This is a genomic window from Pantoea sp. Ae19-2 (assembly GCF_059801205.1).
Map to the genome: position 1 here is coordinate 1 of NZ_JBCHWE010000004.1, position 57,671 is coordinate 57,671.

Sequence of the window (57,671 nt, forward strand, 5' to 3'; positions counted from 1 at the left end):
GGGATCAGGTAAGGGTGAAAGGGTGCGGTAAGAGCGCACCGCGCGGCTGGTAACAGTCCGTGGCACGGTAAACTCCACCCGGAGCAAGGCCAAATAGGGGTTCACATGGTACGGCCCGTACTGAACCCGGGTAGGCTGCTTGAGCCAGTGAGCGATTGCTGGCCTAGATGAATGACTGTCCACGACAGAACCCGGCTTATCGGTCAGTTTCGACTTCTTAATGCAAACCCCGCGCAAGCGGGGTTTTTGCTTTATGGCGCGGCAAAGCAGGCGTCGCTGCCGCCACCAGACGCGGGGGATATCGGCAAGCAGGCCACGGCTCCTTGCTGACGCGGGCTGACCAGCGCGATGAAGGGCGTTTCCCGATACCGTCGTAAAACAATGTGGCGTTAGCCGGTCAGGGCGCTTCCGCGCTGGCGACCCTGAGAGGAAACGCGATTCACTCTCCTGATCTGGCAAGAAAAATGGGCCGTGTTGCCAGAGGCTTTGTTTCTCAGGCAAATCCCATCCATTTTCTTTCCAATGCACTATAGGCTCATCCGATGTGTCAGATGATGGCTTGCCATCTGTTTGGGAGGCAACGGTTTCTCTCGTCTATAGTTGAAGGCAGCTTGCCACACGTCATTATTTTACGTTTTGCCCCATTGGGCGCGAATTCATTGAATGAAGATTAAAAAAACAGGTGGATCATGGTTACAAGAAGGACTTTACTGACTTATTCCGGGGCGTTTGCTGCCTTATCTGCATTAGGCATTTCTCCCGGCGCTATCGCAGCAGGCGTTCTCAAGTTAGGTAACAGCGAAGCATTTAACTTTGAAACCTTGATTGCCCAGGCCAAAGCCCTGGCAGCCAAACCCTATGAAAAACCCTCCTCATTCGACCCGTCATTGTTATCCAACATAACATATGACGCCTACATGAAAACCGTCTACAAGCCGGACTATGCGCTGTTTAAAAATGCCGGACGGTTTCCTGTTACCTTTTTCATGGTAAACGGTTTACACCGTATGCCGGTGAAAATGCACGTCGTGGAAAATAACGCCGCGCGTGAAATTATTCAAAATATTGACTACTTCACCACGACGGATAAAAACGTTACGTTGCCGGCGCTGAAAGGTAACGTATTCTCAGGTTTCAGAGTGCTGGCCAGCCAGGACACGCTAAAAACCAATCCACAAAATGACTGGATATCCTTTATGGGCGCGTCTTATTTCCGCGCCATCGGCGAGCTGGGGCAGTTTGGTTTATCCGCGCGTGGTATTGCGCTGAATACCGTTCAGCCGGGTGTCGATGAAGAGTTCCCTGACTTTACGGATTTCTGGTTTGAAGCGCCGAAAGACGACAGCAAACATCTCACGGTCTATGCGCTACTCAATGGGCCGAGTATCACGGGCGCCTACAAATTTATCCTGCAGCGCGGCAAAGGGGTTATACAGGATGTCGAATGTACGCTTTTCCTGCGTAAGGACATTCAGCGTTTCGGTATCGCGCCTCTGACCTCCATGTACTGGTTCTCAAAAACGGTTAAAGGGGCGGCGACAGACTGGCGCCCGGAAGTGCATGACTCCGATGGTCTGGCGATGTGGACCGGCAGCGGCGAACATATCTGGCGGCCGTTGAACAACCCATTACGCGTGGTCACGTCCAGTTTTCATGATGAGAACCCGCGCGGCTTTGGTTTACTGCAGAAAGATCGGGATTTCGACAGCTATCTGGACGCTGCGCACTACGAGAAACGTCCCGATCTGTGGGTGGAACCGCGAGGGGAATGGGGCAAAGGCTCAGTTCAACTGATGGAAATCCCGACTGACGATGAAATCTACGACAATATCGTCGCCATGTGGGTACCGGATGCGCCAGCAAAAGCGGGCGATCAGCATCATTTCCATTATCGTTTGCACTGGCTGGCCGATGAGCCTTATCCTTCTCCTCTGGCGCGTTGCGGTGCAACACGACTGGGCCGGGGCGGTGTGCCGGGTTCCGATCGTCCGCACGACAGCCGTAAGTTTGCCGTCGAGTTCCGTGGCGATGTGCTTAATCATCTGCCGTCAGGCGTTTCCCCCGAAGCCGTGCTTTCTGCCTCGCGTGGTACTTTTGAGAACGTGCTCGTGTCTAAATTGCCGGACGATTCAGGCAACTGGCTGGCGCAGTTTGATTTGGTCGCCGGCGAAGGCGATCCGGTAGAGCTTAAGCTCTATTTGAAAGCACAAGACAAGGTGGTGTCGGAAACCTGGTGCTACCAGTACCATCCGTTCAACTCCCCTGCGAAGCCCTGGCCCGTCGCGTGCGAAACGAAATAATTTTTAAATAACGCCCATTGAACAGATGGGCGTTAATCTTTTAACGCGACTCATCGGCAAACGTCGCGCATTGAAATTTTATTGGATGCGTTATCTTCAGCGTTTCAGGGATAATAATGACCTTCCCCCTTTCCCGGCTAAGCCCGTCTTAAATAGCATGATTGTCTTCCCTTATCCTTGTTCTGTTAACGGCTGTTTCATCGCTCTGCTTTTTTCGGCGAAATATTCTTAAGTGAAAAAAAGATATTTTATTGATCTGCACAAAGTCAGTATAAATAAAAGCATTGGTTCTCATAAGAAAAGAGTGAAGTGTGAGAAACAGCACAATCCCATTTTTTTATGATGATTAAGATTCGTAGCGGATAAAGGCGACGTAAAGGAATGACATCATGCACAGGTATACGCAACGACGAACGCCCCGGCTAACACTGTATCAGCGCACTGTTCGCCCCCTATTAACGAATCGCTTTAACCCCCTCTCTTCTGCAAGAATACGTTTTATCCCTTCCGTCAGTAATACAGTTTCTTCCACACAATACGCTGTTTTATCGCCATCCTTTTCCTATCCTCTCGCTGCCCGTTTCTTTTTAAATCAACTGCGTAAGCTCATGCTGTTACAGCATGCTGCGAAGCGAAAACGGTAAGTTCATTACTTTTTTTCAGCTTTTATACGATCGCATTTCTCTTCGGGGAATTTTGCTGAATAAACCCTGCCTGAAAAAGGAGTCGATATGAATATCCATAAAAACCTTCCCGTTAGCCTTGATGAAATTTATGCTGCCAGAGAGAGACTCACAGGGAAAGTTTATAAAACCGGCATGCCACGTTCAAACTATCTCAGCGAGCGCTGCGACGGAGAAATATTCCTTAAATTTGAAAATATGCAGCGAACGGGTTCTTTTAAGATTCGTGGTGCATTCAATAAAATGAGCTCATTGACGGAGAAAGAAAAACGTCAGGGCGTTGTCGCCTGCTCAGCGGGTAACCATGCGCAGGGCGTTTCACTGTCGTGCGCCATGCTGCATATTAACGGCAAAGTGGTCATGCCTGCGGGTGCGCCAAAATCCAAAGAAGCGGCGACGCGCGATTACTCCGCGGAGGTGGTCATTTATGGTGAAAACTTTAATGACACGCTAACCAAAGTGGAAGACATTGTGGCCAGCGAAGGCCGCATATTTATCCCGCCTTATGATGATGTGAAAATCATTGCCGGACAGGGCACCATCGGTCTGGAAATTCTTGAGGATCTCTTTGATGTCGATAACGTCATCGTTCCCGTAGGCGGCGGCGGGCTCATTGCCGGGATTGCCACGGCGATCAAGTCCATTAATCCCACGATTACCGTCATCGGCGTGCAGTCTGAAAACGTTCACGGTATGGCAGCCTCCTTTTTTGCTGATACCATTACGCGCCATCGTCTTACCGGCACCCTTGCGGACGGCTGCGATGTCGCCCGTCCGGGCGATCTCACCTTCGCGATTGTGAGAGAATTGGTCGATGAGATGGTGTTAGTGAGTGAAGACGACATTCGTAAAAGTATGATTGCATTGATTCAGCGAAACAAAGTGGTCACAGAAGGTGCCGGCGCGCTGGCATGCGCCGCGTTACTGAGCGGCAAAGTCGACCACTACATTCAGGGGCGGAAAACGGTGTGCATTATCTCAGGCGGCAATATTGATTTGTCCCGGGTTTCCCAGATTACGGGTTTTGCTGACGCATAAAGGATAAGTTATGAGTAATTCTGAAAATATTCTCAACCAGGAAAAAACCTCAACCTGGCGTAAGTCCGATACCACATGGACACTCGGACTGTTTGGCACGGCCATTGGCGCCGGCGTGCTTTTCTTTCCCATTCGGGCCGGTTACGGTGGGCTGATCCCTATCTTGATCATGCTGGTGCTGGCCTGGCCCATCGCGTTTTACTGCCATCGGGCGCTGGCCCGACTGTGTCTGTCAGGCAGTAACGTATCGGGCAATATTACCGAAACGGTAGAAGAGCATTTCGGAAAAACGGGCGGGGTGGTCATTACTTTTCTCTACTTTTTCGCGATTTGCCCGCTGCTCTGGATTTATGGCGTCACCATCACCAATACCTTCATGGCGTTCTGGCAATATCAGCTACTGCTGCCGGCTCTCAATCGCGGTGTGGTGGCGCTGTTGCTGCTGCTGTTGATGGCTTTTGTGATCTGGTTTGGTAAAGACCTGATGGTAAAGGTGATGAGCTGGCTGGTGTTTCCGTTTATCGCCAGCCTGGTGCTGATTTCACTGTCGTTAATCCCCTACTGGAATTCCGCTGTAATCGACCAGGTCAACCTGAGCGACATCGCCCTGACCGGGCACGATGGCATTCTGGTTACCGTGTGGTTAGGTATTTCTATTATGGTGTTCTCATTCAATTTTTCGCCGATTGTTTCTTCTTTTGTGGTGTCAAAGCGGGAAGAATACGAGCCGGAAATGGGCCGGACCTATACCGAAAACAAGTGCAGCCAGATCATCTCCTGCGCCAGCATACTGATGGTGGCGGTAGTGATGTTCTTTGCCTTTAGCTGTCTGTTTACGCTATCCCCGCAGGATATGGCGGATGCCAAGGCACAAAATATTCCCGTGCTCTCCTACCTGGCGAATCACTTTTCCGCCCTGTCGGGTGAGAAGTCCACCTTCTCTACGGTACTGGAATACAGCGCCTCGGTGATTGCTCTGGTCGCTATTTTCAAATCCTTCTTTGGGCACTATCTGGGCACGCTGGAAGGGTTAAACGGATTGATTATCAAATTTCGCTATAAGGGCGATAAAGACGCTGTGTCCAGCCGTAAGCTGAATACGCTGAGCATGGTCTTTATTATGGGCTCGACCTGGCTGGTAGCTTACCTTAACCCCAATATTCTCGACCTGATTGAGGCGATGGGCGCGCCGATTATCGCCTCGCTGCTCTGCCTGTTACCCATGTATGCCATCAGCAAAGTCCCTGCACTGGCAAAATACAAAGGCCGGGCTGACAACGTTTTTGTCAGCGCGATTGGCTTACTCACCATTTTAAATATCGCTTATAAGTTTTTCTGACCGTCATTCAGCCCTGTTTGACCTGACGTATGCTGTTAGCCAGCGCACGTCAGGTCTTTTCACATCCAATTCAACGCGGTGTTCTATTGTTAACCGCGACCATGCGGCGCATCCCAGTCAAAGGCCGGTCCGACAGAGATCACCCCGTGCGGGTTGATGGTTTTATGACTGCAGTAGTAGTGGTGACGAATGTGAGGCAGGTTTACTGTGTGGGCGATACCCGGCATCTGGTAAATGTCGCGCAGGAAACCGCTCAGGTTCAGATAGTCGCTGATACGGTGGCGATCGCATTTAAAATGGGTGACGTAAACCGGATCAAAGCGCACCAGCGTGGTCCATAAGCGTAAATCGGCCTCGGTTAACCTGTCGCCAGCCAGATAGCGATGCTGACCCAAGATCTGCTCTACCCGCGACAGTGAGTAGAACAGGGCGGTTACGGCTTCATCGTAAGCGGACTGAGAGGTGGCAAAACCGGCTTTGTACACGCCGTTGTTAATGGTGTCGTAAATCCAGCCATTGAGCGCATCAATCTTCTCTCGCAGGTCAGCCGGATAGTAATCCCCCGCCCGCGCCCCGACTGCATCGAACGCGCTGTTAAACATGCGAATAATATCGGCAGACTCATTGCTAACAATGGTGTTCTGCTGTTTGTCCCATAACACGGGCACGGTCACACGCCCGCTGTAGTCGGCATCTGCATGGAGATAGAGCTGATAAAGAAATTCATTTTGGTGCAGTTTATCGCCAGTTGCATCCGGAAAACTGTCATCAAACGTCCAGCCGTTTTCCAGCATCAGCGGATGCACCACCGAGACATCAATCATGCTGTCCAGACCTTTAAGCTGACGCATCAGCAGGGTGCGGTGCGCCCACGGGCAGGCAAGCGACACGTAGAGGTGATAGCGATCGCGTTCTGCCGTAAATCCGGCTTTGCCGCTCAGTCCTGCGCTACCGTCGGGCGTAACCCAGTTACGCCATGCGGATTCCGAGCGCTTAAAGCGCCCACCGGTTGATTTCGTGTCATACCAGGTGTCATGCCAGACACCATCAATTAGCTGACCCATCTTGTCTCCCGTACAAACGATAAAAAGAATATTTCCGACTTTAACCATAGGCGGTTATGGATAACTTCGACAGCGCACCACGTGCGTTGCCAAACATTTTGCCCACCCGCATAAATGCGCGCTATACGGCGAACGGGCCAGAGGCGTAATCGGGCTAAGAATGCCTTATCATGGGGCTGTCTACGGCCTGTAACGGACAAGCCGTCCATCACGCCCGTCCCGCAGGATCAGGCGAAAAAAAGATGAAGGAAAGCGGAATGAAAGCGGTACTCTTTGGTTATCACGAAATGGCCTGTACCGGCCTGAAGGCGTTAATGGATGCCGGATTCACGGTTAGTGCCCTGTTTACCCATGCAGATCCCGCGTCCGGCGCGCAGTTTTACGGCTCCGTCGCCCGCATGGCTGAGCGCCACAACATCCCGGTTTTTATCACCGAGGATGTCAATACAGCCGAATGGCAAGCGCGCATAGCCAGCCTTGAGGCAGATTATCTGTTCTGCTTCTCTTACCGTCAGGTTCTCAGCGAAGCCATCCTGTCCTCTGTTAAAAAAGGGGCCTATAACGTGCATGCCGCCTTGCTGCCGGCTTATCGGGGCCGTGCCCATCTCAATTGGGTAATTATTAAAGGCGAGACGCAAACCGGTGTGACCCTGCACCGCATGATTAAACGTCCTGATGCCGGCCCGATTCTGGCGCAGAAGGCCGTTGAAATTCATCCACAGGACAATGCCCTGGCACTGCATACCCGACTGGTTGCGACCACGGCGCAAATGCTACCGACCTGGCTTGATGCGCTGGTGGCGGGCGAGCTTACCGAAACCCCTCAGGACGAGCGTGCAGCAAGCTGTTTTGGCAGCCGTAAGCCGGAAGATGGCCAAATTCACTGGCAGGCGCCCGCCCGCGATATCCATAACCTTGTTCGGGCGCTGGCGTTTCCCTGGCCCGGCGCTTTTACATTGGCAGACTCACAGCGATTCACCGTCTGGCAAACCCGCGTTATTGATGCGCGTAAAGCCAGCCAGCCGGGTGAAGTTGTTTCAGTTACACCGCTGGTTATTGGCTGTGGGCAGGGACAACTTGAAATTCTGCAGGGGCAGTCTGCGGGCGGCGAATCTGTCACGGGCACGACGCTGGCAGGCCAGCTCGGGCTGATTGTCGGGCAGCATCTGGCGCGCTGAGGGCGGCAGATGCATCCTTACCCAGTAAGCGCGTCAGCCAAGCGCCATACCTGAAAGATAGCCGACTGATGCAGACAGCGTCATCGCCAGCAGGCTCCAGAAGCAAATGCGCGTGACGCTTTTCCTGACCGGCGCATCACCGGCTTTGGCCGCCGTTGCGCCCAGAAGCGTCAATGCCAGGAGCGCCGAGACCGCAATGGCGGGCAAGGCGAAGGGGCCGGTGATCAGCATGGCAACGGCGAAGGGTAAAATACTGCCTGAGGCAAAACTGACCGCAGAAAACAGAGCGGCCTGAAGGGGTTTGGCACTGCTGAAATCGGTGATGCCCAGCTCATCTCTGGCATGAGCGGCTAAGGCATCATGGGCCATCAACTGTTCTGCGACCTGACGAGCCAGCTCGGGCGACAGGCCACGCGCCCTGTATATGGCTGACAGCTCCACCGTTTCAGCCGCAAAATCGGCCTCGAGTTCAGCTTTCTCCTGCCGCAGAGAAGCTTTTTCAGTATCTGACTGCGAGGACACCGAGACGTATTCTCCCGTCGCCATCGACATTGCGCCTCCAACAATACCTGCCAGCCCGGCGAGCAAAACATTGTGATGACTGCTGCTGGCAGAAACGACGCCGGCCAGCAGGCTGGCGGTCGAAACGATGCCATCATTCGCGCCCAATACGGCAGCCCGTAGCCATCCGGCGTGTTCAATTTTATGCGATTCACTATGTAGCATCGGGTCTTCCAGTGATAAGCGATTCGTTTAATCAGGAGGGCGACAGCCTGCATGCGTGCCCTGTGCTATTTTTCATAGCGGGATAGCAGGATATGAAGCACGCCCATCGCGCCATGGCTGTAAAAATAAATCTCTACAAAGGTGGTCAGGAATTTATGCCAGTGCAATACCCTACGCGTCAAATCAGGCGTGGCGAGCGACGTACTGTTAAATAAAAACCATAGCCCACCAGAACAGGCGACGGCGATCAACGCGATAACCCCCAGGCCCTGCACCGTCGCGGCTATGCCACCGCCATGTGCCTGTGGGAGTTTCAGGCCGGTCAGCTGTACGACATCGTTTCGAATACCCCGAAAATCCAGCGTGAGCCAGGCGAAGTACCAGCGAAAACCTCGCTGAACCAGCATCCAGATGAGCATGATAACGCCCGCAGCGATCAGCAACAGTCCTGAGAGAATATGTAGCCAGGTTATCAGCGTCTCCAGGCTGTGCTCGCCGAGCGCTTCACGTGCGGTGAAATTGGAATTGATGATCTGCGAAAGGATCAGCACGGCGACCAAAAGATGAAGCCGTCGAAAAAAGGGTGCATCGTGATGGGGAAGCCACTGACCATAAGATACTTTCATAGCGTTGCCAAAAAGAAGAGGGACGGAACGCTATATTTCCATGACTAGATTAGGCTTACCTTAAGCACCGGGTGGGCCGGGACTCTGCGGGATGGGAGGGCATGATCGCTTCAAACCGCCCGGCAAAGGATTTTGATCATAAAAGCAAAACGCACCGGGAGAAAGCAACCGGTGCGTCAGAAAAGCGGTGTAGTCAGGCGTCAGTTAGCGCGCCAGAGCACCCTGAGGTTTTTTGCTGATCAGGCGATCGATACTGTACGCACCCGGACCTACCAGACCTAACACCAGGAAACCGCCAGCGATAGACAGGTTCTTCATGAACATCAGCTGGTTCACGCCCTCGGCGAAGTTACTGTGAAACAGAAACGCGGTCAGAATCGTAAAGCCAGCGGTAAACAGCGCGGTAAAACGGGTCAGGAAGCCAAACATGATGGCCAGGCCGCCGCCAAATTCCAGCAGAATAACCAGCGGCAGCATGAAGCCGGGCACGCCCATGGCTTCCATATAGTGCTGAGTGCCAGCGTAACCGGTGATTTTGCCCCAGCCTGCAGTAATAAACAGGATAGTCATCAGGATACGGGCGGCTAACAAACCACTGTCTTCGAATTTTTTCATCATCTACTCCAACGCTAAAAGTTTGCAAGGCAGCGATGCCCGCGGTGAATATTCCCGTTAACTGCATGGTTGCAATTGGCCGGGCTGATAGCTGGAGATGATAGTCGCGAGAAGTGACAGTTGTAAGCGATATAAACTGTCGATGTTATTCAGTAAAACTGAAAAAAGAAAAAGCCAGTCGCACTGGACTGGCTTTGGGGGATTCAACGCGGGGGAAGGGCTGATTTAACCATGCGCCAGGTACTCCACAGGCCAAAGCCCCGTTTCGCCCAGCGTAGCAGGCGATTAGGACTGCGAATGGAATAGATAGCTAATGCACTACTGCCAATGGCCAGATAGCGTTTCAGACTCAAAAACGTAAACCAGCCACGATCGTAGGGCGCGGTGATCTCCAGCCAGCTACGCCGCGCGGCACTCATGTCCAGACGCTGCTGCTGAACCTGTTTTAGCAGTTCATCGATACGCGCTTCACGCTCGCGGCGGCTCATTACCGGTTATCCTCAAGCAGATCACGATCGTTCGCCAGTTCCTTGCGCGTGTGGCGCAGCAGGGTTGACTGACGTGATTTACGCAGTGTCCATAGCCCAAAGATCAACGCCAGCAAGAACAGCACGCCAGTGGTGATGGCAATAGCCATTAAACGGTACTGCGCATCAACTGCCCAGATAATCAGCACCATCAGGCTCATCAGGCCAAAAGCCGTGAAGAGCATGGTCAGGCCAAGCATCAACAGCATCTGGATGATATTGGCCTTCTCTTCTTCCAGCTCTACCACTGCAAGACGAACGCGTGTTTCGACCATACCAACCAGCGTGGTGACGATACGCTGACCAATATTGATGACCCCTTTGGCCGGTCCGTGGTTCTGCTGTGAATCCGTCATGATTAACGACGCGAGATCAGCATACCGATGGCAACGCCGATGGCGGCACCGATACCCACGCCATGCCATGGATTATCACGCACATAACCATCTGCTTTCTGCGCCGCTTCGCGCGTAGTCGCCGCCAGGCGCTCACCCGATTCACCTAAACGCTCACGAGAGCTGTCCAGCGCAACGCGCGCTTTGTGACGGAGCTTATCCAGTTCACCTTTAGACTTTTCAGTCCCGCTGCTCAGGACTTCTTCCAGCGTATCCGCCAGGTTTTTCAATTCAGCACGCAAATATTCCGATGATGTGTCTTTAGACATAAAATACTCCTTTAACATCAGTAGATTGAATCCGATTAATAGGGCTCCGCCTGTAACTTCTTAAGCTCCTGGCGTGCTTCTTCCAGCTTGCGTTCGCGTTTTGCAATCTTGTCCTTGTCATGACCTTCGTCGCGCTCTTCCTTGAGTTCGCGCTCACGCTCAGCCACTTTCTCTTTCTGAGCGTTGATTTTTTCCAGATGCGAGGCTTTAAGCTTTTTATCAGTACATCCCGCGCGCACCTCGGTAAGGGCGCGCTCCAGACCGTTCACACGGCGCTGATTGTTGTGCTTCTGAGCCATCTCGATTTCACGCTGAATGTCCTGCTCTTTTTGCTGACACAGCGACTGTGCCGCCATCAGGGAGCCTGAAAGAGAAAACAGCGTGATTCCCAGTAGTAACGTATGTTTCATTCGGCTTTGTACCTTCCATTGTTGCCTGACTTAATTCAGCGCACTGCAAGAACCCTCCGCAGTGCGCTGATAACCCGCCTTAGTTTAAGCATAGACATCAGGTGGAAAAAGTCCAAAGATCACCGATATACAGAGAAACGCTTAGCACAGCCTGAAAGTGCGCTAAGCGTTTAAGAAGGGCGACGAATTAAGCAAGTGAAAGGTGAGCCGCCTGGTCGTGTTGCGCGACGATAAACCCGTCCGGCAGCAATCGACGCAGAACTTTCTGCGCGGCGAGGCTTTGCTCTTCGTTGTCAAAATGAATAATCAACGCATCCCCTGAGGGCGTGATGCTTTTGATTCGAATACCCTGGGCGCTCAGCTGCTGATAGAGATAGAAGCCATCGGGCATCGGCGCACCCGCGTGCGAAACGCGAATCTGCACCACGTTTTCATGGCGCATCAGGCTGGGCATCATGCTGATCGCTACCAGCGCAAATGCTCCGCCAATTAACCAGGGAAGCCAGCGTTTAGGAAAAGCGTGTAAAGGTTTCATGAGCCCTCACCACGCTGGTTCGCGCGGCGTTTACGCCACAGCACAATCAGCGAGCCCACCAGCCCAATCACCAGCAACACCAGCGGCAGCATCATCAGGAAAAACATCAGTTCATCTTCGTAGCGGCGGAAGATCGGCGTTTTGCCTAAGGCAAAGCCCAGAACCGTGAGGATGACGACCCACAGAAAGCCACTCATCCAGTTAAAAAACTGGAAACGAGCGTTGCTTAAACCGGAAAGGCCCGCAATTGTAGGCAGCAGCGTACGCACGAAAGCAATGAAACGGCCAATGAGCAGTGCCGATAAGCCGTGACGGTGAAACAGATTATGTGCACGCTGATGATAGCGGGCAGGAAGGTGTGATAGCCAGTTTTGCACCGTCGGCGTGTTCCCCAGCCAGCGGCCCTGAATATAGCTCACCCAGCAACCCAGGCTGGCGCCGGTGGTGAGGACCAGAATGGTCAGCGGAAAACTCATGGTTCCTTTGGCAATCAGCACGCCCACCAGAATCAGCAGGCTGTCACCGGGCAGGAAAGCGGCAGGCAATAAGCCGTTTTCCAGAAAAAGGATCATGAATAAGACGCCGTAAATTGCCCACACCAGTGTTGGATCGGAAAGCGTTTCATAATCCTGTTGCCACAAGGCATGCAGCAGCGCTTGCAAAATTTCCATCAATCATTCCCGAACATCATCGTTGAACATGTCCCACAGGGACCTCAGCGCAGACTGACATTTTTTATCGATTCTGAGAGCGTAGTCTGAGCAAGCGTTTCTGGATCCTTCCAGAACTGATTGTTAAATCAGCGATTTGATAAGCCCTTATCGCAAAAGGTAAGAAAAGGATGATAACTGTAACAAAAATCAAGCTTCGGAGACAGAACTACTCCTAAACGAACAGGAGTTTTACCCTCTGTATCTCGATGTAAAAAGGAGTTTTACATGTCCTGACACTATTGCAGATTAACTGACTGTTTTTCAGTCAAATTAACGCTGAATCGTATCTGCATCCGGAAGGACAACTGGATTTTCACTGAACATGTAGCGGTCAACATTGAACTCAAAATCGTCGGCGGTGGCGTTAAATAACATCTGCTTAGTATTTTCGAGATGTTGCCACATTGCCAGCTTACTGGCGGCGGGATCTTTGCGGATTAATGCTTTAAGAATCTGATCGTGATCGTCGCACCAGCTTACGATACTGCGCTGATCGATATGCTCATGCAGCTTAAGCCAGTAAGGGTTGTGTAAACGGTGCAGCCACATCTTCTCGACAATCGCGGCCAGGGCGCTGTTTTGCGTCGACTGAGCAATACGAACGTGAAACCTCATATCCCATTCAGAGTCCCTGAAATGGTCCTCCTGTCGCGCTTTCTCCTGAATCGCCATTAAATCGACAATATCCTGACGTGTCACCTGGGTTGCCGCGAACTCGGCAACGTTACTTTCAATAAGCTGGCGCGCCTGCAACAGTTCAAACGGGCCAAAGGCGGCAAACTCTAGCTGGCTGCTGCTTTCGGTGACCCGGTTTTGCTGCTGGCTGGAAATCACGTGAATGCCCGAGCCTTTACGCACCTCAACGTAGCCTTCAACCTCCAGCATGATGATGGCTTCGCGCACCACCGTGCGGCTGACTTCCATTTCTTCAGCGATCAGGCGCTCTGCGGGCAGTTTCTCTCCCACCTGGTAAACCCCGTTTTCAATGCGGCGTTTTAACTCGCTGGCCAGCTGTTGATAAAGTCGACGAGATTCAGTGAGGTCCATGAGGCAATCCAAAGTAACGAGCAGATAAGTTGTTATACCACTTTGCGGCAAGAGAAGAAAAGGGCTGGCACGGGCCAGCCCTCAGGATCAGCTACGTATCGGCGCAGCCTGAGAAGGGGAAGGGGCGGTCTGCAGTTCAGAAATGGGTTTGTTTTTTAACACTGTCCAGATCACCACGGCACCGAGCAAGTCGAACACGGCCAGGGCGGCAAACAGTGGGCTAAAGCCTAATGTATCGGCCAACGCACCGACGACCAGCGCAAACAGGGTGCTGGCTGTCCAGGCCGCCATCCCGGTCAGGCCGTTCGCCGTGGCAACTTCGTTACGACCAAACACATCGGAAGACAGGGTAATCAACGCACCAGACAGCGCCTGGTGGGCAAAGCCGCCGACGCACAGCAGCGCGATAGCAATATAAGGGCTGGTAAATAAACCAATGGTGCCCGGGCCGATCATTAAGATCGCGCCCATGGTGACCACCATCTTACGTGACACAATCAGGTTGACCCCAAACCAGCGCTGAAACAGCGGGGGCAAGTAACCGCCCAGGATACAACCAAAGTCGGCAAACAGCATGGGCATCCAGGCGAACAGCGCGATCTCTTTAAGATTAAAGCCGTAAACTTTAAACATAAACAGCGGAATCCAGGCGTTGAACGTTCCCCATGCCGGTTCAGCCAGAAAGCGTGGCAGGGCGATGCCCCAGAACTGGCGATTGCGCAGGATCTGCAGGGCCGACATTTTGGTGGTGTTGCCGGTTTGATGCTGCAGCTCCTGACCCGAAATAATGTAGTGGCGCTCTTCGTCACTCAGCTTTTTCTGCTGCTTGGGATGCTTATAAAACACCAGCCAGCATAGCGCCCAAATCATGCTCAGTACGCCCGCGATAATAAAGGCCATCTGCCAGCTGTGCGCAACAATCGCCCAGACCACCAGGGGAGGTGCCAGCATCGCGCCGATTGAGGAGCCGACGTTGAAATAGCCCACCGCTACCGAGCGTTCTTTCGCCGGAAACCATTCGCTACTGGCTTTTAGCCCGGCAGGGATCATCGCGGCTTCTGCGGCACCCACTGCGCCGCGCGCCAGGGCCAGACCGCCCCAGCTTCCCGCCAGCGCCGTCGCGGCGCAGAAGATCGCCCACAGCACAGCAAACACCGCGTAGCCCACTTTGGTGCCCAGTAAGTCAAGAACGTAACCTGCGACAGGCTGCATGACGGTGTAGCAGGCAGAGTATGCCGCCACAATATAGGAGTATTGCTGGGTGGTGATATGCAGTTCGGTTTGTAGCGTCGGGGCTGCCACGGCAATCGTGTTACGCGTCAGATAGCCGAGTACCGTACCCAGGGTAACCAGGCCAATCATATACCAGCGTAATCCTTTGATCTTACGCATTCTGTACCTCTTCCAGTTGTTTGCGCGGTCTTACCGCTGTTGTTATCTGGAGCGGGACATCTCGTGATACAGCTCTGCTCACGCCCGCCGGCCCTGCACCAGCGACCGTTATCTGCCTTGCCTTGTGTAAGAAAGTTGTTACCTTGCGGTAAAGCGAGAGCCTAACTTGTTATACAACTTTAAAAGTTGAAAGCCATCACAAAAACCCGCAATAGCTTGTGGGATACTGCAAACAGACGAGAACACAGCCAGTTAGCGCGCTGCGGGCGACAATAAGGTCCATATGGGATGTGATCATCTTGCTTAAATGTGACCTGAGTCGTAAAAAAACCTGCAGTCAGCCAAAATTGGTATGATAACTTTGAGCCATTCAGGGATCATCCCATAAGGAAGCTTTTTATGTCGCGTTTCATGACCGAGGATTTTTTGCTGGACACTGAGTTCGCCCGTCGTCTCTATCACGACTACGCCAAAGACCAGCCTGTCTACGATTATCACTGCCATTTACCGCCGCAGCAGATTGCTGAAAACTATCGTTTTGCCAACCTTTACGATATCTGGCTGAAAGGCGATCACTATAAGTGGCGGGCGATGCGGGCTAACGGTGTGGCAGAGGCGCTGTGCACCGGCGACGCCAGCGATCGGGATAAATTCAATGCCTGGGCGCGCACCGTGCCGCAAACCATTGGCAATCCGCTTTACCACTGGACGCATCTGGAGCTGCGCCGTCCCTTCGGCATTACCGGCGTGCTGCTGTCCGAAAAAACGGCTGATGAGATCTGGCAGCGTTGCAATGATTTACTGGCGCAGGACGATTTCACCGCGCGCGGCATCATGCAGCAGATGAACGTTAAGATGGTCGGGACCACCGACGATCCGCTGGACGATCTGACGCATCACCGCGTACTGGCTGAAGACAACAGCTTCAAGGTGAAGGTGTTGCCAAGCTGGCGTCCGGATAAAGCCTTTAATATCGAAGCCGACACCTTCCTGCCGTGGATTGAAAAACTGGAAAGCCTGACCGATATCAGCGTGCAGCGCTTTGATGATTTACGTCAGGCGCTGAGCAAACGTCTGGATCACTTTGCGGCACACGGCTGCAAGATTTCCGACCATGCGCTGGACGTCGTATGTTATGCCGATGCGGATGAAACCACGCTGGACAGCATTCTGGCGCATCGTCGCGGAGGCGCTAAGCCGGATGCCCAGGCTATCGCCCAGTTTAAAACGGCGGTGCTGGTATGGCTCGGGGGGGAATATGCTCGTCGTGGATGGGTGCAGCAGTACCATATTGGCGCGCTGCGCAATACCAACCAACGCCAGTTCCAACTTCTGGGCGCAGATGTGGGCTTTGACTCCATCAACGATCAGCCCGTCGCCGAGCCGCTGGCCCGCTTACTCGGTGCGCAAAACCTCAATAACGCCTTGCCTAAAACCGTCCTCTATTGTCTGAATCCGCGGGATAATGAAGTGCTGGCGACCATGGCCGGAAATTTCCAGGGCGAAGGCCAGGCCGGGAAAATGCAGTTTGGTTCCGCCTGGTGGTTTAACGATCAACTGGATGGCATGCAGCGCCAGATGACGCAGCTGGCGCAAATTGGCCTGCTGAGCCGCTTCGTCGGGATGTTAACCGACAGCCGCAGCTTCCTTTCTTATACCCGTCATGAATATTTCCGTCGTCTGCTGTGCCAGATGATTGGCCGCTGGGTCGAACAGGGCGAAGCGCCTGCAGATGAAGCGCTGTTGGGCCAGATGGTACAAAACATTTGCTTCAACAATGCCCGTGACTATTTTGGCATTGAGCTGGGAGCCTGACCATGAAGCGGCTAAACCGCCACGACTTTCCCGGCGCGGTCTACCACGATCGCGTGATTCAGTTCGGTGAAGGTAACTTTCTGCGTGCCTTTATCGACTGGCAACTTGACTGGCTCAATGAACATCAGGGCACAGACGCCGGTGTGGTGGTGGTCAGGCCGCGTAATCGCGACGTCAGCGACAATCTGAATCAGCAGGACGGTCTGTATACCACGCTGATCCGCGGGCTGAACGCGCAAGGCGAACAGGTGAGCGAAAGCCGCCTGATCCGCAGCCTTAACCGTGAGATTCAGCCTTACCAGCAGTTTGACGATTTTATGGCGCTGGCACGTCAGCCTGCTATGCGGTTCGTTTTCTCCAATACCACCGAAGCCGGCATCGCGTTTACCGAAACGGATCGCTTGGACGATCGGCCTGCATCCAGCTTTCCGGGCAAGCTGACGCAACTGCTGTGGGCGCGTTACCAGCATTTCGACGGTGATAAAGAGAAAGGCTGGCTCATCGTGCCCTGTGAGCTGGTCGATCACAATGGCGATATGCTGCGTGAACATGTGCTGCGCTATGCCGATCTCTGGCAACTGCCCAGGGAATTTCAACGCTGGGTTGATACGCGTTGCGCATTCTATAACACGCTGGTGGATCGCATTGTAACCGGCTTCCCGTCCGAGAGCGCCACGCTTGAAACCCAACTGGGCTATCAGGACCGTTTTCTGGTGGCCGGTGAAGTTTATTATCAATTTGTTCTTCAGGGGCCAGCTGCGCTGTTTGACGAACTGAAGCTGGCCGCACTGGCGCCGCATGTCCGCCACGTTGACGATATTGCCCCGTACAAAGCGCAAAAAGTCGCGATTCTGAACGGCGCTCACACGGCCATGGTGCCGGTTGCGTATCTGGCGGGGCTGGAGAGCGTAGGAGAGGCGATGGACGATGAGCAAATCTCGGCGTACGTGGATGCGCTGCTGCGCAAAGAGATTATTCCCACGCTGGATTTGCCCGCTGATGAGCTTAACGCTTTTGCCGATGCGGTACTGCGTCGCTTCCGCAATCCGTTTATTCGCCATGCACTGCTTTCCATCGCCCTGAACGGCATGACCAAGTTCCGTACGCGCTTGCTACAACCTTTGCTGATGTCGCATGCGAAAACAGGGCAGTGGCCACAGCACCTGACGTTTGCGCTGGCAGCCCTGATTGCGTTTTATCGCGGAGAATCGGCGGATAAAAGCTGGCCTCTGCAGGATGAGCCGCACTGGCTGGAACGCTACTCAGAGGGCTGGGCCGCCGTGGCAGCAGAGCAGATCTCTCCTTTAGCGTTGGTCAGTCGCGTATTAAGTGATGCCGAGCACTGGGGACAAGATTTAACACAGCAACCCGGCCTGGCCGAAACTGTCAGCCAGCACCTGCAACGCATCCTCGCGCACGGTATGCGTGACGCGCTGAGCCAACGGAGATAACCATGCAAGACGCCATAAAAATTCATCCGCAGGACAATGTTGCCGTGGCGTTGCATGATATGGAAGCCAACACCACGATTGAACTCGCCGCCCAGCCCGTCACGCTGCTTCAGGACGTGGGACGGGGGCACAAGTTTGCCTTGCGCGCCATCGGCAAGGACGAGTTGATCATAAAATATGGGTTGCCGATTGCGCATGCGACTCAGGTCGTTGGCGCAGGAGAGCTGATTCATTCCCACAATGCCCGCACCAATCTTAGCGACCTGGATCACTATGAATATCAGCCCGACCAGATTGCGTCAGCCACCCAGCCGGGCGACCGTGAGGTACAACTTTACCGTCGTGCCAATGGTGAGGTCGGCATTCGCAACGAGCTGTGGATCTTACCCACCGTCGGCTGCGTGAATGGCATTGCGCGACAGATTTTACAGCGCTTTCTGAAGGAGACGCAGGATGCCGCCGGTACAGACGGCGCTTTTCTGTTTAGTCACACCTTTGGCTGTTCGCAGCTGGGCCAGGATCATGACAACACCCGCACCATGCTACAAAACATGGTGCGCCATCCCAATGCCGGCGCGGTGTTGGTCATCGGCCTGGGCTGCGAGAATAACCAGGTGGATGTGTTTCGTGAAACCCTGGGCGCGTTTGAAAGCGATCGCGTTGAGTTTATGGTGTGCCAGCAGCACGACGATGAAGTGGAAGCCGGACTGGAACGGCTGCACGCACTCTATGAAAAAATGCGTCACGATCGCCGCTCGTCCGGCAAACTCAGCGAGCTCAAGTTCGGTCTGGAATGTGGCGGTTCCGATGGCTTCTCAGGCATTACGGCGAATCCGCTGCTGGGGCGCTTCTCCGATCAGATGATCGCCAACGGCGGTACCACGGTACTGACGGAAGTGCCGGAGATGTTTGGGGCCGAACGGATTCTGATGGGCCGTTGCCGGGATCGGGCTACCTTCGACAAAACCGTGTCGATGATTAACGACTTCAAACAGTACTTTATCGATCATCATCAGCCCATCTATGAAAACCCGTCACCGGGTAATAAAGCAGGCGGTATTACCACGCTGGAAGAGAAGTCACTCGGCTGTACACAAAAGGCGGGGCAAAGTCAGGTGGTGGACGTGCTCAAGTATGGTGAACGTCTGACAACGCCGGGCCTTAACTTGCTCAGCGCGCCGGGGAACGATGCGGTGGCGACCAGTGCGCTGGCCGGTGCGGGCTGCCATATGGTGCTGTTCAGCACCGGGCGCGGCACGCCGTACGGCGGATTTGTCCCTACGGTCAAGCTGGCCACCAACACGCCGCTGGCCGAAAAGAAACCGCACTGGATTGATTTCAACGCCGGAAGGCTGGTCGAAGGCATGAGCATGGACGCGCTGTTAGCCGACTTTGTTGACACCATCGTGGCGATTGCCAACGGGCAATTAACCAACAATGAAAAGAATGATTTCCGTGAGCTGGCTATTTTTAAAAGCGGCGTGACGCTGTAAACGCAAGGGCGGCATGGCTGCCGCCCTTTTTCACTGTGTTTCCTTACCCTGTCGTTAAGGCTTAGTCAGCTTCTTCTTGTCGTTCTTGTGATTCACCCAGGCGTTGATCATCAGGGTTGAGGCAAGAATCGCGCCCACGACGCCCAGCGATATCGCCACCGGGATATGGTAAATATCGACAATCAGCATCTTGATACCGATAAACACCAACACGACAGCCAGGCCGTATTTCAGCATTGAGAAGCGTTCCGCGACGTTAGACAGCAGGAAGTACATGGCGCGCAGGCCCAGAATCGCAAACAGGTTTGAGGTCAGAACGATAAAGGGATCGGTGGTGACGGCAAAGATGGCCGGGATACTGTCGACGGCAAAGATCACATCACTTAATTCGACCATGATCAGCACCAGCAGCAGCGGTGTCGCAAACAGTACGCCGTTTTTACGGGTAAAGAATTTCTCCCCTTCCAGCGTGTCGGTCATGCGCAGGTGTTTACGCAACCAGCGCACCACCGGTTTGTCGCCCACCGCCGCATCATCCTCTTTCGCCATCGCCATTTTGATACCGGTAAACAGCAGGAAGGCACCGAAGATATACAGGATCCAGCTAAACTGCGTGACCAGCCAGCTACCCGCGAAGATCATGATGGTACGCAGCACGATAGCGCCCAGTACACCGTAGATCAGCACACGACGTTGCAGGTTGGCAGGAACAGAGAAGTAGCTGAACAGCATCAGCCAGACGAAAACGTTATCGACCGCGAGGGATTTTTCCAGCACGTAGCCGGTCAGGAAAGCCAGCGTCTGACTGGTTGCGACTTCGCGTCCGGCGGTGCCGTCCAGATACCACCAAAATGCAGCACTGAACAGGAGCGAGACGGAAACCCAAATCAGCGACCAGACCGCAGCCTGTTTAAAGGACATGGTTTGCGAACCGCGACGACCCTGTAAGAACAGGTCAATCGCCAGCATGATAACTACTACAACCGCAAAACTGCCCCAGAGGAGTGGCGTACCTACAGTTTGCATAATCGTATCCTGTCTGAAAAATAAAAAAACGGCTGAAGTCAGAAGACGTCAGCCGCTTATTCAGTGTAAGCAAACCTCGCCTTCCGGCAAGGTCTCACTTACAACTCAGGAATTGATTCTGGGTTGCCTGATGACCGGATGCGTGCGCAACGTAGTGACGATCAATCAGCTTACAAGTTACTCCCCTTTGCAAGCGGGTAAGTTACGTGGCTGGCGCTCAGGAATCAATCATTGCCAGTCATATTTTGAAATATTTACATTCAGGATGCATCGGCCGGAAAAACGACGCCCGTCTGACGTCGGATCTCGGTGAGTAATCCGGCCACGCAACGGGAAACCACCAGCGCCGGATGGCTGACGTGGCGCTGTTCAACCAGCCGCACAAAGGTCTCTGCTTCATACAACATGCTGTTGATATGCTGCGGCTGGGTTAACGCCTGTTTATCCCCTTCACGCGGGATAAAGGTCACTGACTGGCACTCAGCGATGCGGTTTATCACCAGCGATCCCGCCTCACCCTGAATTTCACTGGCCAGCACGGAGTCACTGACCTTGGAGTGCACAATCGTGACATCAAACTCACCATAATTGAGGATCACCGTGCCGTGCGCATCGACGCCGCTTTCCAGCAGGGTGGCGGAGGCGTTAACCTGCTGCGGCTCGCCCCATAGCGTGACGGCCAGCGCCAGGCAATAGTAACCGATATCCATGATGGAGCCGTTGGACCAGCGGGGATCGAAAGTATTAGGCCGCTCGCCATTCAGGTAACGCGGATAACGAGAGGAATACTGGCAATAGTTCAGCAGCACCTTGCGCAGTGTGCCAGTCTTTGCCAGCCCCTGTTGCAGTTGAATAAAGTTCGGTAAGCTGGCGGTTTTAAAGGCTTCAAACAGCACGACCTGATGCCGGAAGGCGCAGGCGATCATCGCCTCAGCTTCCTGTAGATTCGAGGCCAGCGGCTTTTCGCAAATCACGTGTTTACCCTGCGACATAAACAGCATGGCCTGCTGACAGTGCAGGGCGTTGGGGCTGGCGATATACACGGCATCGATTTCAGGATGGGCGGCCATGGCCTCCAGCGACGTAAAAAGCTGGTCGCAGGGATAATCATGACGGAATGCCTCTGCCTGCTGCAGAGTGCGCGAATAGACGGCACAGAGCGTCATCTTGCCGGTTTCATGTGCCGCTTCAATAAACTGACGCGTAATCCAGTTGGTTCCCACAATGGCAAAGCGAATCACGGTTAGCCTCCTGCACAGATAAAAACGCAGAGTAGCATCTGAAACCGGGCAGGCAACGCCAGACGTTGATCCTGAGATCTCCATTCCAATAATATGTCTCGATAACGCACGTTAAGCACAAGACGGGGAGCGCAGGTGAAAGGAAGTAAACATGCACTAAACTGGACCACATTGCTTATCGCCATCCCGGTTGGCTGTGCGGCGTCGTTAGTTACCTTGTTATTTCGTGAAACGATCGAGTTTATCAATCAGTTGCTGTTTGGCCGCAGCAACGACATTACCGAATCTCTGCATCTCTGGCCCTGGATATTCTGGCCGGTTCTGGTCGGTGTCGGCGGGCTGCTGGCGGGATTCTTCCTGCGCTATGCGGTGGCAATCGAGCAGCAGCAAACCGTAAAAACAGATTATCTGGAAGTCATCAACGCGCGCCTTGATGTCGTGCCCACCAAAACCTCGCTATTCCGGGCACTGTCGTCGATAGCCAGTATTGGCAGCGGCGCGTCAATCGGTAAAGAAGGCCCAATGGTTCAGCTTGCCGCCCTGTGCGGCAGCATCATTGGGCGCGTGTTGCCCGGCGCGTTGCAGTTAAAAAACAGTGACGTCGTCGCCATGGCCGCCGCCGCGGGTCTTTCGTCGGTTTATCATGCGCCGCTGGCGTCGGCTATCTTTGTGGCGGAAATTGCTTTTGGCATGTCGGCTTTACAACGGCTGATTCCGCTGGTGGTGTCGTCCGCTGTGGCGGTTATGACCATGTGGACGTTAGGCTTTCGTAATGCGCTGTATCCGCTGGCCGATGTCAGCTTCACGATGGATAGTTACAGCCTGCTGATTACCATCCTGATCGGTTTACTGTCTGGTCTGGCTGGCTTACTCCTTATTCGGCTGATTGCGCGCGCTAAAACGCTGTTCAGTCGGGTCAAGTCCTTGCCGTTGCGCCTTGGGGCAGGGGGATTTGCCGTGGGCCTGCTGGCGCTGATTTCAACCGATATCCTCGGGAATGGTTACGAGGTGATTGTGAAGGTGATGGCGGGTCATTATCTGCTGTCCGGGTTACTGCTGCTACTGGTGTTAAAAACCCTGGCGACCACTCTTTCCGTGGGGTCCAATGCGGTGGGCGGGCTGTTTACGCCGTCCCTGCTCATTGGCGCGCTGCTGGGCATGGTCATTGCACTCGGCGGCGTGGCGCTGCATCTTCCGCTAGATAACGTTTTGCTGTTCGCCGCCGTAGGCATGGCGGCGGTGCTGGCTGCCGTGAGTCAGGCTCCCCTGATGGCGATGCTGATGGTGCTGGAAATGACGCTCAACAGTAGCTTGCTGTTCCCGGTCATGATCGCTTCCGTGCTGGCGACAATGGTGGTTTATCGCCTGCAAATGGCAAGTACCTATCCGGTCGTGACTCACCACTTCAACCGCTCTGAAGCCAAATATGACTTCGATAATATGCGCATCAGCGAGCTGATTATTCCGGGCGCGGCGCTCCAGCCTGAAGCGTCGGTGGGCGAAGCGCTGGCGGTGAGTTCGCTTAAGCGCGAACGCTATGTTTATGTGATCAACGCGGAAGGTGCATTCCTGGGCGTTGTCTCGATTCATGAGATATCGCGCAGGGTGCTGGCACAGGAGATTAATCTGGACTCGCCGGTGCAGTGCGTGATGGATCAGGATTTCCCGGTCGCCTATCAGAATCAAAGCCTACGGGAAGGGTGGGAAGCCTTTGCGGCCGTGACGCTGGAACGCTTGCCGGTGCTGAATAACCCGCAGGAGCGCCGTTTCCTGGGGGCGCTCACCAAAACCAGCCTGATTCAGCAAGCGCAGCAGTTTCTCTAAGCTGCGTTGCCCCGCATCGCCTGTTCCGTCATCCACAGGCGCGCATCGAATTCGAGCTGGTGGTAGTCCGGCTCCATATGGCAGCACAGCTGATAGAATGCCTTGTCGTGGTTTTTCTCTTTCAGGTGTGCCAGCTCATGCACCACGATCATGCGTAAAAAGGGTTCGGGCGCCTGGCGGAAAAACGTCGAAATACGGATCTCGGCTTTGGCTTTCAGGTTGCCGCCCTGCACGCGGGAGATGGCGGTGTGCAAACCCAGCGCATGCTTCATCACCTTAATCTTGTTGTCCCATACCACCTTATTGATCGGCGGAGCATTTCGCATGTAGCGGTTTTTCAGCGCCAGTGTGAAGTCGTACAGCGCCTTATCACTCACTCTGTCATGCATATCAGGATAGCGCTGTTGAAGCACCGGGCCTAAACGCTGGCGATCGATAAGGGTCTGCACCTGCTCAAGGATGGACTCAGGATAACCCTGAAGATAGATAAGTGAGGACATTAGAGATTCCCGGCGAAAGACAGTATACTGCGCCCCCTTTTTGGGGCGAAAATCAACCAAAGTGTACCACGCCGGAGAATTCATGAGCCAACTTGAACTGAACGATCGCGCACTAACCCTGCATCGTTTCCCGCAGATGCGTGACGAGAGTCCGTTACAAGCCTGGGATGCCGCTGATGAATATCTGTTGCAGCAAAGCCTGCCATCGGGTCCGGCGTTGATTTTTAACGACAGTTTCGGGGCGTTAACCTGCGCGCTGCATTCGCGTCCGGTGTGGCATATTAGTGATTCCTGGCTGAGCCAGCAGGCAACGCGCCAGAACCTGCGCCTGAATGCGCTGGATGACAGCGACGTCCATTTCCTCGACAGCCTCTCTGACTTACCGGCGGCGCCCGCACTGGTGTTGATTAAAGTTCCTAAAACGCTGGCCCTGCTGGAGCAGCAACTGCGTGCGGTGCGTCAGGTGATTACCCCGGAAACCGTAGTGCTGGCGGCGGGGCGTGCGAAAGAGATTCATACCTCCACGCTGCAACTGTTTGAACAGATCATTGGTGAAACCAAAACCTCGCTGGCCGTAAAAAAAGCGCGGGTGATATATAGTCAGTTCACCCAACCCGCGCTGCGTGAAAAAGCGCCAACGCAGGTCTGGCCGCTGGACGGAACGCCTTACCAGATTCACAACCATGCCAACGTGTTTTCCCGATCTTCTCTGGATATCGGTGCGCGCTTGTTCATGCAGCATCTGCCGGAAAATATTGAGGGCGAAATCGTCGATCTGGGCTGTGGCAATGGCGTTATCGGGCTGATGGCGCTGGCGCAGAATCCTGAGGCAGAGGTGCATTTCCTTGATGAGTCTTATATGGCAGTGGCCTCCAGCCGGTTAAACGTTGAGGTCAACCGCCCAGACGATCTGTCGCGCTGCCAGTTCCGGGTCAACAACGTGCTCAGTGGCTATCCATCCGATACCTTGCATGCCGTGCTCTGTAATCCACCCTTCCACCAGCAGCACGCGGTCACCGACCACCTGGCCTGGCAGATGTTCCGCGATGCGAAACGCTGCCTGCAATATGGTGGAGAACTGCGCATCGTTGGCAACCGCCACCTTGATTATCACCACAAGCTGAAAAAGCTGTTCGGTAACTGTACGCTGGTGGCCTCCAACAAAAAATTTGTGGTGCTGCGCGCCGTAAAAATGCGTTAACTAAAGCGTTAACGCCAGTGCGGTGGCTTGGGCGATTGCCCGACGGGCATCCAGCTCTTGCGCCACATCGGCCCCGCCAATTACCTGCACCGGTTTGCCGTTTGCCCGCAATGCCGCTTCCAGTTCGCGTTGCGGCTCCTGACCGGCGCAGATAATCACATTATCAACCGGCAGGACAAGCGGTTCGCCGTCGCGTTTGATATGTAGTCCTTCATCATCAATCGCCAGATACGTAATCCCGCCCCACATTTCAACGCCGCGTGACTGCAGGCTGCTGCGGTGGATCCAGCCGGTGGTTTTCGCCAGCGTTGCGCCGGGCTTGCCCGCCTTACGCTGAAGCAGCCAGATTTGGCGAGGGGATCGCAGCGGCGCGGGGGCGATCAGACCTCCGCGCTGCGTCAGGCTGTGATCGATGCCCCATTCACGATAAAAGTCGTCCACCGTTTCGGTCTGATGCGGTTGAGAAAGGTATTCTGCCGTATCAAACCCGATCCCGCCTGCGCCAATGATCGCCACGCGCGCGCCGACCGGCTGTTTATCCGCCAGCACATCCAGATAGCTCAGCACGCTGGGATGATCGATACCGGGAATCTCTGGCGTGCGGGGTTTAATGCCGGTTGCCAGGATAACCTCATCGACGTCAGCCAGCATAGCGGCGCTGACCCGGCAACCTGTTTTAATGACCACGCCTGCCGCAGGTAAACGATGACGAAAATAGCGCAGGGTTTCGCTGAACTCTTCTTTGCCAGGGATCTGACGGGCGATATTGAACTGCCCGCCGATGTCTGGCGCGGCATCATAAAGTGTTACCTGATGCCCCCGTTCTGCCGCCTGCAACGCAAACGCCATGCCCGCCGGTCCGGCACCGACCACGGCCAGCCGTTTAGCTGCGCGCGTCGGCGTAACGGGCATCAGGGATTCATGGCAGGCGCGGGGGTTAACCAGGCAGGAGGTCACATGACCGGCAAAAATCTGGTCCAGACAGGCCTGATTACAGGCGATACAGGTGTTGATGCTGTTGTCATCCCCCCGCTGCGCCTTGCTGACAAAGGCAGCATCGGCCAGAAAAGGTCGCGCCATCGACACCATGTCTGCACAGCCATCCTGTAATAGCTGTTCGGCCACCTGCGGGTGGTTGATACGGTTAGTCGCCACCACCGGCACCGCGACGTGCTGACGCAAACGGCGCGTGACCCAGGCAAAGGCGGCGCGGGGGACGCAGGTGGCAATGGTTGGAATTCGCGCCTCATGCCAGCCAATGCCGGTATTAAACAGCGTCACACCGCAGCGTTCCAGCTCGCTGGCCAGCTGCAGCGTCTCTTCTAACGTGCTGCCGTGGTGAATTAAATCCAGCATCGACAGCCGGAAGATAATAATAAAGCGCTCGCCAGTGGCCGCGCGTACCGCACGAGTAATTGCCAGAGCAAATTGCATGCGCCCGGTAAAATCACCGCCCCAACGATCCTGGCGCTGGTTGGTGTGCTGCACCAGAAACTGGTTAATCAGATAACCTTCGGAACCCATGATTTCCACACCATCGTAGCCCGCCTTCTGGGCGAGCCGGGCACAGTGGGCGAAATCGGCAATGGTCTGTTCAACCTCGGCATCGCTCAGTTCACGCGGAGTAAAGCGATTGATGGGGGCCTGTATCGCAGAGGGGGCAACCAGATCGCGCTGAAAGCTGTAGCGACCGGTGTGCAATATCTGCAGGGCGATTTTCCCCTCATGCTGATGCACCGCGGCGGTAATTTGTCGGTGCCAGTCGCACTGTGATTCCTCGTTCAGCACCGCGCCGTGTTCGGCGGTCACGCCCTGGGGATTCGGTGACACACCGCCTGTGACGATCAGCGCCACGCCTTCCCGTGCCCGCTCGCCGTAGAATGCCGCCAGCCTGGCCGCGCCATCTTCACGCTCTTCAAGGCCGGTATGCATTGACCCCATCAGAAAACGGTTTCTGAGCTGAGTAAAGCCCAGATCGAGCGGGGTGAATAAAGCAGGATAGTGGGAGGACAGCGCTGTCATAATCACTCACAGATAAAGTGGTCGGATGAGTTAGCTTCAACCATTTCTATGTTAAAAAAAAGTGAAATGGCATCAGGGTGTGAGAAACATCATAAAAGCGTCACTACCCGGCGCGGCAGCCCGCCCCTTAAACACGCCGCAAAAGAGCAGACTCAGTGGAATTCAGCGGCGGCGAATCCAGGAATAGCGCGAACGATAGCCGCTGCCGTGATGGGTATTGAAGCGGTAGCTGGAGCCAGACTCGGTGGCGCAGTAGGTACACAGAGGAATCAGGTCGATTTGTGCTGAAGGTATGCCTGTATTGACCAGCATCTGCTTAGCCAACTGCGGTAAATCGAACCAGATGCCTGCCTGGGTGGCAACGGCCTGGGGGCGCAGTGCGTACGGATTACGAGGCTGCTGCTCGTGATAGCGCAGCGGCAGGGGGATACCTGGCAACCGCTCAATATCTGCCAGGCGTTGCCGATCAAGCTCAAAACAGCAGGGCGCCAGCGCCGGGCCAATCGCCACGGTCAGGCTCTGGGGCGTTGCGCCGCGTTCACAGAGTTGCTCCACGGCGCGGTACAGCACCCCGGCCAGCGTGCCCTGCAGGCCGGCATGCACGGCGGCCACCTGTTTCTCTTGCCGGTCGGCAAACAATACGGGTAAACAGTCGGCCGTGTAAACGGCGACGGGGCGATGACCGGTGGCAATCACGCCATCTGCATCACAGCTTTTAGGGGGGAGATTATGGATATCGGTGACGACCACGGCGCTGTGGCGCTGATGACCATAGGCCGCATCCTCGGGCGGCGGCTCACCTGCGGGCTGAAAAGCGTAATCGACCCAGTCGAGTGCATCAAGTAATGGCGAACGCGGCATGGCGGACATCCTCTTCTCCTGTCAGGTCAGCGTGCAATCTGCTGCCCTCAGCTTACGTTAACTGCTACATTTTTGAAGCGTTACCCACTCAAATCTTTCACACCTTAGGATGAAACGATGAAAAATTCAGTGAATGTCGCGCTGTCAGCCATGGTTGTGCTGGCGCTGGCGGGCTGTGCGCAACCTGCCCGGCAGCAGGCACAGCAGCAACTGGGGCAGCAATCGGTGCTGGCGTTAGACTGGTTCCAGCAGTCCGGCGAATATCAGGCGCTCAGCTGGCAGGCATTTAACAGCGCCCGTCTGGCCTTTGATCAATCGGCTTCGCTGACCGGCAAGCCTAAAGCGGTCATCGTCGATTTAGATGAAACCATGCTCGATAACAGCGCCTACAGTGCCTGGCAGGCAAAAAACGGACAGCCTTTCAGCGATAAGACCTGGTCAGCCTGGACCCAGGCGCGTCAGGCCAGAGCCGTTCCCGGCGCGGTGGAGTTTGCCCGTTATGTCAACAGCCATGGCGGCACCGTATTCTATGTCTCCAACCGCGATCAGAAAGATTACGCTGCGACGGTGGCTAACCTTGAACAGCTTGGTTTTAGCGGCGTGAGCGAAAAAACGGTGAGCCTGAAAACGGACTCATCAAACAAACAGGCACGTTTCGATGCAATCAAAAACGCGGGCTACAACGTGGTGTTGTATATCGGTGACAACCTGAACGATTTTGGTGGGGCAACCTGGCATCAGGGGAATGCACAGCGCCAGGCGTTTGTTGAGCGTAACCATGCACAGTTTGGTACACAGTTCATTGTGTTGCCGAACCCGCTCTACGGCGACTGGGAGAGCGGGATGGCCGAGAATTACAATAAACTGACGCCTGAACAGCAGCTCTCCGTCCGTGAAGCGCGCCTGAGGGCCTGGAACGGTAAATAATGTGTCAATACAGAGAGCCTGCAATGAGCAGGCTCTTTTTACATCGCTGTGGGCATTTACTTACTGTCGTCACTATTCTCATGCAAATTAAATTAACCATCTCTTGCTTTAATATTCCCTTTAACAAAGTTCATTTAACTGCCTAATTCGAATAAAGGCGGTGGATTGTGCTATTCATAAATTCTGCATTTAAGAGTAATCCTGGTCTGATGCGCGACCTCTGTTTTTTTTCATTCTCGCCCGGAAAGCGTTTTGTATTTATTTGTCAGTTTTGCTTTTCCTGATAAATATTTAACTAAATGATTTTAATGATAAATAATTAAAGTAACCAGATGCCTCAGTGGTATGACCTCTTAATTTTATTTACGTAACCATGACGTTTGTTGAATAAGTGCTTACATAAAACGCCCTGTTTTTCTGGGCTGAAATATTCCGTGTGCATTGATAATGATAAGCAGCTATAACCTTTTAATGTGATGAGCTTCAGGTTTCGTAACCCATTCGCAGATATTAAGTGAGCGGGTTCACTCCGTGGTCAGCCAGAACGTCCTGTTCCCGGTCGTAGAGAGAAGATGATTGTGACGACACTTAAACCCTTATTAGCGAAAAATCGCAGTTGGGCACTTCAGCGCCGCCAGCGTAACCCCGCCTATTTTGAAAAATCCTTATATCAGCAAAAACCGCACTCATTATGGATAGGCTGTTCAGACAGTCGGGTACCGGCGGAGGTATTAACGGGATCGCATCCCGGTGAACTGTTTGTTCACCGTAATATCGCCAATATGGTCGTGGCAGAGGACGATAACCTGCTTAGCGTGCTGCAATATGCCGTTTTTTACCTTGGGGTAAAGCGAATCGTGCTGAGCGGTCACTACGGCTGCGGAGGCGTTCAGGCGGCCTTATCCCTGCCCGACAGCCCGCTGGCCACTGAGGATTCGGCACTGGCACGGCGTATTACTTTTCTGCGGCGTGGGTTAGCGAGTCATCTTCACAGCGAAGCCACGCAGGAGACGGAAAGCGAGAAACTGAATCGTCTGGTTGAGGCCAATGTTTTGGTGCAGTTTGCCAATCTGGTGGCGGCCGAACCGGTACGGCAGGCCTGGCAGTCTGGTCAGGAACTGGACGTGTTTGGCTGTGTTTACGACCTGCAATCGGGTCATCTTAAAGAGTTGATTCAGCAATCTGCAGAGGAGTCTTCACCATGAATCTGGATACATTACGCCGCGATGTGCCGGCAGGGCTGGTTGTGTTTCTGGTCGCACTGCCGCTCTGCCTGGGCATCGCACAGGCCAGCGGACTGCCGCCGTTTGCCGGTTTATTGACGGGGGTGATTGGCGGGATACTCGTGACCTCCCTGAGCCCTTCACGTTTTGCGGTCAGCGGACCGGCCGCGGGCCTGGTGACCATCGTCGTGGCCTCTATGGCGACGCTGGGCAGCTTCTCCGCGTTTCTGACCGCCCTGATTATCGCCGGGGTGCTGCAATGTCTGTTTGGCCTGTTACGCGCCGGGCGTTTCATCGCCCTGGTGCCCGGCAGCGTCATCAAGGGCATGCTGGCGGCGATTGGGTTGCTGCTGATTATGCAGCAGATACCGGTCGCGCTGGGCGCGGGCGGCAGCGTGAAGTTAGTGTCGCTGGTCAACGGGGAAATGACATTCTCGCTGTCCGCGCTGCTGGTTTCTTTAGTGGGCTTGTTCATTCTGTTTGTATGGACAACCGGACCCATTAAACGAATCAAGGCACTGGCATGGATACCTGGCCCCTTGTTCGCCGTGCTGTTTGGCTGTGTGGTGACCGTGGCAGGCGCGCGACTGTTCCCTGAACTCACCGGTGCCCTACCGCGCATTTCACTGCCCGCTTTTGACAGCGTTTCCGCGATGATGGCGGAGCTGGAAACCCCGGACTGGATGGCATGGAAAAATCCACAGGTCTGGGTCGTGGCCCTGACGCTGGCGCTGGTGGCGAGTCTGGAAACGTTGTTAAGCCAGGAAGCCCTGAAAAAGCTGCGGCCGCAAACCCCAGCGCCGTCACCCAACAGAGAAATGTTTGCCCAGGGCATAGGTAACCTGACGGCTGGCTTCCTTGGTGCCATGCCCATTACGGCGGTGATCGTCCGGAGTTCGGCTAACGTCAACGCTGGCGCACAAACTAAACTGTCCATTTTGCTGCATGGCGTCATGCTGCTGATTTGCGGAATGTGGTTCAGTGAAATGCTGAATGCTATCCCGCTCGCCAGCCTCGCGGCGGTGCTGCTGTACACCGGCTACAAGCTGGCCGCACCCCGTCTGTTTATTGAGCAGTTCCGCATGGGCGCGCAACAGTACGTACCGTTCCTGGCCACGATTATCGGGATTATTACGCTGGGGATGCTGGTCGGTATCGGTATCGGTATTGCCACCCAGATCCTTTACAGCATCTATAAGAGCCACCGTAACGCATTGCAGCTCACACGTTATGACGACCACTACGTTTTACGTTTCCAGCAAAATCTGACGTTTATGCACAATCCTAAACTGCAGGGGCTGCTTGATAAAATACCCGAAAATAGCGTGGTAATCGTCGATAACGATAATGCAGAATACATCGATCCGGACGTTAAAGCCGTCCTGAAGGATTTTGGTGAGAATGCGGATAAGCGGGGAATCCGTCTGAGTCAATGGCCGGTGGCGGTGAAATAACCGTTCAGACCAAAACAGTCAGACAAAACGTGAAAAATCGGATATCTCGGATATCCGATTTTTTTATTTGTAAGACATAATGAATGGGGATCTCTGCCTGCATGCATATACCCAGTAACGGGCTTCAAATCGCTAACGTTCGTTCATTTAAGGGTGCTTTTCTTTGAATGGCGCAGACAAGATTCAGGGTTAAATAATCATAACGCCATATACCCCGTAAGCGGCGTGATGGTAAGCCTCTTTGTGACAAGGTCCAGACGTATGCGCGTTAAGCTGTTTGAAGAGCACAATGCTAAAAAAAGTGCCCTCTGGCTGTTTATGATTACTCTGATGTTCTGTTTTGTCGGCGGACATCTGCGTATTCCCCATGACTTATCCCTGTTCTGGCCGGTTAACGCCTTTATTGCCGGTATGATGCTGCGCTATCCCTTTCTTCATCGCACCCGTTTTTATCTTGTTTGTTTCAGCGCCATGGTATTTAACGACGCGGTGTTTTCAGGCTGGACCTTACCGGCGTTCACACTGAACGTTGCCAATATTCTGTTTATCCTGATTTGCGTCGTGGTGATGGGGCGGCAGTATCAGCACGACTCCAGCAGCGAGCGTATCGCTAACGCCATGCGCATTTTTCCGGCTTGCCTGCTGGCGGCGTTTGGTTGCGCCACCTGGGGCGGCCTGGCGCAGGTCGGCAGCATAAATGCCGAATTTGCCGACGCGTGGATGAACTGGTTCAGCGAGCAGTTTTCGACCGGACTCATGCTGCTGCCGTTTCTGTTGACCTCAAGCTGGCGCGTGAGGATTTCAGTCCGGCGGCTGCAAATGGGCAAAATTATCCCGTTAATTGCCGTCGTGCTGTCACTGGTCGCCGGGGCGTTAATGGGCGGGGCGGGCAGCCTTACCTTACCGGTGCCAGCCCTGATCTGGTGTGCCATCGTGTTGCCTGTGCCGCTGACCAGCCTGATCACCCTGATAACCGGGATTAGCCAAATTATTTTGGTTTCTCACGGTGTGATGAATATTCAGGGCGATAACAGTCTGCTGCCCATCAGCCATCTGACCTCAGCGCGCCTCGGCGTAGCCACGATCGCTCTGAGTCCGTTAATTGTGGCAGTAAGCATGGATGCGATTCGCCAGCTCAATGAACGTCTGGCGCTACGTGCGGACTACGATTTTCTGACCCAGCTCCTGTCGCGTTCGGGGCTGTATGAACATCTCCGCAATGAAGCCTGTTCTGAGCAACGCCAGGTTGGGGTGATCCTGCTGGATGTGGACTACTTTAAATCGGTCAATGACAATTTTGGCCATGATGCGGGCGACAGGGTACTGGAGGAGATCGCGCGGCGCATTTCGCCGCTGGTGGGCAACCACGGCCATATCTGCCGCTTTGGCGGAGAGGAGTTTGTGATTGTGCAGTTCGACCTCTCGCCGGAAATGATTTATTCACTCGCTGAAGGCATTCGTCAGAGCATCGTTAAAGAGAAATTCTTACTGCATGGCAACGCGGTCACCGTCACCGTCAGCCTGGGGCTGGCATACGGCCAGGCGCAACCCGGTGTGGAGTGGGCCGAAACGGTTAATCGTTTGATCTCTGCCGCGGATAAAAACCTTTATATCTCTAAGCGAAACGGCCGTAATCAGACCTCACCCGGCAATGCGCGCAGTGAGATGACCAGCGACGTTGCCTGAGCAGGCCGCTGGCGGCGATTAATTAACGCTGGTTTTGAGCGACGCGTTCTGTTGATGACGTTCCAGTGCCAGCTCAATCAGGCGGGTAATCAGATCCTGATAGCTCAGACCTGCCGCCTGCCACAGCTTAGGATACATGCTGATGTTGGTGAAGCCGGGTAAGGTATTCACCTCATTCACGATAATCTCACCGTCTTCGGTATAGAACACGTCAACACGGGCCAGACCAAAACAGGACAGCGCGGTGAAGGCGGTGAGCGCCACCTCACGAATCGCCTCATCGACAGCCGCAGGAATGTCCGCCGGAATCACCGTGTGTGCGCCGGTTTCGCTAATGTACTTGGTGTCATAGGAATAAAAGGCATCGCTCACCACGACTTCGCCGCAGGGGCTGGCCTCTGGGTAATCGTTGCCCAGCACGGCGCACTCGATCTCGCGACCTTTAATCCCTTTTTCAATCAGAACCTTATTGTCAAACCTAAACGCCAGCTCCAGCGCCGCACGAAACGCTGCAGCGGTGGTGACCTTACTGACGCCAACGGACGATCCCTGATTCGCTGGCTTGATAAAAAGCGGGAGTCCAAAGCGTGCGATAACGGCTTCGATGTCCAGATTGTTCATCTGCGCCTGCGTCACGCTCAGCCAGGGGGCAACCTTTAAACCGGCATCCCGCAGCAGGCGTTTTGTGACGTCTTTATCCATGCTGACGGCAGAGCCCAGCACGTCCGAGCCAACGAAGGGGAGCGAAGCCATGCGCAGCAAACCCTGCAGGGAACCGTCTTCGCCTTGCGTGCCGTGAACCACGGGAAAAATCACGTCGAGCTGCGACAGCGGATGGGCGTCCATTCGGTCAATGATCTGGTTTTGGGGTTCGCCGGGGATGAGTGCGACCTGTTTTGCCGTGCGGTTCAAGGCAATCAGCGACGGATTTTCCGCATTCAGCAGAAAGTTTGAGGCATCATTAAGATGCCACTGGCCTTGCTTATCAATCCCCAGCAGCACAACCTCAAACCGGGTTTTATCAATCGCATCAACAATATTCTTAGCCGACTGCAATGACACTTCATGCTCAGAGGATTTGCCACCGAACACGATGCCAACTCGCTGTTTTTTCATCGAACCTTATCCACGTACAGGCAAATAAATACCCTACCACAGGCGTGACGATAAAAGACAGACAGACGCGCTTAACGCATCGCCCTCAGAGGCGATGGCTAGCAGTCGGTAATTTTTTCATTACCGGAGACGGAGGGAAGCGATTTTTGAGGAACGCTTTTCAGAAACTCTTTTGACTCCTCATCCACCAGCCGGGTCAGCGTTAACTGCTCCTGAAATTTGGTCAGCAGAAGCTCCGCATCGGATTTAATCAGGCCGTCAGAGGACTCCAGAACCGTATTGATGGCCTGACTGATCGCTGAAATCAGCTCTTCGACACCGCCGCTTTTGCCCACGGTCAGCGTCAACGCGCTGAGCAACAGCGACTGCGCTTCTGTCTGAGCAACCAGTTCTTTCGTTTCAGCATCCATTTTTGAAATTTTGGCCAGCATGCTAAGAACAGCGCTTTTCATCATGGTCTTCCTCAGAGTCTGTGTAGGTGTTGAACATTATTAGCGCAGAGAAAAGCACAGGCAACCGTGCCGTGATCGGATGATTCCGCTTATCACGAAAGGCTTTGCGCCGCCGCCAGAGGCGTTATCCGGCTGGAATGCCTGGCAAGGGTAAACCCAAAAACGCCCGGGTAACCGCTGGCCCAGATTACACCTTCACGGCGCCTAAATGCTGCACAACGCAAAAAAAAGAGTATCAGGCTGCTTTTACAGCAATGCGTAACGTCATTCAGTATGAAAGACAAGTAAACAGGCGTTTATTCTCGCGTTTGTCTGGCGCTGCGGCGGTTAAAATTTGACTAACTCATCCTCAGCGCAACTCAATATGTATCGCAGAAAAATACATCTACGAACGCTCCTTACCGCGTTATCCATTGGAAGCGTCATACTGACTTCAGGTCTGCTGTTGGGCGCGCTGTTTATTTTTCAAAAGAGCAATATTGAAGAGTCGTTGTTAGACAGTAACATCGCCTACGCGCGCAAGCTGGCGGATACGACCGATCATTACCTGACCATTGCTCAGCGCGAACTGGCCTGGAGTGCTAATCAGATCACCGATCTCAACGATCTGAACAGGCTGCATCGCGAAACCACGCGTTTACTGCAGCAGTCCGGCTTTTTTAATTCGGTCGCTGTTGTTGACCGTCATGCCGTTATCGCTTCCGTTTCGCCTGAAAGCCTCAGCCTCGTGGGCGTGAAAGTAGACACTCCGCAGACAGAGCAGGCTATTACGTTCCGTAAGCCCTTTATTTCCTCGCCTTTCAACTCCCCTTCAGGCAATTACGTCGTGCTGCTGTCACAGCCCCTGTTTGCAGCGGATGGACGTTATCTTGGTTTTATCTGTGGAACCATCTACCTGAAGAAACAGAGCATGTTGAGTGACGTGCTGAGCCAGCATTATTACGGGGATGGCACCTCGGTGAGTATTGTCAGCGATGACGGCTCCGTTATTTTCAGTCACGATCCAGCCCAGGTTGGCAAACGCATGGCGCTAAGCCCACAGTTGCAAAAGCGGCTGGCCTCAACCACGAGTGGTCAGTTAATGATTCAGGAGGAGGGCAAAAAATACCTCATCGGCTATGCCAGCCTGCAAAAAACCGACTGGAATATTTTTATGTCAGGCACCTCAGAAACCGTGGGTAGCCTGATGGCGCACACGGCCAGGAGCGCGTTCTGGTTTATCCTCGGTGTTATCGTGCTCACCGCAACCTGTATGGCCTTTCTGGCGACGCGCATCTCTTATCCGCTGGAAAAACTGGCCGGAATGGTGCGCGATGGTGGTAGCGATGCCAGCCCGGAGCTGCTCTCATCGGTTAACACCTGGTATAACGAAGCGGACAGGTTGAGAGAGGCGGTTCAGCAGCATCGTCGGGCGGTCGCCGGGCACGTTGCCGACCTGAATGATAAAGCCATGACCGATCCGCTGACCGGACTGAATAACCGGCGCGGCTTTTATATTCAGGCGGCGCAGCACAGCGAAGAGCCTGTGCAAAGCGCCATCGCTATTGATATCGATCACTTCAAAAAGATCAACGATCGCTACGGGCATGATGCGGGAGACGAGGTTCTGGTAAGCCTGGCAGGGTTGTTGCGTAAGCGATGCCGCACGCTGGATGTGATAAGCCGTTTTGGGGGGGAGGAGTTTATTTTGCTGCTTCCCGGTACGGCACTGAACGACGCGGCCGCGATGGCGGAACGCATCCGTGAAGCCGTCAGCAAAACGTCATTTCCGTTTATCAGTGCGATGACTGTCTCTCTCGGCGTCGCGACGCTAAGTGAAACGGAGGACAAAGACGCCCTGTTAAGACGGGCAGACGAAGCGTTGTATGCGGCCAAAGGGGATGGCCGTAATCGGGTGATGATAAGCCACGAGGGCGCGATCTCTCGCTATCCGGCCGGATAAGCCTGCGCGCCGTGTATCAGCACATCTCACGCAGTTTCCAGTGCAGCCAGTGATCCAGTTCACTGTCTGCCAGCGGCCGGGAGTAGAAAAAGCCCTGCGCCTGGTCACAACCATATTCTGTTAATGCCTCGACGGTATCGACGCATTCTACGCCTTCAGCCAGCACGACATAATCCAGCTCTTTCAGCATGGCGATGATGTTGCGGGCGATGATGCGTGACGCCGTATCTGACGACAGCTCACTGATCAACGACCTGTCCAGTTTAATCACGTCCAGCGGCATACGGCGAAGATAGCTGATATTGCTGTAGCCGGTGCCAAAATCATCAAGAGAAATACCGAAGCCGCGCAGTTTAAGCATTTCAAGTCCGCGCATGGCGGAAGGGCTTTCCACAATGCGCTCTGTTTCCAGGCACTCAATTCCCAACAGCGACGTGGGAAGTTTCGCCTTTAACATTCTCTCTTCCAGCACGTCCGCAAAGCCATCAATCGAGAAATCACGCTCACTAACGTTAATCGTGATCGGCAACTGGATACAGCTATTGCGCAGACGTTTCAGGCGTGTAATCACGTTGTCTATGACCCAGGTGGTCAGGCTCGTGAGTATCTCTGTCTGCTCGGCCAGCGGAATAAATGAGGCAGGGGAGAGTTCACCGTGTACGGGATGGCGCCAGCGAATCAGCGCCTCCAGCCCAATAGGCTTGCCGCTTTGTAAGCAAATTTTGGGTTGGTAAACCAAATACAGGCCGCTATTTTCCCGCAACGCCCTTGCCAGATCGTTTACCAGGGTGAAGTCCTGGGTACGTTTGTTGTCGGTGGCCTCGCTAAAGCGTAAAGAGGGCAATCCCCGATCGATGGCTTCATGCAAGGCACTGACTGCCTGACGCAGCGTTTCGTGAGGGGGGAAAATGCCGGAGACAAAATCGACTTCACCGGTGTGTGTACTCAGCCCCACCGAGAGGCCTTCACCCAGGTCCGCACTGATGCCCGCCATCTGGCAGGCCACCCAGTTAGCACTGATGCGGCTGTCCGCCCGGGTCAGCACGGCAAAACGTCCAGTTGCCACGGTGTAAAGAATATCGCTGGGTGCAGGACGCAGGCGTAAAGGCAGCAGTGTCGCAACATCTTTAAGCAGGCTTTCGACCGGGGCCATGCCCATTGAACGGGCCAGTTCATAGGCACGGGGCATATCTATACAGTCAATCAGGACCAGGCGACGTAGCGTGGTGTCACCGGCAGCAGCCAGATAATGCATGTCGCGGATCAGGCGCTGACGATTTGGCAGATTCGTCACCGGATCGATAAATCCTGCAGAATGCCACGCTTCCAGAAATGACATCACCAGTGATGACAGCAGTGTCAGCGTCGTGATTTGTGCCGGGGTGAAAGGATGCGGCTGAATATCGGTCACACACAGCGTGCCCAGATTAATGCCATCGCGGTTTTTAAGCGGTACGCCCGCATAAAAACGAATAAAGGGGGCACCAATGATCAGCGGATGTGCCGCGAACCGGCTGTCCAGAAACGTGTCTGGCACCACCACCGCAGCATCGCTGTCTACCGCGAAGCGGCAAAGGGAGTCCTCGCGGGAGGAGCGCTCCAGCTTGAAGTTGTGTGAGGCACGAATGTACTGGAATTCGTCATCAATGACCGAAATAAAGCTTCCGGGAATATTCAGCGCCTGACTGGCAAGCCTGACGAATTTTCTCAGCACATCATCCCGACTTTCATCGGGGTAGCGAAGGGCCTCAAGGGCACGCGTGCGGCGTTCATGATCGCCGTCGAGATTCATAAGCATGTGTGTCCTCCGCTCCGGATTGCTCACGGCGCGAAATTAAAAAGAAAAAATGTCGAATAAAAACACCGGAATGAGGCCGGACTCGGCGAAAGGAAAATAAAAAATAGTTTTTTTCTCGGTAAATAATAGGCGCGTTCTGGTTTTATGTCTCTTTTTATTTTCTTTAATGAATTTATTAGTTATCAACGATGCATACATTTAATCATATTTCGGTCTTTATTTTTTCAATAACGCTGCCACAATACTCAGACAAGAGTAGCGCGCTATTGTTTTGCTCGCAACTATTAGCCGTGAATATTTTATTTGAGCTTTTTTTGCCGCCACACCGGGGAAATACCATGAATATCCTAAAAAATTTTACAATCAGACGCGTTGTCCTCTGGATCCTTATCGCTGCCGTCATAATTATCGCACTAGCCGGCGCATATGGATCGTTCATCATCAATGAAATCGGCCATCAGGCCAGCCGCAGTAACAGCCTGACTCAGCAGCTGGTTTTTCTTAATCGCGCCAGCTTGCAGGTGCAGGCTAACGCAACGGCTACGCATGCAGACATCGCCGCCCAGGCACCGGCAGAGGCTGACTGGCAGCGGTATCGTACCGCACTCACCAGCGCGCCTCAGGATTATCCCGCAGCGGCTCAGGAACGGCTCTCGGCACTTGAACAGCAGCTTTCCGCTAATCAGGCACCGCTGCGCAATGAGCATCAGAAGCTGGTCGATCTCTTTCTGGTGACGCTGGCCGCCGTCACCGCGCTGCTGCTCTTTTGCGACCGTTATCTGGTGGTGCACCTGGTGCGACCGGTCGCGAAACTGCGCGCTCACTTCCGCGTGATTGCCGAAGGTGATCTGACCCGTGAACCCGAAGATCTTGGCAGGAATTGTGTCGGGCAAATGGTTCCTTTATTAAAAGAAATGCAACAAAGTTTGTTAAATACCGTTCTGGCTATTCGCGATAACGCCTCTGTTTTGAACTTTGAAGCGGGGGATATTGCGAAAGGGAATGCTGACCTGTCGAACCGAACGGCCACCCAGGCAGCGGCGCTGGAGGAGACGGCTGCCAGCATGGAGCAACTGACGGCCACCGTTCGGCACAATGCTGAAAACAGTCGTGAAGCGCGTGAGCTGGCAGGTATAACAGCCCAGACAACGCAGAAAGGCGAGCAGCTGGTTAAAACAGTAGTGACCGCGATGACGGGACTTGCCGTGGGGGCTGAAAAAATCCGCCAGTTTACTGCCACCATTAATGGCATCGCGTTCCAGACCAACATTTTGGCCCTCAACGCCGCGGTTGAGGCCGCACGTGCCGGGGAACAGGGGCGTGGCTTTGCGGTTGTTGCCAGCGAAGTTCGGTCGCTGGCCCAGCGCAGTGCTGAAGCGGCGAAAGAGATAGAAGGACTGATTGCGGACACGGTCGCGCGCATTGGTGAAGGGCGCGGAGCAGCCGACAGCGCCGGCAGCACGATGGAAGAGGTCCTGCAGAGCGTGAGCAGCGTTAACGAGCTGATTAGCCAGATAGCGCTGGCATCCGAAGAGCAAAGCAAGGGCCTTTCTCAGGTGACGATCGCCGTTGCCGAGATTGACCGTGTGACGCAGCAAAACAGCACGCTGGTTCATAAGATATCGGCTTCAGCAGAGAGCATGAATAATCAGACGGAAACGCTGACCAGCGTGATCACGCGGTTTACGCTACCCGCGACGTCCCCCGCTCAGTTTTCCCCAGTCACGCCAGCACCGGCGAAGCGTCACATCGTCTCTGCACCGACCAAAGATGATGATGCGTGGGTCGCGTTTGGCCGTTAATTCGTGCCTGTCTCATAAGATATTAAGGGACTGGGAACAACCTGATACCTTATAAACGCGCTAACCTGCCGCGATGCCTTTTAAAACCCCGTATTGGATGCGGGGGTTTTTGTTTGCATTAAATAGAGCATTCCGTGATAAATATTTACTTACATAATAACAACACAGAATAAAAACCAAAATTTTGAGCCAGTTAAATATAAAGGCGTTTCGCTTAATCAAAATAAGCCGGGCTGAACTGACCCTCCTTTTAGAGATAAATAATCCCTACAGACGAGCTGCCCCCTGTTTGACATTTCAACAGATAAGATTAAAAATCCTTATGAAATGTGTGCTGCAACGGTTGCAGACAGATGTGTCAGCGGACACCGAAGGGATCGGCTGACGACCTGTTACCCTACTTTATCCACAGGGAGCCTGGTTTGGGAAATTCAATCGTCCGACGGCCCGTTACCGTCCAGAATAACGTGCGTGAACTGCGGATTGCCGCTGGCCTGTCGCAGGAAGGGGCTGCCGAACGCTTCGACCTGAGTTTGCGGGCATGGCAAACCAAAGAGGCCACCGCCAAGGTCGCCCTGTTGAGTCAGGGTGAGTATGAGCTTCTGCTGCTGCTTGCAGGGCGCCATCCCCATTACGAACTGGTGCCGCAACAGAAAAAATGACGATTTTTACCCTTTGAAAGCGTAAACACGGTTTTAGCTATGAAGTTCGCTCCTGAACGGACGATAATTGCAACATCGGGCACTATGTAAGAGTAGATGTCGTTATCAGTACAGGTTTCTGATCTCAGACATTATGCTGTACAGGCGGACCTATGTTGCGGCTTCAGGTTGATGTGTAGTGCGTTACCTGGTTCTGTCTGATTGCAGGCGTCCTCTTTTTACTGTGAGATGCCCGGCCACAGTATATGACCTCAGGAGGACAAACTCTGAAGCACTCAACTGAAAGCGGCTGTGAAGTCGCACGCTTGCGTGCGCTTGCCCAGTACCATCTGATGGATACGCCGCCCAATGAAGCCTTTGATCGACTGACTATTCTGGCGGCCAGACTGTTCAGCGTGCCGGTCGCATTTGTGTCGCTGATTGATGAAAAACGGCAGTTTTTTAAGTCGCGTTATGGTTTGCAAATCACAGAAACCTCGCGAAGCGTCGCGTTCTGCCACCACACGCTCGAAAGTGACGATATCCTTTGCGTTCCCAATGCGCTCGACGATCCCCGTTTCGCAAACAGCCCGCTGGTGCAGGGTTATCCTTTTATCCGGTTCTATGCGGGTGTGCCGCTGATTACGCCGGACGGGCATCGCATTGGTACGCTCTGTCTGACCGATAATCATCCACGCCCCGCGATGAGTACGACCGACCGTCAGAATCTGACCGATCTTGCCGCACTGGTCATGGATCGCATGGAAGTTCATCGTATCGAGGTGCTGCGTCATGCCAGTCAGCAGCGCCTCGAAGCCATCTCGATAACCTCGCCCGATGCCATTATCTGTACGGATTTGAACCGGGGGATTACCTTCTGGAACCCTGCAGCGACCAACATGTTTGGCTATGATGCTGAAGAGATGGCGGGTAAATACGTTGCCGGACTCATTCCGGAGCGCTGCCAGACGGATTACCGCAATGAGCTTGAGCGCCTTGAACATGAAGAGGCGGCTATCTCAGCGCCGCGTACCTTGCAGATCTGGGGCAAGCGGTGCAATGGGGAAGAGTTTCCGGCGGAAGTCTCTTTTTCCGGCTGGCGGGAGGGCATTGAGCGTTACATCGGTATGATCATTCGGGATGTGACGCTTCGTTACGAGAGCGAAGCCCGTCTGTGCGAGTTGGCCTCACTGGACATGCTGACACGGCTTGCCAGCCGAAGCGCCTTCATGACGCAGCTCAGCAAACTCACTGAATCAGGCGTACCTTATACGCTGCTGATGACAGATTTAGACAGTTTCAAAGACGTTAACGATACCCGCGGTCATGCGGCTGGTGATGCATTGCTTTGCCATGTGGCTGAGCAAATCCGCGCTGTCTGCACTCAGGCTATCGCCGCCGCTCGTCTGGGGGGCGATGAGTTTATCGTTTTACTGCCCTGCGGTAGCGATGAGGCGATGAAGATTGCCCAGCAACTCACCGCCGCGATTCAGACGCCTTTTCATTACATGGATTCGACTATAGCGGTCGGTGCCAGCACCGGGGTGGCCAGTTTTCCCCATCACGCGACGGATACCTCATCGGTGATGTCAGCAGCCGATCTGGCGTTGTACCGGGCTAAGGCAAGCGGCAAAGGCCAGTCAGTGCTGTTTAAGTCTGAGTTTCGTGAGGCGGAACTGGGGCGGCGTCGGTTTGAACGTGAGCTGGAAGCCGCCGTTCGCCAGCAGCAGTTTGTTCTGCATTATCAACCGCGGTTTGATGCCCAGAATGGCGAGTTAATCGGCTGTGAAGCCCTGGTACGCTGGATGCATCCGGCGAGGGGCCTGCTGTTTCCCGCTGATTTCATCGATATGCTGATTAAAAGCCCTTTGTCCATTACTCTGGGGACGTGGATTGTTCAGTCTGCCGTCAGTCAGGTTAAGCAGTGGCGTGCGCAAAATCTGTCCCTGCGGGTCAGTATTAACCTGTTTCCGCGCCAGCTAATGGAGGCTGGCCTTGAAGAGGTGATCCGTCAGTGTGCCGGCGATGACGCAGGTTTTATCGACCTGGAAGTGGACGAAGCCTTGCTGACCAATACTGTGGACATCAAATCGCAGGTTTTAGAAGCCATTCAGGCGACGGGAGCATTATTGATCGTTGATCACTTTGGCCGAAGCCTTGCCTCAATGAGCCTGTTACAACATCGCTGCGTCGCGGGGCTTAAGATTGATAAATCACTGACTCTGCAACTGGAGAAGAGCAACAAAACCCGGCTGTTAATCAACGCTATCGCGTCACTGGCTAAAAATATGGGGATTACGGTGGCCGCCGAGGGCATTGAGAACGACGCACAGCACGCGTTGATTTGCGCGGCTGAATGCGACGTTTTGCAGGGCAATCAGACGGGCTCTCCGGTCAGCGCACCCCGGTTTGAACAACTCTATCTCCGTTGAATTAAGCCTTCGCCGTGTTCCCGTCAGGGATAGCGTTTCACTGTGCCTGGCAAACCCCGCCAGGCACTTATTGACCCTACGCATGACAAAAAAACGGCACCGCAAGGGTGCCGAAGTAAGCAACATGTGGTCAGGACAATCATTGTGATAATCAACTCACATTACCCTTATCGGCTCGCCAGGCAGAACATGGAACCGGCCCGATAAGACTTTGCAAAAATGTGATATGAAGCTTAATTCTTACTGTCAGACGGCACTTATCAGCAAAAAATTAGAGACGTATTTCAGCTTTAGAAAAAATTTGTCCGATTTCGACTGGCGACAATTCAGATGGTGAACTAATTTAAAAACGCTGTTTGGAAGTCATTTAGGATTTCCCTGAGAACTCCGGCCCGACCCTTTAACGAGGTGCGGGCATTTTTTTTGTCGGCGTCAGGGGGTTTGCATTTTGTCGTAAAGCGTAAGGGGGGAGCTCGCCCTCCGTAGCGCATCTGAAAACCGCTACTCGCACTGTGCTATACAGCAGAGCGCAGCGAGGGAGAGACGGATTCCGACGTGATGTTACGTAGAGGGCGGTGTTGGGTTTGACGTGCTCATTGATGGAAGCACGGTTTAGCAGGTGTTATTGACTGAATAGCATGGCCAGTAGTTCACGATAATGCAAAGCGTCTTCCTCACGGGTGGCTTTTTCAAGACAGCCGATGAGCTTAAGACAGATGATCCGTCGACTGACGGGCTTATTCTCGTGAAGTATTTCAACCGCTATCCTGCCCAGCGTTTCGAGCTGGTGGGGATGATCAATCTGGCTGAAATAGTGGGCCAGACTGCTGGTTTTCCCCGAAGGTGGTAAACCGTTCTGGCGCATAGTGTTCCCTTGAGCGAAGTAGGAAGAGTTGTGCGCAAGTTAACCGATCCTGGGGGCTGCTGTACAGCAGTATTACCGATCGTGCCCTAACAAAAATCTGTGCCGTTTGGCTTACTTTTTCTGGGCCCGGTGTGACAATGCCTGCACGCCGCTGAGAAACACGAATACCGGCATACCCGCGCATATTTGTTTTTCAAACTCACCGCGAAACCTGCCTGATTTTTTGAACGTTGCAGGAGGGGGAAATTGGGCTGGTCACCTCGTCGGGAAATGTTATCCGCAATAAATCCTGTCTTCTGCATCAGTAAAAAAACAACACTGCATTGAGTGTGGTTTTATAGGTTGTGATAAGCGGGCGCTTAAAAAGTGACAAGTGAAATTATCAGATGAAAATCATAAAATAAGGCAGGTTATAGGGTTAAATGCTGCGCAGATTGCCTCTTTAAAGATGTCGAGACGTTAATGACCACCGACCCGCAAGCCTTGCAGCGTCAGGCCTGGTTCGACCATTTTCAGCCAGGCTGCGCTTTAAGAATAGTCTTTTACAGGATTTTAGTAAGTAAATTAACCCACAAAATGATTGTTTTTCATCAGGTTAAAAAAAGCATTTAAAATATAAGATATTCGCACCTGTAAAATATTGTTCTGATGGCCAGGAAATATTTTTGTCATCTGGCCTCGGGTCACTAAAATAGCTTATGTAGAAACGATGTAATTTATAAAGCAGGAGGATACAGTGTTATTTCATGACGATGAGAAAGAGCACGTCATTCTTGGTGAAGCCGTGGTCAGCCTGGCTCTCGGTGAGAAAGAAATAAGTTTTGATACGCTCATCACAGAGCTCAACCAGATGGCCGAAGAGGAAACCTGTGACAACAGACTGGCAGAGATTTTTGCTGCCCGTAGCTGGCTGAAACAGTTCAGGCAGTTGCATGCCCGTCCCAATGCGAGTCTGAGGTGGCTTATGTTGGCGAACCAGAATGAAAACGCGAAGCGCAATGATGATGTCATCCGATTCCGTTCGGATGAGGACGATGACAGATAGCTTCGCTGCCAGAGACTTGTACAAGGTTCACCTTGCGACATGAAAAAGGAATGTCTAAGACAGTCTTTGCCTGTTAAAGAGTGGGTAACGTTCTAAAGGTTAAGAATCTGATACTCACGCAAGTAATTGTTATACAGGGCATAGCACTTTATGCACAATTCTCAGCGCAGGGAATAAACGGAATTCCTGTACAATTTTCCAGATGTTGTATAAGTTTAGTGGACAAGGCTTGGTTATAGTTCACTCAATTTCACATCTGGGGGTTTAGCATGCATCAGAACGAAACCACTACAAATACCGTCCATGACATTGCGCGCTACTTCGGCAATGACACGCAGCCTTCTGAAAAAGAGACGCTGGGTCAGGTCATTCTTGAGATCCTGCATGCAGGTAAAAGCCTTAACCGTAAGGCCATTTGCAGCGCGCTGATCCGTCGCCTTAGCCAGTCGACCGGGCCTCAAGAAGAGCAGCATTACCAGAAACTTATCGGCATGCTTTTTGACCGCTGAGATTCGTGCCGCGTTGCGTTAAAGGGTAATAACGTCTCGCAGCATCAATCTGATCGGCCAAATTAGCAGGTCATTAGAAGCCTGAGCGTTTGAGGCTGGTTTGCCCGGTTGTATGGGCACAATGTCATCAGAGGTGCGGGTATGCTGAAAGACAAACTTGAGAAACTGACTGAGCACATCATGGGCGAGGCGGTGATTGCGCTACTGGACAGCAATGACAGAATCAGCGGTGCGACCCTGGCTAACAGGCTAAAGTCTATGCTCAGAGATGAAACGGATGCCGGGCGGCAAGAGGCCATTGAAAAGGTGCTTGCTGAAGTGCAGAGCGAGTTTGCCTCCGCGCGTGATCCCGTTGATTCTGCGGCGCTTGCATTCGGTCAAAGCGTCCCGGACAACAGTCGCAAGCATTAAGGCTCGTCTCACGCCTTTTCAAAAAACTTTTTTACTATGCGTAGTGCAATCATCACTACCCAGGACAGACACGTCTGTATTTCTGCCCGCTTCGCGGCATTACCACTTGTCCACTAAATTGACATTGATTAAGAAGAGCATCATGCAGAACACCATCGACACTCAGCAAAGCACGACCGAAGCGGAAATTATGCGCCTCTTTCGCGGTGCGGGCGATAAACTTGAGGCTGAAAGTGCAGTGCTGGATGCAGTGATCCGTAATATTGTCATTCAGGGACAAAAAGTGACCAGTAAGGCCATTATTATCAATCTGATTGCCGAGCTGGAGAGTACAGAAGATGTTGTACAGCTGGATGTATTGCGGAGTTGCCTTGAGATTGTGGTCGGCCGCACGTGCTCTCAGGAAGAACAGGCATAAGGGCAAAAAACCGGGTTCTGTTCTGAGGCGTTAGCAGGCCTGGCGATATAAGGTAACACCCGGCAGCGAGCTGAGTGACTGTCTCTCAGTGGAGCTGTCTGGAGAGCAAACGGATGGCTTCCTCGCAGGCTCGCTTTTCACCTTTATCGGAACTTTGCTGGCTGAAGTGGTGCAACGAACTGAGTATGTCCTGCAGGTGTATTTCCCCATCTGGCCTGAGCAGATGGGTAACTATCCTGCCAATCAGGGTATAGATATCTTCAGTGGCGGTCTCGTCGCTCATGGGGCGGTTATCCGCCAGAGCAGTGGCTTCTGGATTATTACTGTCATTGTTTCGATATTATAAATTGTCGTTCAGACGGTAGACCACTCACAACGCGTAAACGGAATGTCCAGCCGTGTTGCTCAATACTTAGTGAAGCTGATGAAGATTTGCCGGATGAGGTTCAACCCCGTTGTTCTCGGCCGGATGTAACAGCATTTCGGCGCGTATCTCATCCATCGCCCGCAAAGCCGCTCTGAGCCGGGTTTCATCCCGCTCGATGTCCAGAAACTGTTGCAGCATCTCAAGGAGAATGCTCCACGAGATAGCCGCATCCTCATTCAGTAGCTGCGTCACCATCTCACCGATGATGATGTCCGTCATTTTTTCGTCAAAAACGTTGTTCATATTCTCCCCGAATGGCGATTCTGAAACCGGAAGGTTAGCACAGCTTAGCCCAACGGGTAGGTGCTCTATATCAAAATGAGAATGCACCGATGGACCGTAACAACCCCAGCCTTCGGACATTAGCAGAGTGCCGTTGACCGCTTACTGTTTTTTTACGGCTAACAGAATAAGTTTCTTTCGGTAATCATTCAATTAATCATCCGTGTGATTTCGCTGTTTTTCTGGTCGAAAGTTGCCTGGCTAACGCCGGGCATGAGGGATTATAACGGCCACTGCGCCAGCCAAAGGCTGACGGCAGTGGCAAAAGGAGAAGATTAAGCGGTGCGGAACACAGAGACCATGTCGCGCAGATCGCTTGCACGTTTTGCCAGCTCGTCAGCAGAAGACGCCGACTGTTCAACCAGCACGGCGTTTTGCTGCGTGACCTGGTCCATCTGATTAACCGCAATATTTATCTGGCTTACGCCGCTGCTTTGCTCTTCAGAGGATGAGGAGATATCGCGAATCAACTGAGATGTCTGTTCAATTGCTTCGACGCTCTGTTTTACTTTGCTGCCGGCATCCTGCGCCAGCATTAAGCCCTCATTCGAATGCCCAACAGACTGCTCAATCAGGCCCTTAATTTCTTTAGCTGCGCTGGCCGAACGCTGGGCCAGCGCCCGGACTTCAGCGGCAACCACGGCAAAACCTTTGCCCGTCTCGCCCGCACGCGCTGCTTCCACGGCCGCATTCAGCGCCAGAATATTCGTCTGGAAGGCGATGCTGTCAATAACGGAGGTTATTTCTTCGATTTGCCCCGAACTGCTGCGAATTTTTTGCATAGTAGTCATTACAGAAGTCATCGCTTCGCCGCTCTTCAGCGCTGCGTTAGTGGCTGAAACCGCCATATCTGATGCGTAGCGCGTGTTGTCAGCATTCTGCTTGATGATTGAAGAGAGCTGCTCCATGCTGGCCGCGGTTTCCGCCAGTGAGGCCGCTTGTTCTTCAGTTCGGGAAGAGAGGTCGTTATTCCCCATCGCAATCTCTTCAGAGGAGTTTGCGATGGTTGACGCATTGTTTTTAATATTCGATACCAGAAGCGCAAGACGTTGCTGCATTTGCGAGAGCGCATTGAGCAACTCAGCAATTTCATTTTTACCTGACACGGTAATCGTCGTCGTTAAATCACCGGCGGCCACTTTACTGGCAAGTAAAACCGCTTCTTTTACCGGACGGGTAACGGACCGGCTGATCATCACCGCCACACATACGGCCAGCAAGGCCACGGCGATCAGTGAAGCCAGCAATATATATTGTGAACGACGACGTTGGTCGATTTGGTCGTTCAGTGTTTTTCCCAGCTGCAGGCTGAGTTTCATGCCAAGATCGTTATAAGTGTTAATAGCCTGGGTGAAGTCTTTTACATATTCAACAGGGGTAATTTGAACACGTTTTGTAATAAAGACATCTTCAGCCAGTTTAAGGACGCTGGCGGAACGTTGGAAGGCATCATTCGCCAGCGCGGTAAATTCAGATTTGAGATCCGGCTCTACGGCAAACGCTTTATTTAACACATTACTGAATTTTTCCAGCGCCGCATTACCCCCTTCAATCTGGTACTCCATCGTGCCGCGTGAAGAATCGGATGCGTTGTCACCCGCGGCAATCACAGAGGTACCGCTGGCTCTGATGCGTCCAAGCGTCTCGGTCAGTTCAGGTAACCGACCATAGATACTCATGATAAGTTGATACGTATTGAGGTCCGCGTCCAAAGAAAGACCATATAAATCAAGAATGTCCTGGTTGGTGTCCAGTAAGTTCTGAATCAGCAGCGCGTGATGCGAAAGGCTGGTAGCCAGCGTCAATTTACCCGATGCAACATCTTGCTGAAGCTGAGACCAGGCGGCTTTGACGCCGTTGAAGCGCTGGGTCGGCTGCGCACTGGCATCATACTGGCGTAATTCTGCGGCAATAGTATCTGTCAGGGTATCTATCTGAGAGGCAAGTGCCAGGCGCGGCGCATTATCAGGTTTATTCAATGAAATGGCGATTGCACTTTCAGCCCGGTGACGCTGAATCAGGTTAAGCAACGTCAGGATATCTTTTTCGACCGGTACGCCCTGCAGCTCTTGTTTCTTCGCATCAATAGCCTGATTACCCGTCTGGATAAATAAATAGGTGGGAAAGACAAATAATACCAACGCGAAAATCCCCAGGATCAGGAATTTAGTCGGCAGACTACTGTTATTGAGAATGTTTTTCATTTATTGAATTCCAGGTGAAATGGTGTTTTTTGATGAATGCCATCAAATATTATTCGTGTAATTTATTTATAATAATCTTTGTTAAATTTCTATTTATCAAGGCCTTGCGCGTGACTCTTGGTCACTATGTGTCTGTTGAAATGCGCAGGGGAAAATCTACTTTCCATAGTAGAGGAGATTATAGAATGTGGTGTGTTATTTTCCACGTTAGAAATGCACAATATTTTCTTTTGGATCCGGTTAAGCCAAATTAATATTTTTTCGATAACCTCAGGCTAATCATAAATAGGTATGTCCGGGGTTGTGATAAATGAAAACCTTTTCATTTATTAAAAAATATAAAAATAGTAAAGTTTTTAAAAAATGTGCCGATAATATCCCCGTTTAATTATTCTGTGTGTTTTAAAAAAGCGCCCTTGTCGGGATGCTGGCATGCGCATGCATAAAAATTAAAGTGATAACGCTCAACGCTACTCCATTTCTCTCGCGCAGCGCTAATTATGAATGGCGGCAGTCTGGCTCCTGTTATCTCACCCGCAAACCCAAACCCAAACCCAAACCCAAACCCAAACCTCAATCCGAATCCAAACCTCAATCCAAACCCAAATCCAAATCCAAATCCAAACCGTCATCGCTACCGGTTTCGTTGCCATGATAGCAGCGGTGATCGTCAGGCACAGCCAGTGACTTATCCTTTCGTTATCCTGTCCGTTGCACAAACCCACTCCCTGGACAGTCTGCGGGTCTTCCTGACCGGACAATCGCGGCTGACAGCAAAAATCCATAGCGTTAAGCCCATCAATCAGCAGAGTATGCCGCAGCAACGACGTTTTTCTATTATTTTTCTTAATCGAAAAGGAAGCATGGAATATTTTTTAATAAATGGTTGGTTGGTGATATTTATTTTTTCATGGCGCAATAGAATATAAAGTCGCATTCGTCAAATTATTAAAGGAAATTATTATAATAACATAATTATCAATGCCTTACATTATTATAACTATTATTTATGATTTTTTTACTGTGGTTTTTATTATTTCAACCGATACCTGTTTCCTAACATAAACAGGAGTCCCCATGAAAATCTCTACGCGTCTCACTATCAGCTTTGGCCTGTTGATTACGTTATTCATTATCTGCACCTCGGTGGCCTATAACGGCCTGAATAATGCCCGTAATGGCATGGACAACGCCGTCAATGTCAAAATGAAGAAATACCGTCTGGGGATGGAAATGTACGGCGGGTTACGTGATATGGCCGTCATCGTTCGTAACCTTGCCCTGCTGACCGAAGCCGACCAGATGCAGAAGGAATGGCAGCGTATTGTCACGCAAAAAGCCCGTTATATTGAAAACCGCGAACGGCTTGCTGCCATGGTCGCCGAAGATTCAACCCCGCAGGCCCGGGAAGCCTTCGACAAGATCGTCAGCAGCGAAGGCCCCGTTCTGGCCGTGCTGGATCACGCAGGGCAGTTAGGCCTGCAAAATAAACAGCAAGAAGCGATAAACTACCTGATAAAAACGGTCAGGCCGCTGCAGGGCCAGTTGCTGGAGGCCCTCAAGGAAATGACGAACATTCAAATGGAAGACAGTGAGCGGTCGGTTGAAAACACCAGTCAAAACGTTCACAGAGCAACCACAATCTTAATGATTCTGGCCTCGCTTTCCGTGGCGATTTCAATTGCGGCGGGCTTTATCATTACCCGAGTATTGATGCGCCAACTGGGCGGGGAACCGGCCCAGGCCCAGGCACTGTCTGCGGCCATCGCCAGCGGCGACCTCACAGCGCCGGTCATACTCCGCCACAACGATTCCAGCAGCCTGCTTGCCTCGCTGGCTAACATGCAGTCCAGCCTGCGAAGTCTGGTTACGCAAATCAAAGAATCGGCAGGTTCGGTCGCCTCCGCCTCAGACGAGATCGCCCAGGGCAATACTGAGCTGTCATCACGCACTGAACAGCAGGCCGCAGCCCTGCAGGAAACGGCGGCCAGTATGGAACAGTTGACCGCGACGGTGAAAAGTAATACTGCCAGTGCTCAGCATACCGCCACCGTTGCCAGAGAGGCTGCAACCCTGGCACGCACTGGTGAGTCAGAGGTGCAGTTGATGTCTCACACCATGAATGAAATCGCATCCAGTGCTACCAAGGTTCGTGACATCACCGGCGTGATTGAAAGTATCGCGTTCCAGACAAACATCCTGGCGTTGAACGCCGCTGTCGAAGCGGCGCGGGCGGGTGAAGACGGACGCGGATTTGCCGTTGTTGCCGGCGAGGTCAGAACGCTGGCGCAGCGAAGCGCCACCGCAGCGAAAGAGATTAAAGAACTTATTGAACGTGCCGTAGAGCAGGTGGACAGCGGCGTGCACGTCGCGGCCGGTACGGGTGAAAGCATCTTAAAAGTCGTGGGCATGGTGAACGAACTGGCGGGCGCAATGGATGAGATTTCGATGGCGTCCTCGGAGCAGATGCAGGGCATTTCTCAGGTCAGCATTGCGGTCAGCCAGATGGACGGGGTCACCCAGAATAACGCGGCACTCGTCGAAGAGTCTTCGTCTGCTTCGCAGTCCCTGTCTGAACAGGCACATTCATTACGCGGTATGGTTGAGGCATTCAGAGTGTAACGACGCGCCGAAGCGATGCGTCACGCCTGGCTGACCGTTCATTTATGCGGTCAGTCAGGCTATATGCGCCTGCGGCACGCAATGTTATAAAATCAATAAACAGCAGTTTTACAAGCGCTTATTGAGGATTTCTCCCGCCGCTGGCCGGGAGTGCCTGGGCTGTAAGGCAAATTCAGGCTTCCAGTGCGGGTGATTTTTTGTGTAGAGTAGTTAGCTGAACAGGGCGTTGCCTAAGATGACCCGGCAATGTTACTGCAGTGCCTTGCTGCAGCCAGCCCATGCTGATAAGGAGTTTTTAACCGTCATGCGTATCACGCCACCCTGAGTTTTATCCCTTCCCTGTCGTCCCGATCCCATTCGGACGCACCTCATTGACATCCCGTCTGTGGATGTGACGCTTTCTGTCTGAAATCTGCCCTTTTGGGCGAACTGCATTCAAAATTTGAGAAAATACTATGTTGCTGTCCTCGACGAGTAAGGACTGGCTGGGTAACGTCCGTGGTGACGTGCTGGCTGGTATTGTTGTCGCGCTCGCGCTGATTCCTGAAGCGATCGCTTTTTCTGCCATCGCGGGTGTCGATCCTCAAGTGGGTCTTTACTCCGCCTTCTGTATTCCGGTTGTCATGGCTTTTTTTGGTGGGCGTCCGGCGATGATTTCCTCATCCACCGGCGCGATGGCGTTGCTAATGGTGACGCTGGTCAAAACGCACGGGATGCAGTATCTGCTTGCCGCATCGTTGCTCACCGGCGTACTTCAGGTCATTGCGGGTTACTGTAAACTCGGCAACCTGATGCGCTATGTGTCGCGTTCGGTGGTCACGGGATTCGTTAATGCGCTGGCCATTCTGATTTTCCTGGCGCAGTTGCCTGAACTCACTCATGTCACCTGGCATGTTTATGCGCTCACCGCCGCCGGACTGGCGATTATTTATCTTTATCCACTGTTCGACAAAACACTGCCGTCACCGCTGATCTGCATTGTGATTCTGACGGCGGTTTCATTGTTTCTGCACCTGGATGTGCGAACCGTGGGCGATATGGGCAAACTGCCTGACAGCCTGCCCATTTTTCTGCTTCCCGACGTGCCTTTGAACATGGACACCTTGTTGATCATTTTGCCTTACTCCGCAGGTCTGGCCGTGGTTGGCTTGCTGGAGTCGATGATGACGGCGACCATTATTGATGACATGACGGACACCGCGAGCGACAAAAACCGCGAATGTAAGGGGCAGGGCATTGCCAACATCTGTACCTCCTTCATCGGCGGAATGGCAGGCTGCGCGATGATTGGTCAGTCGGTGATCAATGTAAAATCAGGCGGTCGTGGACGGCTTTCCACACTCATGGCGGGTATCACGTTGCTGGTGATGGTGGTGTTTCTGCGCCAGTGGGTATCTCAGATTCCCATGGCGGCACTGGTCGCGGTCATGATAATGGTTTCGATAGGTACCTTCTCCTGGCGTTCGGTGGCGACGTTACGCACCCATCCTCTCTCAAGCAGCGTCGTCATGATAGCTACCGTCCTGGTCGTGGTTTTTACCCATAATCTTGCCTTTGGCGTCATCGTGGGCGTGCTGATTGCTGCATTAAATTTTGCCACCAAAGTGGCACGCTTAATGGCGGTCAGTTCCACGCGATCAGGCGATTGTCGCCATTACGCCGTTACCGGGCAGGTATTTTTCGCCTCCGCCGATCGCTTTGTCCGCAGCTTTGACGTTCAGGAGGATCTGGAAAAGGTGGTGATTGACGTAACCCATGCCCATTTCTGGGACATCACGTCTGTTAACGCGCTTGATCGGGTGGTGGTTAAATTCCGTCGGACAGGGGCGGATGTCGAGATTCGTGGCATGAACGAGGCGACAAAAACCGTTGTCGATCGTTTTGGCGTACATGACAAACCCGAAGAAGTTGAAAAAGTCTTTGGCGGACATTAACCGCATCGGGCCTGATGTTCAGGCCCGCTCTTTCTGTCACGCCGCGACACACTGGAGTTTGCACGAATGGAACCGGGTTAGCAGCATTGCAGGTGCACTGTTCACTATTATGGTCATATCGACGCCATGGTTTGGTATTTCTCTACCGGAACAAGGCAGATATAACGGTAATGACCGAGCATCTGGATCACCTAGCGAAGCCGGGAGTCAACGTGCTGACCCAAAGACAAAAGGCATTAATTCATCTTTTAGCTTCTCAGGGCGAATGGCGCTCGGCAACAGATATTGCCCGGACGCTGAAGGTTTCAGCCAGTACGCTGCGCCGCGATGTGGATTCCGTTAATCACTATTTCGCCGACAAGGAGAGCCGAATCCTCAGCAAACCCGGGTTGGGATTGTTGCTGGAAAATGGCGTCGCCTTACCCGTGGATCTGCATGGGGAAGAGGTAAAAGGTTTGTTGAAAAATAAAAGGCTGGTCGCCATCACAACAGACTTGCTTACCTGTTCTCCATCACCGCTCACGCTGAGCGCATTGGCGGAAAAATATTTTATCAGCCGCTCTTCCATCGTGGCAGATTTACGAAAAATTGAGGTCTGGTTAACGCCTTTTTCACTGCGCATTGCGCGTAGCCATAGCGGAACCTGTATCACCGGCAGCGACCGGGATATTCGTCTGGCGCTGAAAGAGATTATTACCTTCAGCGTGATGAGTGGTTACCCTGTCGCCGACAGCCGCATCGATCGTTTTTCGCGCGTTCAGCTGGTGGCGGAGTTTGGCAGCGACAATGTGGCCTGCTGCATTAATCTGATCACCTACATTGAAGAGGCGCTGCACTGCGCCATTAGCGAGCCCTATTATACCAACCTGTTTTCCCATCTGCTGGTGACGATTAAAAGAGCGCTTAACGGCACGCCACCCGCGCCAGCGGAGTCGGACATGGCAGGTTACAACAATCACGAATGGTCAGTCGCCCGGCAAGCGGTCAGATGGCTGGAGGAAAATTACGCGGTCTCCTTCGCGCCCGTTGAGGTTCACTATATTTATCAATACCTCATCTCGTCGGGTCGGCATCCGTTTAGCGCCGGTTTTCCCTCTCCATCGCACTACGACGAAGACGCCGTGAACTACGCCACGACCTTAATCACCCGGCTTTCTTCGTTATTAAGACAGAATATTGGCAGCGACAGCGTGCTGCTTAACGCGTTGGTGTCACATGTGAAGCCCATGCTTAATCGGCTGGCCTACCGCATTGTTATTCACAACCCGTTGCTGGACGAGATACGTAAAGAATTTGCCGCGGTATTTAACGTCGTCAAACAGGCCGTGTTGCACCTTAATCAGCAGTGGGGGCTTCCGACAGCGTCGGATGATGAGATTGCCTATCTGACTATTTACATTCAGAACGCGTTAGAAAAGTGTCATGCAACTAAACGCGTCATGCTGGTGTGCTCCAGCGGCATTGGTACATCTCAGCTGCTTTCCAGCCGAATCAGCCGGGCCTTTCCCGAATGGGAGATCGTGGATATTGTGCCGGGTGCCCGCCTGAACGAAGCCATTAAGAAAGTCAGGTGCGATTTAATTATCTCCACGATCAGACTGGAGGAGACTGAACATCCTGTGGCCTATGTTTCTGCCCTGTTTTCAAACAGAGATGTTTTGCGGGTGATGGAGTGCCTTAATAAAGAAGATAATGCTAACGGAGTAACGGATGCATAATAAAATTGTTGTGGCCGATCTGTTAAGTCAGACCTGTGTTTTTATGAATCTAAATGCAAAAAATAAAGATGAGGTTATTGAGAAATTAACGCAAAGCTTGTGTGAATTAAATATTATCAGCAACAAAGAAGGTTTTATTCATGACGTCATGCTGCGCGAAGCATTAGGTTCTACCGGCTTCGAAAATCAGATAGCGATCCCGCATGGAAAATCGCAGTGGGTGAACGAAACCCGGATCGCGGTAGCCAAACTGGCGTCCCCCGTGGAATGGGAAACCATGGACGATTCGCCGGTCAGCCTCGTGATTCTGTTTGCGGTTAAAGAAGCCGACAGCGGCGCGGGACATATAAAACTACTGGCAAAAATTTCAATTGCCCTTGGCGATGATGAAGTCGTTGAGGCATTACTAAACGCAGAGACAAAAGAGGCCTTATTTAATTTATTAGTCAATAACACCCAGGAGTAAGCCTTTCACCGGGAGGAAAAATGAATATTATTGCGATTACCGCCTGTCCCACAGGCGTAGCACACACTTATCTGGCGGAAGCCAATTTAAAAAAGAGCGCAGAGAAAAAAGGCATAACGATCCTTGTTGAAACACAGGGTGCCGTTGAAAGTGACTATATTTTCACTGAAGAGGATATTAAACGTGCTGATATCGTGCTTATTGCCGCGGATAAAAAGATTGATTGCTCCCGCTTTATCGGCAAAAGCATGATTACCGTGTCCGTTACCCGAGCCGCGAGAGATGCCGCTGGATTACTGGACGACATTTTGTCCGGGGCCTTAACCGGCGAAATCTGTTCCGCCTCACCAGAAGACGTAACCTTGCAGGGCAGAGACAAAGACAAAAAAGCGGCGCTGTCGAGCATCTATGTGCATCTGATTACCGGCGTCAACCTGATGATCCCCTTTGTCGTGGCTGGCGGGATATTAATTGCCCTCAGTTTTTCTTTTGGGATCACTGCCGCCACGCCAGGCGATCCCCTCTATAACCCCATTGCAAAGATGCTGTCCGATATTGGTGGCGGTGCCGCTTTTGCGTTAATGCTGCCGATTCTTTCACTGGGCATCAGCAAGTCGATTAGTGGCAATATGGGGATTGTGTCGGGCGCGGTGGGCGGCATGTTAGCCATTCATACCGGATCGGGTTTTCTTGGCGCCTTACTGGCGGGCTTTATGGCGGGCTACATCACGCTGCTCGTGGTGAAGTACATCAACTTACCCAAGGCCATTGCCGGACTTAAACCCATTCTGATTGTGCCACTGTTGAGCGTGTTCCTGACCGGTGCGCTGATGATTCTGGTCGTCGGCCAGCCCATTAAGCTGCTGTTACAGAGCCTGACTACCTTCCTGACGGATATGGGAAATGCCAACGCTGCTATCTTCGGATTGCTTATCGGAATGATGGTGGCTTTCGATATGGGCGGGCCGCTTAACAAAACCGTCTGTATGTTCGCGATTGGATTGAT

Annotated in this window: 51 protein-coding genes and 1 other RNA gene (1 of these 52 running past the window's edge); 28 read left to right on the top strand and 24 right to left on the bottom strand. The window is 53.0% G+C overall.

Going from position 1 to position 57,671, the window contains the following annotated elements; genetic code table 11:
- The 4 genes from rnpB to tdcC all read left to right on the top strand — a co-directional run.
- An RNA gene (rnpB, locus tag AAIE03_RS23185) (RNase P RNA component class A) lies at nucleotides 1-215 on the top strand; the annotation flags it as partial.
- Between the two features lie 474 nt (nucleotides 216-689).
- Nucleotides 690-2,300, top strand: coding sequence for an OpgD/OpgG family glucan biosynthesis protein (locus AAIE03_RS23190; protein WP_022622425.1), 1,611 nt, complete (start codon nucleotides 690-692; stop codon nucleotides 2,298-2,300).
- A 731-nt stretch (nucleotides 2,301-3,031) separates the two neighbouring features.
- Entirely contained in the window at nucleotides 3,032-4,021 is a 990-nt protein-coding gene (tdcB, locus tag AAIE03_RS23195; protein WP_072139070.1) for a bifunctional threonine ammonia-lyase/L-serine ammonia-lyase TdcB, read from the top strand.
- 10 nt (nucleotides 4,022-4,031) lie between these two features.
- Nucleotides 4,032-5,360: a threonine/serine transporter TdcC gene (gene tdcC, locus AAIE03_RS23200; RefSeq protein WP_072139069.1), complete on the top strand. Its 1,329-nt coding sequence runs from the start codon at nucleotides 4,032-4,034 to the stop codon at nucleotides 5,358-5,360.
- Between the two features lie 89 nt (nucleotides 5,361-5,449).
- Here the strand turns inward: tdcC and AAIE03_RS23205 are convergent, their stop codons facing one another.
- Nucleotides 5,450-6,424, bottom strand: a complete 975-nt coding sequence (locus tag AAIE03_RS23205; protein ID WP_498563248.1) for a glutathione S-transferase family protein — start codon at nucleotides 6,422-6,424, stop codon at nucleotides 5,450-5,452.
- A 257-nt stretch (nucleotides 6,425-6,681) separates the two neighbouring features.
- Here AAIE03_RS23205 and AAIE03_RS23210 point away from each other — a divergent pair, with 257 nt between their 5' ends.
- The gene (locus AAIE03_RS23210) at nucleotides 6,682-7,602 is read left to right on the top strand and encodes a formyltransferase family protein (protein WP_072139072.1); all 921 of its coding nucleotides are present in this window, start codon (nucleotides 6,682-6,684) and stop codon (nucleotides 7,600-7,602) included.
- Nucleotides 7,603-7,635: 33 nt separating this feature from the next.
- Here the strand turns inward: AAIE03_RS23210 and AAIE03_RS23215 are convergent, their stop codons facing one another.
- From AAIE03_RS23215 to AAIE03_RS23265, 11 genes are all read right to left on the bottom strand, one after another.
- Nucleotides 7,636-8,328: a VIT1/CCC1 transporter family protein gene (locus AAIE03_RS23215; protein WP_013027336.1), complete on the bottom strand. Its 693-nt coding sequence runs from the start codon at nucleotides 8,326-8,328 to the stop codon at nucleotides 7,636-7,638.
- A 65-nt stretch (nucleotides 8,329-8,393) separates the two neighbouring features.
- Nucleotides 8,394-8,954, bottom strand: coding sequence for a cytochrome b/b6 domain-containing protein (locus tag AAIE03_RS23220; protein WP_014604932.1), 561 nt, complete (start codon nucleotides 8,952-8,954; stop codon nucleotides 8,394-8,396).
- Between the two features lie 204 nt (nucleotides 8,955-9,158).
- Complete coding sequence (locus AAIE03_RS23225) at nucleotides 9,159-9,569, bottom strand: DoxX family protein (RefSeq protein WP_024471122.1); 411 nt, start codon at nucleotides 9,567-9,569, stop codon at nucleotides 9,159-9,161.
- 203 nt (nucleotides 9,570-9,772) lie between these two features.
- The gene (locus AAIE03_RS23230) at nucleotides 9,773-10,057 is read right to left on the bottom strand and encodes a YqjK-like family protein (RefSeq protein WP_014604933.1); all 285 of its coding nucleotides are present in this window, start codon (nucleotides 10,055-10,057) and stop codon (nucleotides 9,773-9,775) included.
- Nucleotides 10,057-10,452 carry a phage holin family protein gene (locus tag AAIE03_RS23235; protein ID WP_013027332.1) on the bottom strand — a complete coding sequence of 132 codons (396 nt, stop codon included), beginning with the start codon at nucleotides 10,450-10,452 and terminating at the stop codon, nucleotides 10,057-10,059. Before AAIE03_RS23235 ends, AAIE03_RS23230 begins: the two co-directional genes overlap by 1 nt.
- 2 nt (nucleotides 10,453-10,454) lie before the next feature.
- Nucleotides 10,455-10,760, bottom strand: coding sequence for an ElaB/YgaM/YqjD family protein (locus tag AAIE03_RS23240; RefSeq protein WP_014604934.1), 306 nt, complete (start codon nucleotides 10,758-10,760; stop codon nucleotides 10,455-10,457).
- 35 nt (nucleotides 10,761-10,795) lie between these two features.
- On the bottom strand, nucleotides 10,796-11,170 hold the full coding sequence (locus AAIE03_RS23245) for a DUF1090 domain-containing protein (protein ID WP_013027330.1): 375 nt from the start codon (nucleotides 11,168-11,170) through the stop codon (nucleotides 10,796-10,798).
- A 187-nt stretch (nucleotides 11,171-11,357) separates the two neighbouring features.
- Entirely contained in the window at nucleotides 11,358-11,705 is a 348-nt protein-coding gene (mzrA, locus tag AAIE03_RS23250) for an EnvZ/OmpR regulon moderator MzrA (RefSeq protein ID WP_014594689.1), read from the bottom strand.
- Entirely contained in the window at nucleotides 11,702-12,376 is a 675-nt protein-coding gene (locus AAIE03_RS23255) for a DedA family protein (protein ID WP_014594688.1), read from the bottom strand. Before AAIE03_RS23255 ends, mzrA begins: the two co-directional genes overlap by 4 nt.
- 312 nt (nucleotides 12,377-12,688) lie before the next feature.
- A complete protein-coding gene (gene exuR / locus AAIE03_RS23260) occupies nucleotides 12,689-13,465 on the bottom strand; it encodes a transcriptional regulator ExuR (protein ID WP_014594687.1) in 777 nt (258 codons plus the stop codon).
- An 87-nt stretch (nucleotides 13,466-13,552) separates the two neighbouring features.
- Nucleotides 13,553-14,857: an MFS transporter gene (locus tag AAIE03_RS23265; protein ID WP_013027326.1), complete on the bottom strand. Its 1,305-nt coding sequence runs from the start codon at nucleotides 14,855-14,857 to the stop codon at nucleotides 13,553-13,555.
- A gap of 399 nt (nucleotides 14,858-15,256) precedes the next feature.
- Between AAIE03_RS23265 and uxaC the strand changes: the two genes are divergently transcribed.
- Genes uxaC through AAIE03_RS23280 form a run of 3 tightly spaced genes read left to right on the top strand, consistent with a single transcriptional unit; the run spans nucleotide 15,257 to nucleotide 19,616 of the window.
- Nucleotides 15,257-16,672, top strand: coding sequence for a glucuronate isomerase (gene uxaC / locus AAIE03_RS23270; RefSeq protein ID WP_022622429.1), 1,416 nt, complete (start codon nucleotides 15,257-15,259; stop codon nucleotides 16,670-16,672).
- 2 nt (nucleotides 16,673-16,674) lie between these two features.
- Nucleotides 16,675-18,123, top strand: a complete 1,449-nt coding sequence (locus tag AAIE03_RS23275) for a tagaturonate reductase (RefSeq protein WP_028715837.1) — start codon at nucleotides 16,675-16,677, stop codon at nucleotides 18,121-18,123.
- 2 nt (nucleotides 18,124-18,125) lie between these two features.
- Nucleotides 18,126-19,616, top strand: a complete 1,491-nt coding sequence (locus tag AAIE03_RS23280) for a UxaA family hydrolase (RefSeq protein ID WP_104932955.1) — start codon at nucleotides 18,126-18,128, stop codon at nucleotides 19,614-19,616.
- A 54-nt stretch (nucleotides 19,617-19,670) separates the two neighbouring features.
- On the opposite strand, the gene AAIE03_RS23285 is transcribed toward AAIE03_RS23280, so the two are convergent.
- The gene (locus AAIE03_RS23285; RefSeq protein ID WP_013027322.1) at nucleotides 19,671-20,642 is read right to left on the bottom strand and encodes a TerC family protein; all 972 of its coding nucleotides are present in this window, start codon (nucleotides 20,640-20,642) and stop codon (nucleotides 19,671-19,673) included.
- Between the two features lie 260 nt (nucleotides 20,643-20,902).
- Nucleotides 20,903-21,883 carry a Gfo/Idh/MocA family protein gene (locus AAIE03_RS23290; RefSeq protein ID WP_078829077.1) on the bottom strand — a complete coding sequence of 327 codons (981 nt, stop codon included), beginning with the start codon at nucleotides 21,881-21,883 and terminating at the stop codon, nucleotides 20,903-20,905.
- A gap of 135 nt (nucleotides 21,884-22,018) precedes the next feature.
- On the opposite strand from AAIE03_RS23290, the gene AAIE03_RS23295 reads away from it, so the two are divergent.
- On the top strand, nucleotides 22,019-23,707 hold the full coding sequence (locus AAIE03_RS23295) for a chloride channel protein (RefSeq protein ID WP_013027320.1): 1,689 nt from the start codon (nucleotides 22,019-22,021) through the stop codon (nucleotides 23,705-23,707).
- Here the strand turns inward: AAIE03_RS23295 and AAIE03_RS23300 are convergent.
- On the bottom strand, nucleotides 23,704-24,207 hold the full coding sequence (locus tag AAIE03_RS23300; RefSeq protein ID WP_014604939.1) for a M48 metallopeptidase family protein: 504 nt from the start codon (nucleotides 24,205-24,207) through the stop codon (nucleotides 23,704-23,706). The two genes, AAIE03_RS23295 and AAIE03_RS23300, sit on opposite strands and share 4 nt — an antisense overlap.
- 82 nt (nucleotides 24,208-24,289) lie before the next feature.
- Here AAIE03_RS23300 and rlmG point away from each other — a divergent pair, with 82 nt between their 5' ends.
- Nucleotides 24,290-25,408, top strand: a complete 1,119-nt coding sequence (rlmG, locus tag AAIE03_RS23305; RefSeq protein WP_014594681.1) for a 23S rRNA (guanine(1835)-N(2))-methyltransferase RlmG — start codon at nucleotides 24,290-24,292, stop codon at nucleotides 25,406-25,408.
- Here rlmG and AAIE03_RS23310 read toward each other — a convergent pair whose 3' ends face one another.
- Nucleotides 25,409-27,430, bottom strand: coding sequence for an oxidoreductase (locus AAIE03_RS23310; RefSeq protein WP_498563249.1), 2,022 nt, complete (start codon nucleotides 27,428-27,430; stop codon nucleotides 25,409-25,411).
- A gap of 162 nt (nucleotides 27,431-27,592) precedes the next feature.
- Entirely contained in the window at nucleotides 27,593-28,300 is a 708-nt protein-coding gene (locus tag AAIE03_RS23315; RefSeq protein WP_104932952.1) for a purine nucleoside phosphorylase YfiH/LACC1 family protein, read from the bottom strand.
- Between the two features lie 108 nt (nucleotides 28,301-28,408).
- Between AAIE03_RS23315 and AAIE03_RS23320 the strand changes: the two genes are divergently transcribed.
- From AAIE03_RS23320 to AAIE03_RS23335, 4 genes are all read left to right on the top strand, one after another.
- Nucleotides 28,409-29,218 carry a 5'-nucleotidase, lipoprotein e(P4) family gene (locus tag AAIE03_RS23320; protein WP_013027315.1) on the top strand — a complete coding sequence of 270 codons (810 nt, stop codon included), beginning with the start codon at nucleotides 28,409-28,411 and terminating at the stop codon, nucleotides 29,216-29,218.
- A gap of 572 nt (nucleotides 29,219-29,790) precedes the next feature.
- A complete protein-coding gene (locus AAIE03_RS23325; protein ID WP_014594678.1) occupies nucleotides 29,791-30,423 on the top strand; it encodes a carbonic anhydrase in 633 nt (210 codons plus the stop codon).
- Nucleotides 30,420-31,895, top strand: a complete 1,476-nt coding sequence (locus AAIE03_RS23330; protein WP_013027313.1) for a SulP family inorganic anion transporter — start codon at nucleotides 30,420-30,422, stop codon at nucleotides 31,893-31,895. Before AAIE03_RS23325 ends, AAIE03_RS23330 begins: the two co-directional genes overlap by 4 nt.
- A gap of 261 nt (nucleotides 31,896-32,156) precedes the next feature.
- Entirely contained in the window at nucleotides 32,157-33,581 is a 1,425-nt protein-coding gene (locus tag AAIE03_RS23335; protein ID WP_072137225.1) for a GGDEF domain-containing protein, read from the top strand.
- A gap of 18 nt (nucleotides 33,582-33,599) precedes the next feature.
- Here the strand turns inward: AAIE03_RS23335 and ddlA are convergent, their stop codons facing one another.
- On the bottom strand, nucleotides 33,600-34,697 hold the full coding sequence (gene ddlA, locus AAIE03_RS23340; RefSeq protein ID WP_014594675.1) for a D-alanine--D-alanine ligase: 1,098 nt from the start codon (nucleotides 34,695-34,697) through the stop codon (nucleotides 33,600-33,602).
- 98 nt (nucleotides 34,698-34,795) lie between these two features.
- Entirely contained in the window at nucleotides 34,796-35,149 is a 354-nt protein-coding gene (iraP, locus tag AAIE03_RS23345; protein WP_022622436.1) for an anti-adapter protein IraP, read from the bottom strand.
- A 364-nt stretch (nucleotides 35,150-35,513) separates the two neighbouring features.
- Between iraP and AAIE03_RS23350 the strand changes: the two genes are divergently transcribed.
- A complete protein-coding gene (locus tag AAIE03_RS23350; protein WP_014604944.1) occupies nucleotides 35,514-37,091 on the top strand; it encodes a sensor domain-containing diguanylate cyclase in 1,578 nt (525 codons plus the stop codon).
- Between the two features lie 16 nt (nucleotides 37,092-37,107).
- Here the strand turns inward: AAIE03_RS23350 and AAIE03_RS23355 are convergent, their stop codons facing one another.
- Nucleotides 37,108-38,889: a GGDEF and EAL domain-containing protein gene (locus tag AAIE03_RS23355; protein ID WP_089517784.1), complete on the bottom strand. Its 1,782-nt coding sequence runs from the start codon at nucleotides 38,887-38,889 to the stop codon at nucleotides 37,108-37,110.
- A gap of 338 nt (nucleotides 38,890-39,227) precedes the next feature.
- Between AAIE03_RS23355 and AAIE03_RS23360 the strand changes: the two genes are divergently transcribed.
- From AAIE03_RS23360 to AAIE03_RS23370, 3 genes are all read left to right on the top strand, one after another.
- Nucleotides 39,228-40,691: a methyl-accepting chemotaxis protein gene (locus AAIE03_RS23360; RefSeq protein WP_210484520.1), complete on the top strand. Its 1,464-nt coding sequence runs from the start codon at nucleotides 39,228-39,230 to the stop codon at nucleotides 40,689-40,691.
- 422 nt (nucleotides 40,692-41,113) lie between these two features.
- The gene (locus AAIE03_RS23365) at nucleotides 41,114-41,353 is read left to right on the top strand and encodes a hypothetical protein (RefSeq protein ID WP_014604946.1); all 240 of its coding nucleotides are present in this window, start codon (nucleotides 41,114-41,116) and stop codon (nucleotides 41,351-41,353) included.
- Between the two features lie 245 nt (nucleotides 41,354-41,598).
- Nucleotides 41,599-43,764 carry a sensor domain-containing phosphodiesterase gene (locus tag AAIE03_RS23370; protein WP_498563250.1) on the top strand — a complete coding sequence of 722 codons (2,166 nt, stop codon included), beginning with the start codon at nucleotides 41,599-41,601 and terminating at the stop codon, nucleotides 43,762-43,764.
- Nucleotides 43,765-44,386: 622 nt separating this feature from the next.
- Here the strand turns inward: AAIE03_RS23370 and AAIE03_RS23375 are convergent.
- Nucleotides 44,387-44,629, bottom strand: coding sequence for a biofilm development regulator YmgB/AriR family protein (locus tag AAIE03_RS23375; protein WP_013027304.1), 243 nt, complete (start codon nucleotides 44,627-44,629; stop codon nucleotides 44,387-44,389).
- A gap of 736 nt (nucleotides 44,630-45,365) precedes the next feature.
- Here AAIE03_RS23375 and AAIE03_RS23380 point away from each other — a divergent pair.
- The 4 genes from AAIE03_RS23380 to AAIE03_RS23395 all read left to right on the top strand — a co-directional run bounded on the left by AAIE03_RS23380 (nucleotide 45,366) and on the right by AAIE03_RS23395 (nucleotide 47,012).
- A complete protein-coding gene (locus AAIE03_RS23380; protein ID WP_498563251.1) occupies nucleotides 45,366-45,674 on the top strand; it encodes a hypothetical protein in 309 nt (102 codons plus the stop codon).
- Nucleotides 45,675-45,943: 269 nt separating this feature from the next.
- Entirely contained in the window at nucleotides 45,944-46,183 is a 240-nt protein-coding gene (gene ycgZ / locus AAIE03_RS23385) for a regulatory protein YcgZ (protein ID WP_013027302.1), read from the top strand.
- Between the two features lie 141 nt (nucleotides 46,184-46,324).
- A complete protein-coding gene (locus tag AAIE03_RS23390; RefSeq protein ID WP_014604949.1) occupies nucleotides 46,325-46,594 on the top strand; it encodes a hypothetical protein in 270 nt (89 codons plus the stop codon).
- 142 nt (nucleotides 46,595-46,736) lie between these two features.
- Nucleotides 46,737-47,012 (top strand): biofilm development regulator YmgB/AriR family protein, encoded by a 276-nt coding sequence (locus tag AAIE03_RS23395; RefSeq protein WP_014604950.1) that lies wholly within the window; start codon nucleotides 46,737-46,739, stop codon nucleotides 47,010-47,012.
- Nucleotides 47,013-47,097: 85 nt separating this feature from the next.
- On the opposite strand, the gene AAIE03_RS23400 is transcribed toward AAIE03_RS23395, so the two are convergent.
- The 3 genes from AAIE03_RS23400 to AAIE03_RS23410 all read right to left on the bottom strand — a co-directional run bounded on the left by AAIE03_RS23400 (nucleotide 47,098) and on the right by AAIE03_RS23410 (nucleotide 49,925).
- Entirely contained in the window at nucleotides 47,098-47,295 is a 198-nt protein-coding gene (locus AAIE03_RS23400) for a hypothetical protein (protein WP_071785155.1), read from the bottom strand.
- 129 nt (nucleotides 47,296-47,424) lie between these two features.
- Complete coding sequence (locus AAIE03_RS23405; RefSeq protein WP_498563252.1) at nucleotides 47,425-47,682, bottom strand: hypothetical protein; 258 nt, start codon at nucleotides 47,680-47,682, stop codon at nucleotides 47,425-47,427.
- A 314-nt stretch (nucleotides 47,683-47,996) separates the two neighbouring features.
- Nucleotides 47,997-49,925, bottom strand: a complete 1,929-nt coding sequence (locus AAIE03_RS23410; RefSeq protein WP_105077173.1) for a methyl-accepting chemotaxis protein — start codon at nucleotides 49,923-49,925, stop codon at nucleotides 47,997-47,999.
- Between the two features lie 500 nt (nucleotides 49,926-50,425).
- Between AAIE03_RS23410 and AAIE03_RS23415 the strand changes: the two genes are divergently transcribed.
- From AAIE03_RS23415 to AAIE03_RS23440, 6 genes are all read left to right on the top strand, one after another.
- Entirely contained in the window at nucleotides 50,426-50,854 is a 429-nt protein-coding gene (locus AAIE03_RS23415) for a hypothetical protein (RefSeq protein ID WP_498563253.1), read from the top strand.
- A gap of 148 nt (nucleotides 50,855-51,002) precedes the next feature.
- Nucleotides 51,003-52,547 (top strand): methyl-accepting chemotaxis protein, encoded by a 1,545-nt coding sequence (locus AAIE03_RS23420; RefSeq protein WP_064372785.1) that lies wholly within the window; start codon nucleotides 51,003-51,005, stop codon nucleotides 52,545-52,547.
- 455 nt (nucleotides 52,548-53,002) lie between these two features.
- Nucleotides 53,003-54,481, top strand: a complete 1,479-nt coding sequence (locus tag AAIE03_RS23425) for a SulP family inorganic anion transporter (protein ID WP_105082462.1) — start codon at nucleotides 53,003-53,005, stop codon at nucleotides 54,479-54,481.
- A 212-nt stretch (nucleotides 54,482-54,693) separates the two neighbouring features.
- Complete coding sequence (locus tag AAIE03_RS23430) at nucleotides 54,694-56,199, top strand: BglG family transcription antiterminator (RefSeq protein WP_231963259.1); 1,506 nt, start codon at nucleotides 54,694-54,696, stop codon at nucleotides 56,197-56,199.
- Complete coding sequence (locus AAIE03_RS23435; RefSeq protein WP_014594664.1) at nucleotides 56,192-56,665, top strand: PTS sugar transporter subunit IIA; 474 nt, start codon at nucleotides 56,192-56,194, stop codon at nucleotides 56,663-56,665. Before AAIE03_RS23430 ends, AAIE03_RS23435 begins: the two co-directional genes overlap by 8 nt.
- Nucleotides 56,666-56,685: 20 nt before the next feature.
- Nucleotides 56,686-57,671 carry the 5' portion of a PTS fructose transporter subunit IIC gene (locus AAIE03_RS23440; protein ID WP_013027293.1) on the top strand. 424 nt of this gene lie beyond the right edge of the window, so 986 of the gene's 1,410 nt are visible here — the first part of the coding sequence; its start codon is at nucleotides 56,686-56,688; its stop codon lies beyond the right edge, outside the window.

Bases quoted from the DNA above. Each gene is read 5' to 3' on its own strand.
- AAIE03_RS23325 (WP_014594678.1), top strand. From the start codon at position 29,791: ATGATTGTGACGACACTTAAACCCTTATTAGCGAAAAATCGCAGTTGG.
- AAIE03_RS23205 (WP_498563248.1), bottom strand. From the start codon at position 6,424: ATGGGTCAGCTAATTGATGGTGTCTGGCATGACACCTGGTATGACACG.
- mzrA (WP_014594689.1), bottom strand. From the start codon at position 11,705: ATGAAACCTTTACACGCTTTTCCTAAACGCTGGCTTCCCTGGTTAATT.
- AAIE03_RS23300 (WP_014604939.1), bottom strand. From the start codon at position 24,207: ATGTCCTCACTTATCTATCTTCAGGGTTATCCTGAGTCCATCCTTGAG.
- AAIE03_RS23245 (WP_013027330.1), bottom strand. From the start codon at position 11,170: ATGAAACATACGTTACTACTGGGAATCACGCTGTTTTCTCTTTCAGGC.
- AAIE03_RS23230 (WP_014604933.1), bottom strand. From the start codon at position 10,057: ATGAGCCGCCGCGAGCGTGAAGCGCGTATCGATGAACTGCTAAAACAG.
- AAIE03_RS23275 (WP_028715837.1), top strand. From the start codon at position 16,675: ATGAAGCGGCTAAACCGCCACGACTTTCCCGGCGCGGTCTACCACGAT.
- AAIE03_RS23355 (WP_089517784.1), bottom strand. From the start codon at position 38,889: ATGCTTATGAATCTCGACGGCGATCATGAACGCCGCACGCGTGCCCTT.
- AAIE03_RS23370 (WP_498563250.1), top strand. From the start codon at position 41,599: ATGACCTCAGGAGGACAAACTCTGAAGCACTCAACTGAAAGCGGCTGT.
- AAIE03_RS23390 (WP_014604949.1), top strand. From the start codon at position 46,325: ATGCTGAAAGACAAACTTGAGAAACTGACTGAGCACATCATGGGCGAG.
- AAIE03_RS23350 (WP_014604944.1), top strand. From the start codon at position 35,514: ATGTATCGCAGAAAAATACATCTACGAACGCTCCTTACCGCGTTATCC.
- AAIE03_RS23435 (WP_014594664.1), top strand. From the start codon at position 56,192: ATGCATAATAAAATTGTTGTGGCCGATCTGTTAAGTCAGACCTGTGTT.
- AAIE03_RS23330 (WP_013027313.1), top strand. From the start codon at position 30,420: ATGAATCTGGATACATTACGCCGCGATGTGCCGGCAGGGCTGGTTGTG.
- AAIE03_RS23310 (WP_498563249.1), bottom strand. From the start codon at position 27,430: ATGACAGCGCTGTCCTCCCACTATCCTGCTTTATTCACCCCGCTCGAT.
- AAIE03_RS23415 (WP_498563253.1), top strand. From the start codon at position 50,426: ATGAATGGCGGCAGTCTGGCTCCTGTTATCTCACCCGCAAACCCAAAC.
- rlmG (WP_014594681.1), top strand. From the start codon at position 24,290: ATGAGCCAACTTGAACTGAACGATCGCGCACTAACCCTGCATCGTTTC.
- iraP (WP_022622436.1), bottom strand. From the start codon at position 35,149: ATGAAAAGCGCTGTTCTTAGCATGCTGGCCAAAATTTCAAAAATGGAT.
- AAIE03_RS23190 (WP_022622425.1), top strand. From the start codon at position 690: ATGGTTACAAGAAGGACTTTACTGACTTATTCCGGGGCGTTTGCTGCC.
- AAIE03_RS23225 (WP_024471122.1), bottom strand. From the start codon at position 9,569: ATGAAAAAATTCGAAGACAGTGGTTTGTTAGCCGCCCGTATCCTGATG.
- AAIE03_RS23215 (WP_013027336.1), bottom strand. From the start codon at position 8,328: ATGCTACATAGTGAATCGCATAAAATTGAACACGCCGGATGGCTACGG.
- AAIE03_RS23255 (WP_014594688.1), bottom strand. From the start codon at position 12,376: ATGGAAATTTTGCAAGCGCTGCTGCATGCCTTGTGGCAACAGGATTAT.
- AAIE03_RS23280 (WP_104932955.1), top strand. From the start codon at position 18,126: ATGCAAGACGCCATAAAAATTCATCCGCAGGACAATGTTGCCGTGGCG.
- tdcB (WP_072139070.1), top strand. From the start codon at position 3,032: ATGAATATCCATAAAAACCTTCCCGTTAGCCTTGATGAAATTTATGCT.
- AAIE03_RS23335 (WP_072137225.1), top strand. From the start codon at position 32,157: ATGCGCGTTAAGCTGTTTGAAGAGCACAATGCTAAAAAAAGTGCCCTC.
- AAIE03_RS23315 (WP_104932952.1), bottom strand. From the start codon at position 28,300: ATGTCCGCCATGCCGCGTTCGCCATTACTTGATGCACTCGACTGGGTC.
- tdcC (WP_072139069.1), top strand. From the start codon at position 4,032: ATGAGTAATTCTGAAAATATTCTCAACCAGGAAAAAACCTCAACCTGG.
- AAIE03_RS23405 (WP_498563252.1), bottom strand. From the start codon at position 47,682: ATGAACAACGTTTTTGACGAAAAAATGACGGACATCATCATCGGTGAG.
- AAIE03_RS23400 (WP_071785155.1), bottom strand. From the start codon at position 47,295: ATGAGCGACGAGACCGCCACTGAAGATATCTATACCCTGATTGGCAGG.
- AAIE03_RS23210 (WP_072139072.1), top strand. From the start codon at position 6,682: ATGAAAGCGGTACTCTTTGGTTATCACGAAATGGCCTGTACCGGCCTG.
- AAIE03_RS23395 (WP_014604950.1), top strand. From the start codon at position 46,737: ATGCAGAACACCATCGACACTCAGCAAAGCACGACCGAAGCGGAAATT.
- AAIE03_RS23285 (WP_013027322.1), bottom strand. From the start codon at position 20,642: ATGCAAACTGTAGGTACGCCACTCCTCTGGGGCAGTTTTGCGGTTGTA.
- AAIE03_RS23420 (WP_064372785.1), top strand. From the start codon at position 51,003: ATGAAAATCTCTACGCGTCTCACTATCAGCTTTGGCCTGTTGATTACG.
- AAIE03_RS23235 (WP_013027332.1), bottom strand. From the start codon at position 10,452: ATGACGGATTCACAGCAGAACCACGGACCGGCCAAAGGGGTCATCAAT.
- AAIE03_RS23425 (WP_105082462.1), top strand. From the start codon at position 53,003: ATGTTGCTGTCCTCGACGAGTAAGGACTGGCTGGGTAACGTCCGTGGT.
- exuR (WP_014594687.1), bottom strand. From the start codon at position 13,465: ATGGACCTCACTGAATCTCGTCGACTTTATCAACAGCTGGCCAGCGAG.
- AAIE03_RS23240 (WP_014604934.1), bottom strand. From the start codon at position 10,760: ATGTCTAAAGACACATCATCGGAATATTTGCGTGCTGAATTGAAAAAC.
- AAIE03_RS23410 (WP_105077173.1), bottom strand. From the start codon at position 49,925: ATGAAAAACATTCTCAATAACAGTAGTCTGCCGACTAAATTCCTGATC.
- AAIE03_RS23320 (WP_013027315.1), top strand. From the start codon at position 28,409: ATGAAAAATTCAGTGAATGTCGCGCTGTCAGCCATGGTTGTGCTGGCG.
- AAIE03_RS23220 (WP_014604932.1), bottom strand. From the start codon at position 8,954: ATGAAAGTATCTTATGGTCAGTGGCTTCCCCATCACGATGCACCCTTT.
- AAIE03_RS23265 (WP_013027326.1), bottom strand. From the start codon at position 14,857: ATGCGTAAGATCAAAGGATTACGCTGGTATATGATTGGCCTGGTTACC.
- AAIE03_RS23360 (WP_210484520.1), top strand. From the start codon at position 39,228: ATGAATATCCTAAAAAATTTTACAATCAGACGCGTTGTCCTCTGGATC.
- uxaC (WP_022622429.1), top strand. From the start codon at position 15,257: ATGTCGCGTTTCATGACCGAGGATTTTTTGCTGGACACTGAGTTCGCC.
- ycgZ (WP_013027302.1), top strand. From the start codon at position 45,944: ATGCATCAGAACGAAACCACTACAAATACCGTCCATGACATTGCGCGC.
- ddlA (WP_014594675.1), bottom strand. From the start codon at position 34,697: ATGAAAAAACAGCGAGTTGGCATCGTGTTCGGTGGCAAATCCTCTGAG.
- AAIE03_RS23375 (WP_013027304.1), bottom strand. From the start codon at position 44,629: ATGCGCCAGAACGGTTTACCACCTTCGGGGAAAACCAGCAGTCTGGCC.